Genomic DNA, 52,171 nt, shown 5'->3' on the forward strand with positions numbered 1-52,171 from the left:
GCGGAACGCCGGCCGGGGCTGTCGCACCCGCGGGTACGATACGGCTCAGGCGAGCGTCGCGACCGCCTGGTTGAACGTGGCCGAAGGCCGCATGACGGCCGAGGCCTTCGCCGCGTCCGGACGGTAGTAGCCGCCGATGTCCACCGGCGAGCCCTGCACCGCGATCAGCTCGTCGACGATGGTCCGCTCCTGCTCGGCCAGCGTCTTGGCGAGAGCCGCGAACGACTCGGCGAGCCGCGCGTCGTCGGTCTGCCGCGCCAGCTCCTGGGCCCAGTAGAGCGCCAGGTAGAAGTGGCTCCCGCGGTTGTCGATACCGCCGAGGCGACGGCTCGGCGACTTGTCCTCGTTGAGGAAGGTCGCGGTCGCGCGGTCCAGCGTGTCGGCGAGGATCTGCGCCCGCGCGTTGCCCGTGGTCTGCGCGAGGTGCTCGAAGCTGACCGCGAGGGCGAGGAACTCACCCAGGCTGTCCCACCGCAGGTAGTTCTCCTTGACGAGCTGCTGGACATGCTTGGGCGCGGAGCCGCCGGCCCCGGTCTCGAAGAGTCCGCCGCCGTTCATCAGCGGGACGACCGAGAGCATCTTGGCGCTCGTACCGAGTTCGAGGATCGGGAAGAGGTCGGTCAGATAGTCACGCAGGACATTGCCGGTGACCGAGATCGTGTCCTCACCCCGGCGGATGCGCTCCAGGGAGAACGCGATCGCGTCGACCGGCGCCATGATCTCGATCCGCAGGCCCTCGGTGTCGTGCTCGGCGAGGTAGGTCCGCACCTTCGCGATCAGGCTCGCGTCGTGCGCGCGCCCCTCGTCGAGCCAGAACACCGCCGGGTCACCGGTGGCACGGGCGCGGGTCACGGCGAGCTTGACCCAGTCCCGGACGGGCAGGTCCTTGGTCTGGCACATGCGCCAGATGTCACCGGCGCTCACGACATGCTCCAGCACGGCGTCGCCGTTGTCGTCGACGACCCGGACCGTGCCGGTGGCCGGGATCTCGAAGGTCTTGTCGTGGCTGCCGTACTCCTCGGCCTTCTGCGCCATCAGACCGACGTTCGACACCGAGCCCATCGTCGACGGGTCGTAGGCGCCATGGGCGCGGCAGTCGTCGAGGACGACCTGGTAGATACCCGCGTAGCTGCTGTCCGGGATGACCGCGAGGGTGTCGGCCTCCTTGCCGTCGGGACCCCACATATGACCGGAGGTGCGGATCATGGCCGGCATGGAGGCGTCGACGATGACATCGCTCGGTACGTGCAGATTGGTGATGCCCCGGTCGGAGTCGACCATCGCCAGCGCCGGGCCCTTGGCCAGCTCGGCCTCGAAGGACGCCTTGATCTCCGCGCCCTCGGGCAGCGACTCCAGACCCTTGAGGATGCCGCCGAGACCGTCGTTCGGGCTCAGACCGGCCGCCGCGAGCTTCTCGCCGTGCTCGGCGAACGTCTTCGGGAAGAAGGCCCGGACCACATGGCCGAAGATGATCGGGTCGGAGACCTTCATCATCGTGGCCTTCAGATGCACCGAGAACAGCACACCCTCGGCCTTGGCGCGCGCGACCTGCGCCGCGAGGAACTCACGCAGCACCGCCACCCGCATCACCGACGCGTCCACGACCTCGTCCGCCAGCACGGGCACCGACTCGCGCAGCACGGTGGTGGTCCCGTCGTCGCCCGCCAGCTCGATACGGAGCGAGCCGTTCCGGGCGATGACCGCGGACTTCTCGGTGGAGCGGAAGTCGTCGGCGTCCATCCGCGCGACATTCGTCTTCGAGTCGGCCGTCCACGCGCCCATCCGGTGCGGGTGCGCCTTGGCGTAGTTCTTGACGGACGCGGGCGCGCGGCGGTCGGAGTTGCCCTCGCGCAGCACCGGGTTGACGGCGCTGCCCTTGACCTTGTCGTAGCGCGCGCGGACGTCCTTCTCCTCGTCCGTCTTCGGATCGTCCGGGTAGTCCGGCAGCGCGTAGCCCTGCGTCCGCAGCTCGGCGATCGCCGCCTTGAGCTGGGGGATCGAAGCCGAGATGTTCGGCAGCTTGATGATGTTGGCCCCGGGTGTCCTGGCCAGCTCGCCCAGCTCGGCGAGGGCGTCATCGACGCGCTGTCCCTCCTCGAGACGCTCGGGGAAACCGGCGATGATCCGCCCCGCCAGAGAGATGTCACGGCTCTCCACGGTGACCCCGGCCGTCGAGGCGTACGCCTCGATCACAGGCAAGAACGAATACGTCGCCAGGGCCGGGGCCTCGTCGGTGTGCGTATAGATGATGGTCGAGTCAGTCACCGGTAGCTCCGCTCCACGTCTGCAACATTGCTCGACATCAAGATATCTCCTGACCCACCCCCGCTCGACAGGGCCCTGCCCCCACCGGGGCGGAACACGTCACGTCGAGCGGTGTGACGTCCGGGCGAGCGGGCGTGACGTCCGGCGAGGGCCGCGTACCGGGGGAGTCTCAGCGGCGAGAAGGCCGACCGGCTCCCCCCCACCGGCGCGGTTCACCCGGGTTGGTCCGGAGCGTCGTCGCGCATACGGCCGTCGGTCGTGAGGGGCGGGTCGTCGAGCCGGGGGAGGTAGCAGCGCTGGAACAGTTCCCCGGTGAACTCGCGGCGGCTCCGTACCCCCGCCTTGTCGAAGACCTTCCGCAGATGGTCCTGCACGGTGTACTCCCCGATGCGCAGGGAGTCGGCGACCTCGGCCGTCGACCGGCCGAGCAGCACATGCTGGGCGACCTGGCGCTCACGCGGAGTGAGGCCGTACGCGTCGAGGACGATGGCGGTCAGTTCGCCGGGGCGGCTCGGGGCCAGCGACACATAGGTGAGCGCCTCCGACTCCTCGCCCTCCGCCTTCTCGCGCCAGGCGCTCAGGGTGACCCAGTGGCCGGTACGGGTGATCGCGCGGGACTGCACCTGGACACCGAGGCCGGTGGAGCGGACCTTGTGGGTGAGCGCGGCGAGCGTGAACGGATACCGGTGCCCGGGAGCGGGATGGGATTCCTGGACGAGACCCAGCCAGCGCTCGGCGGTGGACGTGCACAGCCGCACCCGCTGGTCGTCGTCGAGGATGAGCAGGCCCGCGGCGTCCGGTACGTCGTCACGGTCGATGCCGCCGAGGAGGAGCGAGCGGCGCAGGGCCGTCGTGGCCGGGGCGCTCACGGAGGCGGCGAGGGCGACCTCGGCGGGGGTGAAGGGCCGCGAGCCCTCCCCGCGGCAGAGCACGAACAGTCCCCAGGTACGGGAGCCGTCGCGCAGGAGTACGCGTAATTCGTCCGTGAGCCCCGAGGGCCGGAGCACATCGCGGTAGTAGACGCTCTCGGCCACCCGGCCGGCCATGGAGTCGCTGAGCAGACTGACGGGTGTGGCGCGGTGGGCGAGGGCGCGGATGTTGTCGACACCGGCCTGATCGGCGTGCTCGATCTCGAACAGACGCGGCATCACACTCCGCGGGAATCCGTACTCGTGCAGGCCCCCGGTGTCGAGGAGCGTCGCGGGATCGAGCATGACGGCGCACCAGATGTCGGCGGGAACAGCGGTGAGCAAGGCGTCCGCGGCGGCCTGGAGGACATCGAGCGCGCCGAGCGGTCCGGTGCCGCGCAGCCGGCGCGCGAGGGCGCCGGCCAGCGCGTCGCGGGCGGCGGGGGCGACCGCCGCTCCTCGGGCACCGGAGCGGCCGGAGCGGCCGGAGCGGCCGGAGCGGCCGGAACGGCCGGTACGGGCGGGTCCGGCGGGGTGGCGGTCGGGGTCTGGGCGGGAAGCGGAAGTCACGCGAGCAGGCTAGGACGATCCCCCAGACATCTGGGATGGGAATGGCACAAAAGCCCGTCTACTTTGGTACCCCCAACCGGGTGGCGTACCGGGGCAGTTGACGTAGCGCCCTCGCGCGGGCGCGCGCCGGGGGGCGCGCGAACCTGGCCCTCTACGGGGGAGAGGGCGCGGGGACGGGGGCTCGTCGTACCGGCGTTCCACGAGGCGGGGCGCCGGTGCGGCGGCACAACGAGTGTGAAGGAGACGGGGGATGGGCGGTAGCAGGGGGGTTCCGATGAGGATCCGACGACCGCGAAGGACTGTGCTCGCGGCGGTGTGTCTGGGCGGTCTGGCGGCCCTGACCGCCTGCGGGGGAGGCGGCGGGGACGCGTCCGGCGAACCGTCCGGCAGCGGCTACGCGACGACGGCGGAGGCGTCGCCCACGGAAACGACGGCGCCGGCCACGCCGTCCCCGACGGAGACGTCCGCGCCGGAGGAGGAGATCACCGAGGAGCCCTCGGAGGACACCTTTTCCGAGGAGGACGACGGTTCGGACGACACCTCCTCGGGCGGATCCGGTGAGGAGGACACGGCGTCGGGGGTGCCACACGGCGAGTGGTCGGGCACGGCCACCGTCAGCGTCGACTTCGCGGACCCGGGCTGCGCGCCGGAGTCGCGGTCCTACGAGCTGCCGGCGACGCTGCTCATCGGCGATCCGGTCGGCGGGGAGCAGAACGGCTTCAACCTCTCCTGGGCGAGCGACAGCCAGATGGCGGAAGGAGCGTTCGGGGTCAGCTCCGCCCTCGACGGGACCGACACCGTCGACGGCGAACCGGTGGCCATCACCTACTGGTCGCTCTCGGACGACGGCTCGGGCGACATCTCCGGAAGCCTCACCGATCCCGGCGCCGCCGAGGGCGCCGCGCTGAACCTGCTCTTCGTACCGAAGCCGATCCTGCCGTGCAGCCAGTACATGGCCTTCGCGTACGGGATGTCCACGGACACCACGCTGGAGGGAACGGTGACCGAGGACTCGGCCTCGCTGACGCTCAGCGGGACGACGATCGACGGGACCAGGAGCTTCCGTGTCGAATGGGGGTGAGGGGCGGAAGCGCTCCGAGGCGGTCACGGACGCGGACCATCCGGAGCGGGCGGACCAGGCGGAGCGGGCGGACCAGGCGGGACGGGCGGACCCGCTGGACGTCTGGGCCGGACGGATCGCGGCGGCGGTCGCACCGGACGAGATCTCCATCGCCGCACTCACGGCACGCGTCTACGCCGGGGGCGGCCGGGGCCGCCGTGGGCTGCTCCGCTCCGCGCCCCCGGCGCCGGGTGGTGCCGGGGGCGAACTGGTCACACTCCTTCCCACCCTCTGGCACGCGCTCGCGGTGTCGTACGACGTGCTCGTGGCGGCCATGGGCTCCCCGGTCGTCAGCAACGCGGTGTCGGGCACGGCGCTCCTGCTCGCACTGGAGGAGCGGCGGACGTCCGGGGCACGGGACCGCGCGGCCGGTAGGACGGGCTCGGGCGCCGGGGCGCCCTCCGGGCCCGGGGCCGGGGCCAGCTCCGACGCCGACGCGGGCGAGGGGGCGGGCGCGGGGCCGGGCGCCGGGGAGGCGGACTCCCGGTCGACGCCGCCGGTGCCGCCGACGCCGGTTGCGCCGATGCCGGTGTCACCGGGCTCACCGGAGTCGCAGGCGAGAACGGCGATCGGCGGAGTCGGCGCCGCCGATCTCGCCGTTCTCGTCGGCGCCGCGGCCCAGGTGTCCCGCTCCCTCCAGGACCGCGGTACACCGCGTCACCAGGCAGACCGAGCCGCCGCCGAAGCCGTCGCGGCGCTGTACGAGGGCCGCGACGCGAGCGCCCGCGCCTTCCTCGGACTCCTGGCGGGTCACCAGCCCACCGGCGCACCGGCGCCGCGGCCCACCGGCACCGCCGTATCCGCCGTCCGCCGTCTGCGGCGCCGACTGGCCACCCGGCTCTCGGGCCGCGGCCCCGGTCTCCCCACGAGCGGAGGGTGAAGCGGCCCCCCGCCCCCGGCGGGCTCGCGGGCGCGCTGCCTCCACCGCCCTGGCTGTGGCTGGCCATGGCGAGCTATGTCCAGGACGCGCCCGCCGCCTTCGTCTGGTGGCGGGCGCAGCTCCTGGACGTCTGGACGGCGGGGGAGTACGGCGCGGCCACCGTCTCGACGTCCGGGTTCGCCGCGCTGCGGGTCATGCTGGTGAGCCAGTTGGCACCTCTCCTCTTCCTGACGGCCGGGGTGGCCACGGTGCTGCTGCCGCATCTCCGCGGCCGGTACACGGAGTGGCGGTATCACCTGATCGACCTCCGCGACGCCGCGGCGTACGGTCCCTCCCCTGCCCTACGGTCCGTACAGCGGCTGCTCGACGAGCACGCGCCCGGCACGGTCCTCACCCTCTCGACGCGGGCCCGTGGCCCGTCGATCAGGGTGTACGCGCGAGGCTGGCGCGGCCGGCGGGTCGCGGTGTCCCTCGGATTCCTCGCGCTCTGGGAGAGCGATCAGGACCGGGCGCGCGCCCTGCTGCTCCACGAGGCCGGCCATCTCGTCAACGGCGAACACCTCATCACGGGGCTGGGCAGTCCCTTCACCCGTCTGATCGGCGCCTGGCCGGTGCTCTTCCTGGTGTGTGCCGTGGCGCCGCTGGTCTGGCTGACCGTCACCCAGGCACCGGCCGCTCCCTTGCTGGCCGCGCAGGTTCTCACCGTCGTGGTGCGGCTGCCGCAGGTGCTGATCCTTCCCGTGATCGCCCTGTGGTGCGCCGAGTTGGCGGCGGACCGGTACGCGGTGGCCCACGCCGGGCGGCGCACGGTGCTGGAGGCGCTCGACGCCACCCGGACATCGGGGCTCCGCCAGGTGATCGGCAAGCTGTACCACCCGCCGAGCGCCCTGCGCCGATGGTTCATCGAGCGGTCACACCGACCGGTGTCCCTGTCGCTGCTCCTGCTGGCGGGTCCGATCGCCCTGCTTCTGCACGCGGTGGTCGTGACATGCGCCGCGATCCCCGGTCTGATCCTTCTCGGCGACGCCCCGGGCACGGCGGTCGCCAGCAGCCTGGACCTGGCCCACCGGGACCTCCTCATCCGGCCACGGTGGGCGATCGTCCTGGCCGTGGTTCTTCTGTGGCCACTCCTGGCGCGCCCATGGCTCCGGCTCTGGGGCGCTCCCGCTCCCCGTACCCCGTACCCTGTCCCGCACCTCGCCCCGTACCGCCTCCGGACGCACCTCGCCGCCGCCCTGCTCCCGGCTCTCGTACTCGCCGTCGCACTGCTGCCATCCACCGGCGCGGTCGAACGCGATCCCGTGCTGCGGCCCGACACCGCCCCGACCGAGGCCCAGTGATCCGCACCGAGGCGCGAGGGACGCGCGAGTGAGGCGTGCGTGAGGCGTGAGCGAGGCGCGACCCGTCCGCCCGGTGCCGGGCCGGGGCCCGGCCCGAAGCCGTCAGGCCCGCCCCCGGCCGCCGTTCCCGAAGAGCCAGGTGTACGCGGCCTGCGCCGTGAACTCGCGCTGGCCGCCGGGGAAGACGAGCCCGGCCGTGGCGAACTCCGGGTCAGCGGCCGTGGTCCGAACGTAGGGGATCGCGATACAGCGCATTCCGGCCGCGTGTGCCGCGACCACACCGGGGCCGGCGTCCTCCAGGACCACGCATCGGGCGGGCGCCGCGCCCAGACGGCGCGCCGCCTCCAGGAAGACGTCCGGCCGCGGTTTGCCGTGGGCGACCTCCTCGGCCGAGACCGTCGTGGTGAAGTACCCGTCCAGACCGGTGACACCCAGGGCCATGTCGATGGCCGCGCGGGACGAGCCGGACGCCACGGCCATCGGCACACCCTCGGCGTGCAGGCGCTCCACGAACTTCCGCATCTGCGGGAACACCTCCGTCGAGGCGCGGACCCGCTCCAGATAGAGCCGGTTCTTCCCGGCGAGCAGTTCGTCGACCGGCGCGTCGATCCCGTACTCCTCGCGCAGCGTCTCCAGGGTCTCCCGGGTGCCGATCCCGATGAAGCGGGTGTGGTGCTCCCAGGTGAAGCCCGTGACACCGTACTGCGCCAGGAGCTGCCGTCCCGCTTCGTAATAGTTCGGCTCGCTGTCCACGAGCGTTCCGTCGAGATCGAAGATGACCGCCGGTGTAGGTGAAGTGCTCATGCGCTCCAGGATGCCAAGCGACGTCCGGTGTCGCGCGTGCCCTTGGGTCCTGGGCGCCGGGCCCTCCTGTTCCCGGGGGATCCCGGTCCGGCTCCCGGCGCGGCTCCCCGGCCCGGCTCCTGGCACCGACCACCGGGATTGGTCCAGACCGCCTGCTACCGTCGGCCCGACATCAGCGGATCGGGCGTTGAGGTTCAGCCGAAGAGGGGACATATACGTGAGCGGCAGGAACGACGGACGGGCCTTCATCGGGTCGTTCACCTCGGCGGGCGGCCGCGGCATCATCCTCGCGGCCGTGGACGCGGACACCGGGGCCCTGACGGAACGGGGAGCGACCGACGCCGTAGCCGACCCCTCCTTCCTGGCGCTCGCGCCGGACGGGTCCGTGCTCTACGCGGTCTCCGAGACGGAGGAGGGCGCGGCGGCGGCCTTCACGGTGCCCGCGGGGGCCGAGAGCCCGGTGCCGGCGCTGATCGGCGCCCCCGTCCCCGTGGGCGGTGCCAGTCCCACCCATCTCACGCTCGCCGGAGGTCATCTGCTGACCGCCAACTACGGTTCCGGCAGTGTCACCACCCTGCCGGTCGGCGGCCACGGCGGACTGCTGGCCGCCGCCGGGGTGCTCCGGCACGAGGGCCGCGGCCCTCGTGCGGACCGGCAGGAGGGTCCGCACGCGCACCAGGTGGTGACGGATCCGAGCGGACGCTGGATCCTGGTCACCGACCTCGGCACCGACTCCGTACGGATCTCCGCCCTGGACCCCGCCTCCGGGCAGCTGACGGCGCACGGCGAGACCGTGCTGCGCCCCGGCACCGGCCCGCGCCATCTCGCCTTCCATCCGGCCGGCGGCCACGCCTATGTGCTGAACGAGCTGGAACCCACCCTCACCGTCTGCCGCTGGGACGCGGGGACGGGCGTACTGGAACCGGTCGGTGAGGTGCCCGTCCTGCCGGACGGCGTGGAGGTCGCGAGCTATGCCTCGGAGGTGGTCGTGTCCCGGGACGGACGGTTCGTCTGGGCGGCCAACCGGGGCCATGACAGCATCGCCGTCCTCGCGCTCGACGCGACCTGCGAGAAGGCGGAACTGGTCATAACCGTGCCGTGCGGTGGCCACTGGCCGCGCGATCTGGCCCTCGACCCCACGGGCCGCCGTCTCTACGCCGCCAATGAGCACTCCGGCGACGTGACCTGGTTCGACATCGACCCGGCGACGGGCATCCCGGCCCGCGCGGGCTCCATCGAGGCCCCCGCCGCCTCCTGTGTGATCTTCGGCTGACCGGGGCCCGGACGGGCCCGGCCGTCACCCCTGCGGCAGGTGGGGAGCACCGGAACGACCACGGGAACGACCACGGGAACGAAGACCGGAACGAAGACCGGCAACCAGGGCAGCCGCCGCGCTGGTCTCAACGGCCAGTCACGGCGCTCACGGTGATGCTTCGTACGCCTCGCGGATGGAGGCGGGGATGCGTCCCTCCTACCGCTGTCCCGTCCATCGGATCCGTCCATCGGATCCAGCTCATCGGATCCAGTTCTCGGCCGGTGCTCCGTCCATGGCGAGAGGAGACCCGGCTCCCGCGTCACAGCGCGACCATCCCCACCACGGCCGCCGCCGCCACGACCACGACACCCACGATGTTGACGGCCATGTCCCGCTTCCAGGACCGGCGTTCCGCCTCGACGTCCAGAGTGAAGACCGCCGGGTCATCGGGGGCGTAGTGGATCGTGATCTCCCGGCCCTGTGATCCGGCGGGGTCCCGCGGTCCTGACTCGCAGTAGGCAGTGACGGCCGTACCGTCGAGGGTGGTGAAGGCGACGACCGGCACCACGCGCGTGGAGGTGTGTCCGTCGTCGTCGGTGCTGACGCTCTTGAGCACGGCGACGACACGGCCGGGTACGGCGGCCATGGCGGCCAGTGCGTCGAGACGGCGATTCCTGTCGCGTACGTTCCCGGGCAGGTGGTACACACCGGAGAGGGCCCACGGCCCGCAGAAGCCGAGCAGAGCCCACGGCCAGCCCCAGTCGATCGCGGCGACGACCACCAGACCGGCGTAGCCGAGGAAGACCGCGAAGGTCGGCGGGCCGAGTCCGCGCCCGCCTTCGGAGAGGTCGCCGGTGAACCGGAAGGCGTGGGGTCTGCCGCGCGGGTAGTGGACGCCGATCTCCCGGCCCGTCCAGGCCGCGCCGATCCTCTCGCCCCGCTCACCGTCGTTGGTGACGGTGAACTCCTGCCCGGTGGACGGGTCCTGGAAGGAGACGACCACGGCGATCCCGTCGCTCGGGGAGCTTCCGTGCCGGGGCTCCCCCACCCGCTCGATCCGCCCCTTCGCCCGGACCGTCCGCTGCGCCCGGGTCATCCCGGCCAGCGACCTCCCGTAGCCGACCAGCGCGACCGTGCCGAACACGCCGCACCACAGCGCCAGATATCCGTGCCAGCCCATCCGTCTCTCCTCCTGCCACTTCGGGGACGGCCACCGAGCGCCACACCCTTGCCGTCCGGAACAGTGCCGTCCCAGGGCACCTCACCGTGCGGGCGCGCGCCGCACCACCTCGCCCCGTCCGTCCGCCTCCAGTGACGCCACGCCCTCGGACCCGGTCACGACGACCCTGATGACGAGGGAGCCGGTGAGACGGTCGGCGGTGATCTGCCAGGTCCGGGGGGAGCGGACGCCGAGGGTGGTCGTGGCCTCCTCGACCAGGGCGGGGAAACGGGCGTAGGGCAGCGCACGGGGGTCGAGCCCCGGGGTCCGCGTGCCGGTCGGCGAGAACACGACCGACAGCAGGCGCTCCCGCACGACGACAGTGAGCGCCCGGTGTGTGTCCCCGCCCCTGGTGAGCGAGCCGACGGCCCGGTCCAGCTCACCCTTGTCGAGAAACGATCGGCCCGGTCCCAGGGCGACCGTTCCGGACGCCGACGACAACACCGTGGTCGACGACGTGGAGGAGACGGACGGCCGCGCGGCCTTAGGCGGTCGCGCGGTGTCGTCCCGGTCGAAGAGGTCCGCGCGGAACAGCAGGACCACGACGGCCGCGCCGAGCAGCAGACCGAGGAGCGTGATGAAACCGAAGGCACAGCCCTCCGGGGGCGCGGCAGCCCTGGCCGTCGCGGGCGCCGAGTCGAGGCGGGCCGAGGCCGCCCGGTCCTCCCACTCCGGTGTCGACCGCTTGACGATGCGCACCCGCCACGGCCGGTCCGGCGGGTACTGGACCACCACGACCCCGCGCGGCCGGTAGTCGGACAGGTCCACGAGGTTGATGTCCTGCGTGATCTCCACCCGGTACGCCGGCCCGTCGTCCGGTGCGACGGTGAGCTCGAACCGCACCGGTATGTCGCTCGACTCGCCCCCGACGGCCTCAAGGCTCTCGATCATCGCGAGCGCCGTGCGGGGCACGACCGCCGCCTCCCGGGCACGCCTCGGCATACCGGCGAGGAAGAACAGCATTCCGTAGACCGCGGGCAGGACCCAACCCGTGACGAACAGCGGCACGTTCTCGACGATCCCGCCCACGACGAGCGCGGCGAGCGAGGTGCCGACCACACCACCGGTCAGCAACCCCCGTGCGAGTGCGACGGGTGTACGGTCCGTGGGCAGCGGCGCGCCCGTGGTGATCGTCATACGGGCGATTGTGCTGGGCTCAGGTGATGTCCGGTAGACCTCCCGCGGCTGACGCACCGTCAGCCGACCGCCAGGGCCGATCAGGGCTTGGCCCCGCATCCGGCTCGCACTCCTCACCGGCGGGGATCACACCGTACGATCATCTGTGCCGGTCTGAGTACGTGGGCGGTTGGCCGCCGTGCGCGGCGCCGGGAGGGTGGATTCATGCGCCGACTGCTGGTGCTCGTCCCGCTGTTGCTGCTCGTCGTCGGTTGCGGGGTGGTGCGGTCCTCCGAGGACAAGGCGACGGACGCCGCGCGGGAGGTGGCCAGGAAGGCGGGCGAGCGGCTCTACGACCGGCGTCCGCGCACGGCGGAGGAGGTCGGGCGCTCCGCCTCCGGTATCGAGGGGGTGGAGGTGCTGCGGGTGACGGGCACCTCGACACACGACGGGGACGGCGTCGACGTGGTCGTCCGCACGTACGGCTCGGCGTACAACCGATGGAGCGACCTCGATGAGGTCGCCGTACGGCGCTGTTTCACGGTGCGGGTGTCGACCAAGTGGGAACGGCGTGAGGAGCCCCGTGACGTGGACTGTCCGGACGGTCCTCCGCCGGTCTTCGCCCCGCCACCCGAACCGCCCCGGCTGCCGTACGAGGCGCTCCGCGCGAAACTTCCCCGGGTGCCGGAGGGCGGCCGGGCGGACGAGGCCGAGGTGCGCCGCAGGCTCGCCGCGCTGGATCTGGATCCGGCGATCCGTACCGAGGTGAAGGCGGACGGCGGCCGGGTCGGCGTTCTCCTGTCGGTGAAGGGCGACCGCTTCGACGCGCAGGACTGCGTTCTTGCCCGCGTGGGCCCCGGCGCCACCGAGGTGTGGGTGCCGTCCCGGATCCAGCGGATGCCCGGAGAGGGCGGCTGCACCATCGGCAACGCCCTGGACCCGCTACCGCCACCGCACTGAACAGGGCGCCCGGACCGGTCGCGGAAGGGCCCGCCCCGGAGAGATCCGGTGCGGGCCCTTTCCATGCGCACGGGGACACGGTCGTCCCGTACACAGGGGCATCCGTCGGTGCGGTGTCAGTGCGTCGGCGATCCCTGCGGCTGCGCGGGGATACCCAGCGCCGTCGTGTACTTCGACAGCACCAGCTTGCCGATCGCCGGATAGGCGCCCAGCGGCTCCGCGGCCGCGCAGTCGGCCTCCTTGAGCGCCGCGTCGAGCAGCCCCTCGGGCAGCTCGGGGCCGACCAGATACGGCGCGAGCGCGAGCTGCGTCGAACCCGATCCGCGCAGCTGCTCCGCGATCGCGGTGATCGAGCCCTCCTCGTCGAGCGCGGCGGCCATCACCGGTACGGCCAGGCGCGCGGCCAGCAGCATTCCGGTGATCCCGGCGGTCTGGACCGCCTCCTGGCCGCCCACCGTGGCCAGGATGATGCCGTCGGCCGCCGTCGCGACCGTGAACAGCCGGGCGCGGTCCGCGCGGGCCAGCCCGGCCTCCGACAGCCGTACGTGCAGGGCCTCGGCGAGCAGCGGATGCGGACCGAGGACATCCGTCAGCTCCGCGACGGCGCCGCTCTCCGCGACGGCCTCACGTATCCGCGTGACCAGTCCGCTGTCGGGACCGGCGAGCAGCGGTACGACAACGGCGGCGGGGCCTTCGGGCTCGGTGACCTCACGGCCCGCGGCCTTCGCCAGTTCATAGCGTTCGGTACGCAGCGCGGCGGTTCCCGCCAGGACACCCGCCAGTGCCGGGTATTCCTCGTTGTCACCGTCCAGGAAGCCGATGACGGCGTCGAGGCCGGGCAGCTCGGAGCGGGCGATGCTGATGATCTCTTCGGCCAGACCGCGCACGGCGGCCGAGGGGGTGCCGGGAACGGCGAGAACAAGCGCGGGCGCACCTTCGGGAGCCGCCACCGGTTCGGGACGGCGGTGGCGCCCCGACTGACGGGGTCGCGGCATTCGTACAGGCAGGCCGGATGCGGGCCCAGTGGGGGTGCTCATGCCGTCGAATGCTACTGGTTTTGTGGGCGCGGCTGTTCGGGGAGGGGGCGCTCGTGAACCATCTGTCCTTATTTATCCGTTAGGTATTTTTCCGCTCATCTGTCCTGATGTGTCGGGACGTAGAGCAGCCGTGGATCGTGCGGCAGGCGGAGCGAACCCGTGGCGAGTTCGGCCGCGATACGCAGCGCCCCGGTCAGCGGATCGGCCGCGGCGGAGACGGCGGTGGCATGCGGAAGCTGCTCGGCCAGCTCGGCCCGCAGGGGTGCGAGCAGGGGGTCACCGAGCTTGAACAGGCCCCCGGTGAGGGCGACTTCGGGTGTCCCGGAGGCCGGGCAGACCGCCGTGGCGGCCTCCGCGATATGCCGCGCGGCGAGCGCGAGGATCTCCGCGGCGACCGGATCCGAGGCCGCGCAGCGGGCCACCTCCGGTGCGAAGGAAGCGAGCACGGCGGGCCGGTCCGTACGCGGATAGAGCACTCCCGGCAGCTCGCCCGCGGGTCCGAAAACCGCTTCCGTTCTGGACAGCAGTGCGGGTGAACCGCCCCGCCGTCCGTCGTGCGCGCGCATGGCCGCCTCCAGCCCCGCGCGCCCGATCCAGGCACCGCCGCCGCAGTCCCCGAGAAGATGGCCCCAGCCGTCGGCGCGGTGCCAGCCCGTCAGATCCGTGCCGAGCGCGATCATGCCCGTACCGGCGGCCACGACGGCCCCGGGGCGCTGTCCGAGCGCTCCCGCGTAGGCGGTGACCGCGTCCGCGGCGAGCGCCAGCCGCCGTACCCCGAACGAACGCTCCAGCGCGGCGGGCAGTTCGGCGCGGAGCCCGTCACCGAGCGTCGCCATCCCGGCCGCGCCGATCGCGACCGCGGACAGGGTGTCCGTGCCGGCCCGTGCCAGCAGCGCCTCCACCGCGGGCAGCAGCTGGGCGAGCAGATGCCCGGGGTCGATACCGGTGGGCCCGGTGCGGACCGGCTCGGCTGCGGCCGTCGTGCCGACCGTCCTGACCCCGGCCGACTGGCCGCCGGCCGTCGAGCCGAGCGCGATGCGCAGCCCCGAGCCGCCCGAGTCCACACCCAGTACCCAGCTCATCGCCGCTCCCCGTTCATGGCCGCGTCCCCATCATGGCGGCATCCGCCTCATCGCGGCATCCGGCTCATGGCAGTTGCCAGTCCACCGGTTGCGCGCCCTGGCGGACCAGCAGGTCGTTCGCCCGGCTGAACGGACGCGATCCGAAGAAGCCGCGGTCCGCCGACATGGGCGACGGATGGGCCGACTCGATCGCCGGGAAGTCGCCGAGGAGCGGCCGCAGATTGCGGGCGTCACGGCCCCAGAGGATGGACACCAGCGGCTTGCCCCGGGCGACCAGGGCGCGGATCGCCTGCTCCGTCACCTCTTCCCAGCCCTTGCCGCGATGGGCGGCGGGCTTGCGGGGCGCGGTGGTCAGCGCCCTGTTGAGCAACAGGATCCCCTGGCTCGTCCAGGGCGTCAGATCGCCGTTGGAGGGCCGGGGCAGCCCCAGATCCGTATTCAGCTCCCGGTAGATGTTCTCCAGACTGCCGGGCAGGGGACGGACCTCGGGTGCGACGGAGAAGCTCAGCCCCACCGCGTGACCCGGGGTCGGATAGGGGTCCTGGCCGACGATCAGTACCCGTACCTCGTCGAAGGGCTGCTGGAAGGCCCGCAGCACATTCGGTCCGGCCGGTAGATAGGTGCGTCCGGCGGCGATCTCCGCACGGAGGAAATCACCCATTTCGGTGATGCGTCCGGCCACGGGGCCCAGTGCGTCCGCCCATCCGGGCTCGACGATCTCGTTCAACGGTCTTGCTGCCACGGGGGGCCACTCTACTGCCGCGGAGGGCACGCCTCGGCACGCACCCGCCAACACACCTTCGCCGCGCGGCATTTGCCCACCGCGTTTGCCCCCACCGCCCCGCGACCCGGTCAGCCGGCCGTCCGGCTGCCGGACGGTGCCCGCGGCGCGTACGGCGGGTGCCCGAGGCGCGGGGCGCGCCGGTCGTCGCCGACACCTCCAGGACGTCGCCGTCACCGTACGGGCCGGTCCGCGGCCGTCACCGTACGGGTCAGTCCGTGACCGCCGCCGACAGCGGCGCCCGGAGCCGGCGTCCGCGCGGGTCAGAAGGCCCGGTGATACTGCGGCGGGGTGCGTACGGCGGCCCCCAGCTCACCGGCGGCACGGCGGGCCCAGGACGGGTCGCGCAGCAGCTCCCGGCCGAGCAGCACGGCGTCGGCCTCACCGTTGGCGACGATCTTCTCGGCCTGCTCGGGGTCGGTGATCATTCCGACGGCCGCCACCGGCAGCCTGGTCTCCTTCCTGACCCGGGCCGCGAACGGCACCTGGTAGCCGGGGCCGAGCGGAATGCGTACCCCCGCGGCGTTGCCCCCGCTGGACACATCGAGCAGATCCACCCCGTGCGCCACCAGCTCGTCCGCGAGCCGCACCGTGTCGTCCACGGTCCAGCCGCCCTCGTCCAGCCAGTCGGTGGCGGAGATCCGGAAGAACACCGGCAGCTCGTCCGGCCACTCGGCGCGCACGGCGTCGACGACCTCCAGGGCGAACCGCGCGCGGTTCTCGAAGGAGCCGCCATAGGCGTCCGTGCGCAGGTTGCTGTGCGGGGAGAGGAACTCGCCGATCAGATAGCCGTGCGCGCCGTGCACCTCGACCACCTGGAAGCCCGCCTCGCGGGCCCGCCGCGTGGCCGCCGCGAACTGTCCGACGATCTCCTCGATCTGCGGTACGGACAGCTCCGCGGGCACCGGGTGGCCGTCCATGAAAGGCACCGCGCTCGGCGCCAGCGGCTGCCACCCGCCCGCCTCGGGACCCACCGGGCCGCCGCCCTTCCAGGTCCGGTCGGTGGAGGCCTTCCGCCCGGCGTGGGCGAGCTGAACGCCGGGAACCGTGCCCTGTGAGCCGAGGAAGCGCGTGATACGGCGGAACGCCTCGACCTGCGTGTCGTTCCAGATCCCGAGGTCCGCGGGGCTGATCCGGCCCTCCGGGCCGACGGCCGTGGCCTCCGTGAGGATCAGCCCGGTGCCGCCGACCGCGCGCGCCGCGAGATGGGCGAAGTGCCAGTCGGTGGGGACCCCCGCGTCCGGTCCGGTCTCGTCCGCCGAGTACTGGCACATGGGGGCCATCCAGACCCGGTTGGGGATGGTCAGCGACCGCAGGGTGTACGGCTCGAACAGTGAGCTCACGGGGGACTCCATTCACATCGGACGGCGACGCTTACTACGGTACGCATCGTAGTAAGGCGAATGTCAAACTACGAAGCTTCTCGTACTATGAGACTCCCTGAAGGAGTGGAGCCGCTGTGAACGCCGCGACCAGTAGGCGCGAACTCGCGCACCCCGAGCGCACGGAGATCCGTCTGGAGGGCGTGCTGCACGCGCTCTCCGACCCCCTGCGCCTGCGCATCGTGCGCGAGCTGGCCGGGGCGGACCGTGAGCTGGCCTGTTCGCACTTCGATCTGCCCGTCACCAAATCCACCACCACGCACCATTTCCGGGTGCTGCGCGAGAACGGGGTGATCCGGCAGGTCTACCGGGGCACGGCCAAGATGAGCGAGCTGCGCGGGGCGGACCTGGACGCCCTCTTCCCGGGGCTGCTCGGCAGCGTCCTGGAGGCCGCCGACGCGCAGGCGGGGCGGCTCGGCGGCAGCTGATCCCGGCGGGCGCCCGTCCCCGGTGCGACGCCGGTGCGATGGCCGGATGCCGGTGCGATGAGCCGACAGGGTGCCGTACGGGACCGGTCCGTGCGCGCCAGGACAAGAGGGGCGGATTGCCTGATTAAGTTGTGAATGTGTCGGAACATAAATGGATTTCCGCCCAGGAACCCCATGAGCGCGATGTGTACGAGTGGCCCGTGTGGGAGGTGCAGGGGCACGGCACCGTCACCGGCGCCGGTGATCCCAGGGACGGCGCCACACGGCGCGAGATCCTGCCGCCCTGGGTCGATATCCGGCTGACCTTCGCGGACGGCGCCCGGCTCGACGTACTCGCGGTCGTACGGGACGGCCGTATCGCCATCGAGGACGCGCAGGCCGATCCGCCGCTGGCCCTCGAAGGCTTCGCCGCGCTCGCCGGGGCGATCGAGGCGCCGCTCCAGAACGCCTGCCAGGTGGTCTCGGGCCGGCACCGGCCGCCGGTACCCGGGACCGTGGTCGCCGAGCCGCCCGTCACTCCGCCCGTGGCCGGTGAGGCGGTCGTCCAGGACGCCGTGGCCGCTGAGACCCTCGCGGACGCCGGGCATGCCGCCGGCGGGACCGTGGAGGATGAGCAGGCCGCGGGCGGCGCCGCCGCCGGGGCCGCCCCGGTCGCCTGCGGCACCCCCGTCTGCGGCAGTCCCGCGTACGGCATTCCCGTATCCGACACCGCCCAGGACGCTCCCGCACCCGACACGCTCTCCGCCGCACCCGACACGTTCTCTGCCGCGCCTGACACGCTCTCCGCCGGGTCCCGTGAGGAAACGGCGGCCGAGCCCAGGCCAGAGCCCAGGCCCGAGCCTGTGACCGAGCCCGTGACCGAGGCCGGGCGGGAACCCGCCGTGGAGTCCGGGCCGGAGCCCGGACGGGAGCCGTCGGGCCGGCACCGGGCCCGTCCTTCCCCGCCGCGCGGCAGCGCCGCCCGGCGCAGTGTCGCCGAGATCTACCGCGCGGCCCAGCAGGCGGGCCAGGACCCGGTGCTCGCCGTGATGTCGGCGACCGGGTTCAGCCGCCGCAAGTCACTGAAGCTGATCGCGGGCGCCCGCGACGAGGGCCACCTGACACCGCGTCACCACAGACGCTGACCCCGCCGGGGGCGCCGGCTCCCCGGCCCAGGCCCTGAGCCCCCGTACGCCCTGAGCCCCGTACGCCGGACCGCGCGACGCCGCCGAGCGCCGCTTTGGGCCAGGGGCATACGGCGTGGGCATCGTGCCGTACGCCGTCGGCCCGCGCCCCGCCGTACATCCGCGCCGGCCGCTCCCGGTCGTACGCCCCGCTCACATCGAGCGCATACGGCTCATCTCGACGGTCTGCTGAGCGATGACCTCGTTCGCCATCTCCTCGATCAGGACGTTCTTGCCCTCCGTCAGCGCCTCCGTGGCCATGGTGATCGCACCCTGGTGGTGCGTCGTCATCAGCTTCAGGAACAGTTCGTCGAAGGCCTTGCCCTTCGCCGCCCGCAACTGGGCCAGTTGGGCCTCCGTGGCCATCCCGGGCATCGTGTGGTGGTCATGGCCCTGCTGCTGCCTCGGCCCGCCGTTGTTCTTCAGCCAGCCGTCCATCGCCGCGATCTCCGGCTGCTGCGCGGCGGCGATCCGCTCCGCGAGCAGTTTCACCTGCCTCGACTCGGCACGCGTCGTGGCGAGTTCGGTCATCTTCAGCGCCTGACCGTGGTGGACGATCATCATCTGCGCGTAGGTGTAGTCCGCCGCGTTGGGGGTGTTGTCCGGGGCGGCCTTCCTCGCCTCCTCGGCGGAGAGCGTCTTCGCGGGCTCACCCGGCTTGCCCGGCGCCACCACGACCGCGGCGTTGTCCGCCTTGGCCTTGGTCTTGCCCTCGTCCCCCGACTCGCAGGCTCCCAGGGCGAGTACGGCGACAGCGGTCACCGCCGCGAGAGCGACCCTGCGGATACGCGGGCTCCTGTGGTGGATCAACACGGCGACCTCCTGCGGTACTTGATGGTGAAACTTTCCTAGCACGCTTCGACAGACGAGTGATCAAAAACTTTCATTACGTCTGTGTTGCCATCTGTTGAGATGTACATGAGAGGGACGATACTGCCGAGGTCCGTGACCCGTTCAACTGTGAACGGATACAAGGGAGGACCGCAGTGACCTCGTTGCACACCACCCGCGTGCGGCGGAGACGTCTGGGCGTGGCGGCAGCCGCGGCCGGACTCTTTGCCACGCTGTTGACCGCCGGACCGGCGGTCGCCACACCCGACCCCGGTGACAGCCCGGCCTCGGAGAAGGTCTCCTCCAGCCAGGCGGCCGAGGTGAAGGCGGCCATTCAGCAGGGTGAGATACCCGGTGTGGACGAAATCGTCCACAGCGACAACATCAAGCATCTGGCGAACGTTCCCAAGGACCTGATCACGGGGACCAACTCGGATCTGGCGTTCCAGGGCAAGTACGCCTTCTCGGGCAACTACGACGGTTTCCGGATCTTCGACATCAGCAACCCGAAGTCCCCGAAGACCGTCGCCCAGGTGCTCTGCCCGGGTTCGCAGAACGACATCACCGTCTCCGGTGACCTGCTCTTCCTCTCCACCGACTCCTCGCGCAGCGACAACTCCTGCACGAGCGCCGCCCAGTCGGCGACGATCAAGGAGTCGTGGGAGGGCATCAAGGTCTTCGACATCAGCGACATCCGCAACCCCAAGTACGTCGCCGCTGTCGAGACCGCGTGCGGTTCGCACACGCACACCCTGGTGCCGGAGCGCAAGAACGTCTACGTCTACGTCTCGTCGTACTCGCCGAGCACGACGTTCCCGGACTGCCAGCCGCCGCACGACGGCATCTCGGTCATCAAGGTGCCGCGCAAGGCCCCTGAGCGTGCCAAGCTGGTGAGCTTCCCGAACCTCTTCCCGGACGGCGGAAACCCGGGCGGGACCACCAACCCCGGTGTCTCGGCGACCACCGGCTGCCACGACATCACGGTGCTGCCCTCCAAGGACCTGGCCGCCGGCGCGTGCATGGGTGACGGCATCATCTTCGACATCAAGCACCCTGAGCGCCCGAAGGTGATCGACCGGGTCCAGGACAACGTCAACTTCGCCTTCTGGCACTCGGCCACCTTCAACCAGGATGCCGACAAGGTCGTCTTCACCGACGAGCTGGGCGGCGGTGGCGCCGCCACCTGCAACGACACCGTCGGCCCGAACAAGGGCGCCGACGGCATCTACGACATCGTCGGCAAGGGCGACCGGCGCAAGCTGGTCTTCAAGAGCTACTTCAAGATCGAGCGTCCCCAGGCGGACACCGAGGTCTGTGTCGCGCACAACGGCTCGCTGATCCCGGTCAAGGGCCGCGACATCATGGTCCAGGCCTGGTACCAGGGCGGTATCTCGGTCTGGGACTTCACCAACTCCTCCCAGCCCAAGGAGATCGGCTACTTCGAGCGTGGCCCGATCACCACGGACCGGGTCACCACCGCCGGCCCCTGGTCGGCCTACTACTACAACGGCTACATCTACTCGAACGACATCGCCAAGGGCTTTGACGTGCTGCAGCTCAACGACCGCAGGACGGACGCCGCGAAGCGGGTACGGATGGACGAGCTGAACGTCCAGACGCAGCCCGACTACTTCGAGGACTTCCGCGACTGAGCGGTGGTGCCCTGATCCGTTCCGCCGGGCGGTCCACCGCCCGGCGGAACGCCGAGTTCCCACTCCAGCCCGTAGCGCTGGAACAGCTCGTCGCGCAGCCGTGGCAGCGGCATCGGCGCGCCCGGCATGAGGACCGCGAAGACCGCGCCCATCAGCAGGGCGCGCAGCATCGGATACTCGCTGTCCGGGTCGGGCGATCCGTACCGGGTCACCGTCTCGCGCAGCAGGGCCGCGAGCCGCTGCTGTTCCGGACACTGTACGAAGCCCTCTGCCTGGAGGATGCCGGCCATATGCGTCCGCATCAGTACGGGGCTGTCGGCCGCGAGTCCGAGGATGGCGTCGATCGCCCGAGCCAGCAGCTCCCGCCCGTCGTCCGTGACCGGCTCGCGCTCCAGGGCCGAGGACAGCGTCTGATGCATCAGCCGGTGCACGGCGGACTGGAGGAGCTGCCGCTTCCCCGGGAAGTAGTACGACACGAGACCGCGCGCCGAACCGGCCCGGTCGGCGATGTCGGCGAGCGTCGTGGCCTCGTAACCGCGCTCGGCGACCAGCTCCACCGTGGCTTGCAGCAGCCGCTCCCGGGAACGCCGGCGCAGCTCTTCATTGACCGATGGGCTCCGCGGGGACATGCTTGACTCCTGCGTTGACTGGCTCTAAGCCAATATACTCAGTGCGTCCCGTCCCGGGCCCCATCGGGCCTGGTCAACGGGGCTGCCGTCTGCCTTGGGCGACGCGGGGGATCGTCCAAGGCAGACGGCTTCGGCATGCCCGGCGGCGCCGGAGAGCCCGTTCGGGGTGTGTACGAGGCCGTTTCACGGGCCGGAGCCGCCCGATTCCGGGTGGGACGGATGCCGGGTCTCCGTGGCGGGGCGCCCTGCCGGGAACCCGGGTCCGGGTCCGGCAGGGCGCCCGGCGCGCGGGTTACGGAAGCGGCCCGCTGCTGGCGAGGGCGAGGACGGGGCGCAGTCCCGCGGGGCGCTCCTCCACCGGCAGATGATCCACGAAGTGGACCGAGCAGCCCAGCGCCGCCGCTCCGCCGTCGGCTCCTCTGTCGTCCCCGACCATCAGCACATCGTGCGGATCCTGTCCCAGCTCCTCACAGGCCGTCCGGAAGAGCCGGACGTCGGGCTTCTGGACGCCGTGCTCGTACGACAGCACATAGGCGTCGACAAGGGCGTCGAGACCGTGCGCGCGGAAGACGGGCCGCAGATCCCAGCCGATATTGCTCACGACCCCGATCCCGACGCCCCAGTGCCGCAGGGTGCCCAGCACCTCGGCCGCGTCGGGGTACGGACGCCAGGCGTCCGGTGTCATATGGCGCTCGTAGAGCGCGTCGTAGAGGGCGGGGCTGGGCAGCTCCACCTGGCGCGCGAGCCCGGTGTACGCGGCGCGGTGGCGTTCGGCGCTCTCGTCCCGGGTCGCCCACACCCCGGCCAGCTCGTCCGGCACCCGCTCCGGCGAGGACCCGCCGGGCAGCGCGCCCGCCACGGCCAGTTTCATCGCGTACCGCCGCACCTCGTCGGGTGGCACGGCCACATCTGCCTCGTTGAGCACGGCTCGCAGCCAGGATCCTGCTGATTCGATGCGGAAAAGGGTTCCGGAGAAGTCGAAGAGCACGCCCTTGAAGGTCATGCGTCCGATCCTGGCGGCGTCACCGCTCCCGGGACAAGGCCAGGCGCCCGTACGAGGCGATGGAAAAGGCCACGAGACAGCCGCCCAGCAGCCAGCCGGCCAGGACGTCGGCGCTCCAGTGGACTCCGAGCCAGAGGCGGGTGAGGCCCGCGCCGGCCACGGAGACGACCGCAACGGCCAGCGCCGTCCGCCACACCCGCCGGCGGACCCCCTGGCGGTGTGCCACCCACAGCAGGAGACCGCAGCTCACGGCCGCCGTCATCGCGTGGCCGGAGGGGAACGCGGCGAAGTGCGCGGAGTCGACCGGATCGGGCCACTCGGGGCGCTCGCGTCCCACGGTGTACTTCAGCCCTTGCGAGAGGGCCGCGCCCACCATGCTCGTCACCGCGACCCAGCAGGCGAGCAGCCGCTTGCCCCGCAGCCAGAGCGCGATCACCGCCGCCGCGATCAGCAGCCGCATCGTCCAGGGGTCCCAGGCCCAGTCGGTGAGCACCCGGTTGATCCAGGTGACTCCGGGCTCGGCCACCGCCCGGCGGTGCAGCGCCTCGGCGGTCATCCGGTCGAAGGAGAGCAGCGGCCCCCACTCCGCCACGACAAGTATCACGAGCAGACCCAGCAGGACGGCCAGCAGACCGCCCGTACGGGCCGGTGTGACCAGTGAGGGAGGAGCCGGGGCACGCGGGCCTGTCGTCGGCGGTGTCGGACCGGCTTCGGGGATCGACGGTGAGCGCATGGGGAAATCCTCGCCGACGTCGGGTGCGAGCGGCCAGCCCGTGCGGGCGTCCGGGTTATCCCAGCGCGCGCAGCGCCGGTACGAAGGCGACCAGGAGGGGTACCACCGGCACCGCCGCCGCGGCGGCGGTCAGCCGCAGTCTGCGGCCCGCGGTGAGCCGGGGAACGGGGGACAGCAGCCGGTTCACCCGCCGCGGAAGCTGGGCGTCCGGCGCCGTGCCCGGTCCGAACACTCCCCGGTCCTCGTTCAGTTCGACCAGGGCGAGCGCGATGGCCAGCCGGCCGAAGCGGCGTGAGGCCACATCGTCCGCGGCGAGCTCGATCAGCCGGTGCATCTCGTCGCGGAACGCCGCGAACACCGGCACCTGCGGAAAGCCGTTCGCCAGCGCCCCCGAGCAGTGCAGCAACCAGTCGTGCCTGGCCCGCGCGTGGCCCTGCTCGTGCGCCAGCACGGCGTCGAGCTGACTCCCCTTCAACCGGCGCAGCGCCGCCGTGGTGATCACCAGCTGGGGCTCCACGCCCGACAGCCACCAGGCGTCGGGCCGCTCGCCCTCCAGGACGACGAGCGGCTCACCGCCGGGCTCCTCGCCGGGCAGCACGGGGGAGCGTACGAGCAGTTCCGCGCGGCGCTGACGGCGCCTGCGGCGGGCCCGGAGGATCTCCCGCGTCAGCATGGCCGCCGTCCAGACCCCGCCGCCCGCCAGGGCGACCGCGAGAAGGGCCGACCACGGCCGGTGCGAGCCCAGGGCGTAGGCCTCCACCACTCCGCTCGGGGCGGGCGCGAAGACATGCCCCCGTACGGCCAGCCAGGCCGCGGCGGCGCTGAAGGTCATGGAGAGCGCGAAACTCAGCAGGACGGCCGCCACGACGCACTGCCAGACCCACAGCGCCACCACGGGCTCGCGCTCCGGCCAGTCGGCGCGCGCCAGCAGGCGCGGGGCGACGACGGCGGCCAGTGCGCCGAGAAGCAGCAGCGCCAGGGAGACCATCATGGTCACCAGGGTATGAGGACCGCGCTACTCTGCGGTATGTCCTCGTCGGTCAAGTGACCTAGGACACGTTTCGGCCGGTGCGGTCATATGGTGAGCAGCATCGCCAGCATGGCTATGCCCATGGACAGCCGGCAGGCCAGCGCCAGCTCGGTCCTGTCGCCCCAGCGGACCCCGGCTCCGGCTCCGCCAGCGGTCCCGGGCCCGGCCCCGCCCGTGACCGTCACCGTCCCGCCGGCCCCGGCCCCCGGCCCCACCCCGGCGGGCAGCGGCAGCAGACGTCCGCCCGTCCGCAGCACATAGGCGGCGTAGTAGATCAGCAGTACCCCCGTGACCAGCGGCGCCCCGGCCGCCGTATGCGTGCCGTGCGCCCCGCCGGGCGCCGCGGCCATGGCCCCGGCCATATAAACCATCGCCAGTATCCCCAGCAGATGGTGCGTCCCGTGGGAGCGGTACGCCGGGAGACGGGACCGCAGGACGGTGTACAGCGCCGCGCCGCCGAACACCGCCGCGTACACCGTCCACACCCACCGGGGTGGTGGAAGGACGGCCGCGGGCACGGCCATGACGGCCATCCCGAACCCCATCAACGCCTCGCTCCCGGCCCATCTGCGCTGTTCGGCCACGCCGCTGCGCATCCGGAGCAGGCAGTAACCCCCGGTCGCCACGCAGAGCGCGACGAGCAGCCAGCCGGCCGTCGCCGGTCCGTGCACCGCGCACCTCCCCCGTTGAACGGTGTCGTGAAGGTGATGCCCGGTGCCGCCGACGCGCAGACGAGCGCGAACGAGCGCAGAGGGACACAAAGGGAGCGCACCGGTGGTACACGAGCCGCCCTCGGACCGCCGCCCCCGGTGTGCGCGCCGTGCACCGCCGTCCTCGGCCCCGGGTGGTTCTCCCTTCATTCGCATTCCGCTGGAAACGGAAATCGTAAAGAAAATCGGCTGACACGCCGATGGAATTCAGGGAAGAATTCCTGGCGCCTACGGCCTTGTGGCCGACGCGGCCCCCGGCTACTTTGCACATGCGTGCCCTTGGGGGCCGGGCGGACTGCCGCCGCCTGTAAATCCCCCCACCCCCAGGGAATTTACGCATTTCTGGCAGATATCTAGTGGGAGGAAATCCTCCATGCATATGTCACGACGGTCGGCCATCGCGTCCGCGCTGGCCGCGTCCGCCGCGATCGGTGGCGTCGGCGCTGCCCAGCAGGGTGCCGCGGCAGCCGAACCGGGGCGCCGCGCACAGCCGGCACCCGCCGCGAGTCCGCCCGGCGACGTGGTCGGCAAAATCACCGTGGGCTACCAGGGCTGGTTCGCCTGTAGCGGCGACGGCGCCCCCATCAATGGCTGGTGGCACTGGAGTCAGAACATGAGCCAGCCGCCCTCGCCCAGCAATACCACCATCAAGTCCTGGCCGGACATGCGGGAATACTCCCGTGGTTACCGCACGGCCTACGCGAATCTGAACGGCGGTCAGCCCGCGACGCTCTTCTCCTCCTGGGACCAGCAGACCGTCGACACCCACTTCCGGTGGATGCGGGAGAACAACTGCGACACCGCGGCGCTCCAGCGGTTCAACCCCTTCAGCCCCGAGGGCCCCACCCGGGACGCCATGGCACAGAAGGTGCGCCAGTCCGCCGAGGCCAACGGCCGCAAGTTCTACATCATGTACGACGTCACCAGCTGGACGTCCATGCAGTCCCAGATCAAGGAGGACTGGACGTCGAAGATGAGGGCGCACACCTCTTCCAGCGCCTACGCCCGGCAGAACGGCAAGCCCGTGGTGTGCATCTGGGGCTTCGGCTTCAACGACCCCGGCCGGCCGTTCGCTCCCGGGCCGTGCAAGGAGGTCGTCGACTGGTTCAAGGCCCAGGGCTGCTACGTGATCGGCGGGGTGCCCACCCACTGGCGCAACAGCACCGACGACTCACGGCCCGGCTTCCAGGAAGTGTACCGCTCGTTCAACATGATCTCGCCCTGGATGGTCGGGCGGATCTCCAACGTCGGGGACACCGACCGGTTCTTCCGTGACGTCAACACCCCGGACCAGGCCGAGTGCAACGCGCGCGGTATCGACTACCAGCCCTGTGTGCTCCCCGGTGACCTCCAGGAACGCCACCGCGCCCATGGGGACTTCATGTGGCGGCAGTTCTACAACATGGTGAGGCTCGGCGCGCAGGGCGTCTACATCTCGATGTTCGACGAGTTCAACGAGGGCAACCAGATCGCCAAGACCGCGGAGAACGGCTCGCAGGTGCCCTCCGGTTCGGGTATCTGGGCGCTCGACGAGGACGGCACCTCCTGCTCGTCGGACTACTATCTGCGGCTGACCGGTGACGGCGGCCGGATGCTCAAGGGCCAGATCGGACTGACGGCGACGAGGCCCACCCGGCCGAGGGTCTGACGGCAGGGCATCGAAGCGACAAGACACCGAAGCGACAGGACACCGGAGCGACAGGACACCGAAGCGACAGGACACCGAAGTGCGGGCCGCCGGAGGGATCCCCGGCGGCCCGCACCTTCATATCCGCCGTCCCTCTGGCGCCTCATGGGGAGTTCAGCCTGTCGGCAGATGCCGTGCCCGGCCCTCCCGCCCCCGCAGTCTCGGGGTGAACGTCGCGTGGAAGATGGTCGAGGCGGCCCCCACCGCCGCCGCCTCCGCGCTGAGCACGGACGGTTCGACCTCGACCCGCCGCAGCCTTCTGGCCGTCGGGAACTCGTTGACCGTACGGGTGATCTCGTCCAGATAGAACCCGGCGACGTCCTCGGTGAAGAAGGGACCGCCGAGGACGATCAGATCGATGTCCAGCAGATCGACCAGCCCCAGCGCCCCTCGGCCCACCGCCTGCGCCACCTCCCGTACGGCCGCCGAGGCCGCCGGATCACCCGCGGCCGCGGCCTCGCCCACCGCCAGATACGCCGCGGTGCTCCCGGACGCGGTGCTCCCGGACGCGGTGCTTCCGGACGTGCCGCTCCCGGACACGCCGCCCCTCGAAGTGGTGCTCACCGAAGTGGTGCTCCCCGGCACGGCCGTTGTTACGGGCCGCATTCCGCCCCGTACGGCCAGCTCGGGCACCGACACCGGCGGATTGCACTCGGGGAGGATCTCCGGACGGCCGTCCTTGTCCACGCGTCCCAGCGCGATCGCGCAGAGCTGGCCGAACTCCCCGGCGTTGGCGCTGATCCCGCGGTAGATGTCGCCGTTGAGATAGAGCCCGGTGCCCACCCCCGTACCGAGATAGAGATACGCGAAGTCCCTGGCCCGGCGGTCACGGCCGATCCACCGTTCCCCGGCGGCGGCAGCGGTGGAGTCCTTCTCCATCAGGACAGGACACGGGAAATGGTCCTTCAGCAGATACAGCAGGGGAAGATCGCCCCAGGCCGACATCAGCGGCGGCCCCAGCACCGTGCCCGACGCGATGTCGACCGGTCCCGGCACGGCGACCCCGATACCGAGGAAGCCGTCCTCCCGTACCGACCCGCGCGCCTCCGTCAGCGTCTCGCGGCCCAGCGCGGCCACCCGCTCCACGAACTCCGCCGGATCGATGTCCGCGGTGACGGGCCGGGTACGTGTGCAGACGATCGCCCCGTCGAGATCGATCACGACGGCGGTGAGCACCTCCGGGTCGATATGGATGCCGAGCGCGTGCGCCGCCGTACCGCAGAGCCGTACCGGTGTACGGGGCTTGCCCGAGGTGGCACGGCGCTGGGCGTCCTCGATCAGGATGCCCCGGTCCAGCAGCGAGCGCGCGATCCGGGAGACCGACTGCTGGGTCAGCCCGGTGCGGTGCGCGATCTCGCCCCGGGTGATGGTGCCGGAGAGCCGTACCGTCTCGATGACCACGCACTCGTTGAACGAGCCCAGATCGATCTGGTTGACCCCGCTCCAGGACTGGTTCCGGGCCGTGGCGCCGACCGCCTGGTCGGCGCCGAGATGCCCGGCCACGTTCTCGCGCAGCCAGCGCACCGCGGCGCACGGCCGGTCGGAGCGCGCCGTCGCGTAGCGCTCCAGTTCGGCGGCGAGATCGAGATAGACCCGGCGCGAGGACTCGGGATGGCTGGTGCTGTCGAGCGCGATCATGGCCCGCAGAAAGGTGCGCCAGGTGGACCGTGCCGGAATGTGATGGTGCGTCACTCCGCCCTCGTGCGGGGGAGTCATGGGGAGAGGCACGGTGGTGTCGGGGCCGTCCCCGGAGTCCCAGAGCGTGATCGCGTGCAGACCCAGGTCCGGATGGCTGCGGCTCGCCTCGGCCAGATACTCCGGCAGACCGCGATCCGCCGACCGGCCCCGCGCTGTCCCCGTCCCCGCTCCTCCCGTAACCGGCCCCTGCCCTGCCGCCGCACCCTGCCCCGGGCCCGCCGGTGTCCCGGCTCCGCGCTCCTTCGCCGCCGTCAGCGCGGCCTCCAGCGCCCGGTCGAGACCGGTGAGCACCTCCGTACCGATCACCGTCCCCGCGGCGGCCGGCCGGGCGGACCCCGGCCGGGTGCCCGCGAGAAGCACGGCGCGCAGCGGGTCCACATAGAGCCCCATCAGCCAGACGGGCGCGCCGGGCAGCGGTGGTCTCGTCGGTACGGACGGGGCCCGCGCCTCGTCGGGGCCCAGCCGCCAGCGCCGCCGGATCCCGGCGACCGTGGCATGGGAGAGCCCCAACTCCCGTGCCACCGCGCGGGAGGCGCCGCTGCCGCCGGGCGCCAGCAGCGTACGGGTGACGACCTCGGCCTCGTCGACCGTGGCGGGTCTGCCGGTGCGCGGCCGGTGTTCGAGTCCGTCGAGACCCGCGCTCGTCCAGCGCTGGCGCCAACTGCCCACGGTCTGCCGGGACACCCCGAGCCGGCGGGAGATCTCGGCGTCCCGCAGTCCGTCGGCGGCGAGCAGCACCACGCTCGCGCGGGTGGAGAGCGGGCCGCCCTCCTCGGCCCAGCGGCGCAGGACGGCCCGGTGCTCCGGGGGCAGAGAGCCGACCGGGCCGTCGTCATGGAGGGCCTCAGCGGGCATCGCTGCCCCCGGCCCCGTGATCCCCGCTCCCGCTGCCGCTCCCGGCTCCGCGAACCTCGTTCCCGGCTCCGCGAACCGCGCTCCCGGCCCGCGGACCGTGCTCCCCGCGTACCAGCCGCAGGGTGAGGATCTGGAACGGCCGCAGCGCCAGCGCGACCGTGCCGTTCTCGTGCGGACGCTCGGCGAGCGTCTCCTCCAGCAGGTCGGTCTCCCGTACGGCGGCGACCGGGAAGCCCGCTCTGAGCGCCGTACGGGCCCGGCCGCCGCGCGACTCGTAGAGCCGTACGACCACGTCCCCCGAGCGGTCGTCGGCCAGCTTCACCGCCTCCACGACGACATCGGGATGGTCCACGGAAACCAGCGGCGAGAGGGCGGATCCGGCGGGTCCGGCGGGTCCGGCCGCCCCCGGGCGCAGCGGCAGCGCCAGGGCGTACCCCTCGCTGATCGCGTCGCCGATGTCCGCGCCCGGCCGCAGGGAGTGCCGGAAGCGCTGCGGCCCCCGGTCCGCGTGCGGATCGGGGCTGTGCGCGGCGCGCAGCAGGGAGAGCCGTACGGTCGTGGTGGTGCCCGCGTCGGCACGGGTGTGGCGCGAGACGTCGTATCCGTACGAGGAGTCACCGGCCAGCGCCACGCCCCAGCCGTGTTCGCCCACATGGATCCAGCGGTGCGCCCACAGTTCCGAACGGGCCGCGTCGCGCCCGGAGTTCTCATGCGTGGGGCGCTCGGCATGGCCGAACTGGATCTCGCCCGTGCTCTGTTCGGCGTGCACGTCCAGCGGCCAGACGGCCTTGAGGACCGTGTCCCGCTCGCGCCAGTCGATCTCCGTGTCCACGGTCAGGGCGCGGCTGCCCGCCGTCAGGGACAGCACCTGCTCGATCGTGGATCTGCCGGTGCTCCTCACGACCCGTACGGAGGCCAGCAGCGGGCCGCGCGCGGTCACGTCGACCTCGCACGCGCGGTCGAGATCGCGGCCGGATCCCCGGTGGTGGGGGTCCAGGTTCCAGGCGCTGCCGTGCGCCGGGTCGTCGCGGTGCAGCCGCAGCAGGTTGCCCGCCGCTCCCGGCGCGATGGCGTCCCGGCCGGTGGTCAGATCGAGCGCGGAGCGTACGAGCCCCTCGGCGTCGAGCCGGATCCGCAGCAGCCCGTTCTCCAGCAGCACTCCGCCGCCGTCCACCGGCCGTACGGTCACCGGCTGTACGGTCACCGGCGCGACATCGGAGGGTGCCCCGCCTTCCGGACCCCCGTCGGACCGGCCCCCGTCGGACCGACGCCCGTCAGCGGGAGCCCCGTCGGACGGAATCCGGACGACCGGGCCCCGGCCGAGCGCGGGCGCCTGCGCCAGGACCGCGATCCGGCCGTCGGCGAGCCGCTGACCGCCCTCGGCGGGGTGGCCCCCGTCCAGGACGACCACCTCGCGGCGCGGTCGCGGCCCCGCGTTGAAGACGGCGGTGCCCGCGTCGTCGGGTGTCCCCACGGCCCGGCGGATGAGCTGATCGAGAGCGCGGTGGATCTCGCGGTGGCTCCGCTCGGCCTCCTGGTGCACCCAGGCGATCGAGGTGCCCGGCAGGATGTCATGGCTCTGGTGGAGCAGGACCTTCTTCCAGAGCGCTTCCAGCTCGTCGTACGGATACGGGATGCCGTCCCGCACCGCGGCCGTCGCCGACCACAGCTCGGCCTCACGCAGCAGCGATTCGGCGCGGCGGTTGCCGCGCTTGGTGCGCGCCTGGCTGGTGTACGTACCGACCCGGGCGCCGGCGCACAGCTCACCGCGCCAGACCGGGGCGTCGGAGCACTCGTCGAGGGCGTCCCGGAAGAAGTGCGCCGGATGCTGGATCCCGACCCTCGGTGAGCCTTCCAGATCTGCCAGCCGTCGGGCGCGCTCCAGCGTCTCGCGCGTGGGCCCGCCGCCGTCCGGGTGGCCGAAGGGCAGCAGGGAGCGGACGCCCGCGCCCGCGCCGGTGTTCGCGGCGTACGCGGTGAACTCGGAGACGGCGTCCGCCAGTTCCCCGCCGGTGAGGGCGGAGCCCCGGTCGGCGGCGGGCGGGACATGGCTGAAGAGCCGGGTGCCGTCGAGGCCCTCCCACCAGAAGGTGGGGCGGGGCAGATCGCGCGCGCCGTCCGGGGCGGGCCGCCGGCCCAGGAACCAGCGGGCCCCGGCGAGCGTGGCCAACTGCGGGAAGGCGGCACTCATCCCGAACGAGCCGGGCAGCCAGACGCCGTCGGAGTCGGTGCCCAGCTCCTCGCGGTAGAAGCGGCGGCCGTATACGAACTGCCGGACCAGCGACTCTCCGCCGGGCAGGGTGCCGTCGGGCTCCACCCACATCCCGCCGACCGGCGCCCAGTTGCCGTCGGCGACGGCTTTGCGCACCCGTTCGAAGACATGCGGGTGGTGGTCCTTCATCCAGGCGTACCGCTGGGCCGAGGAGGCCGCGAAGGTCAGCTCGGGATACTCGTCGGCGAGCGCGGTCACCGTGCTGAAGGCGCGGGCGGTGTGCCGTACGGCCTCGCGCATCGGCCACAGCCGGGCGGAGTCCGCCGGGGTGTGGCCGACGGCGGCGACGGTGTGCGCCGACTCGTGCGCGCGGCGGGCCAGTACGGGGGAGAGGATCTCCCGCGCGGTCCCGGCGGTCCCGGCGACATCGCGTGGATCGACGGCGTCCACGGCCTGTTCCAGGGCGCGCAGGATCTCGTATCTGCGGGGCAGCTCCACCGGGAGCGCGTGCATCAGCCCGTCGAGGACATCGATGTCATGGATGAGATGCCAGATGTTCTCGTCACGCACGGCGAGATCGGCGCGGAGCAGCCGGTGGAGCGGCTCGTCCCCGGCGGTGACCGGATCGCCGTACAGCGACCCGGCGCCGGACTCGGCGTCGATCGGCGGATTGGCGGCGGCCTCCACGAGCAGCCCGACCTGCTCACCGCCGCTCGCCGCCGCCGAGACGGCCAGGGACCGGTTGAGCGGGTGCAGCCCCTGGAGCGGGGTGCCGTGGGTGTCATGGACGAGTCCCTCGGCATGGCTGTCGAAGCCGAGGTCGAAGACCGCCTCCACCCGCCGGCCGGCCCAGCGCTCGGGGACGGTGGCGCGGACCTTGAACCAGGTGGTGGACCAGGGACCGCCCCACAGGTCACCGACGGCGAAGGGCGTGTAATCGGCCCGGAGGGCCACATCGACAGGAACCGGCTCACCGGGAATGTGCCAGGCACCGACCTCCATCGGAAGTCGCGCGGTGTAGAGCGCGGGACGCAGACGGGCGGCGAGGAAATGGGCTATCCGCTCTTCTCCGGACTTCCTGCGGTCATGCATGGGCGGCCCTTCCTGTCCAGCCAGTAACCGCCATGTAAAACCAAGAGTGTTATCAAGTCAACGCCTTTCCCCATCCCTTCTTGTTCCAGGTGATGAGGGCCCGTGAAGTGTTTGTCAGGTAACTAATCATCCGAATGGTGAAGACCTCGGAAAGAAAGTGAAATGACATTCTCCCCATAGCCCGGGAACTATCGGCTCACCGGCTCCGGCCTGGCACAACTGCTCTCCACCGGCAGGCTTCTGTCCTCCCGCGCCGAGGCGAGCAGCGTCAGCATGATGTCGAGGACATGGCGCGACAGCTCGGCAGACGCCCGGTGCGGACGCCCGGCGGCGAGCGCCTCGGCCAGATCGGCGAGTCCCGTACCGCGCCCGGCCCCGGTGTATCCGGCCGACACCGGAAGCGTCTCCCACTCACCGCCGTCCGCGTGCACGTCCACGGGCCCGTCGAAACCGTTCGGATCGGGCACCGACAGCGAGCCCGCGGTGCCGTGCACCTCGATCCTCGGCAGTCGCGCGGCATGGATGTCGAAACTCATCACCAGCGTGGTGAGCGCTCCGCCCGCGTGACGCAGTACGCCGGTGACATGGGTGGCCACCTCGACGGCGAACCGTTCGCCCGCCCGGGGGCCGCTGCCGATCTCCCGCTCGGCGCGGGGCCGCGACGCGGCGCCGGTGACCTGGACGACCGGTCCCAGCAGATGGACCAGGGCGGAGAGGTAGTACGGACCCATGTCGAGCAGCGGGCCGCCGCCCGGCCGGTAGTAGAACTCCGGGTCCGGGTGCCAGCGTTCATGTCCCGGGGTGGTCATGAAGGCCGTCGCCGCGACCGGGGTGCCGATCAGCCCGTCGTCGACCGCCTTGCGCGCGGTCTGGACGCCCGTGCCGAGAACGGTGTCCGGGGCGCAGCCGACCCGCAGCCCGGCGGCCCCGGCCGCGGCCAGTACGGCGTCCGCCTCCGCGCGGGTGGCGGCCAGCGGCTTCTCCCCGTACACATGCCTGCCCGCGGCGAGCGCCGCGAGGGCCACCTCGGCATGGGCCGCGGGGATCGTGAGGTTCAGTACGGCGTCGACATCGGGGCGTGCCACCAGCTCGGCCACCGAGCCGCTGACCGCGACCCCGGGCACCCGGGCGGCCACCGCGCCGGCGCGGCCGGGGTCGAGATCCGTGACAGCCGTGAGCGTGACGCCGTCCAGCCGTTCCAGTGTGTCCAGATAGGCCCCGCTGATCTTGCCCGCGCCGACCATGCCGATCCTCAGCGGCTCGCCCACAGCAGCCCCCTCTCGGTGAGTGTCCGTACCTCGGGCACGTCGAAGTCGTCCGGCTTGTGGCCGATGGCCGACACGAAGACCCGTCCCGCCCCCCAGTGCCTCGTCCAGACGGCGGGCATGGTGACCGGCCGTGCCCGCTCCTCGTCCGCCGTGAACTCCGTGGTCGCCAGGACATCGATCAACGGGTCGGTGGCCAGCCAGTACTTCTCCGTATGGACCCGGAAGTCGCTGAGTCCGGCGATCACCGGATGGCCGGAGTGCTCCTCGGCGAGGGTGACCGTGTGGTCGGAGAAGCCGGGCGGGTGCATCAGGAACTGACCGCCGGTGAGGAGCTGATAGCCGACATCGCCGCGGAAGGAGTCGACGATCCCGCCGTGCCAGCCGGCCAGTCCGGTGCCCGCGCGGACCGCCGCGGCGAGCCCGGCGCTCTGTTCCCGCGTCAGCTCGCCCGACGTCCAGCACTGGACCACCAGATCGGTGGCGTCGAGGAGTTCGGCGTCCGCGTAGACGCCGAGGGTGTCGGAGATCCGGATGTCGAATCCGCGTGCGCGCAGGAAGGGCAGGAACAGCTCGGTGATCGCCACCGGCTGGTGTCCCTCCCAGCCGCCACGGACGACCAGGGCCCTTCGGTTGCCGGAGGTCTCGGAGGTCACGGTCGTTGCACACTCCCATCGGTGTTGCGCAGCAGGGCCCAGCGGTCGTGCTCCAGCGGCTCGGGCACGGGGTGGCGGCGGGCGGCGCTCTCGTCGAAGTCGACACCGTGGCCGGGTGTCTCATGGGGGACGAGCCCCCCGTCGTGGGCCGTGATGGTGCCGGGGAACACCTCGGCGACCGCCGGCCGGAACTCGGCCGCCTCCTGGACCCCGAAGGCATGGCTGCTGATGTCCAGCGCGAGGGTGGCGGCCTGGGCGACGGGGCTGACATCGGCGGGCCCGTGCGGGGCTAGCCGTACCCCACGCAGCTCGCAGAGCGCCGCCAGTTTGCGGACCGGGGTCAGCCCGCCCAGGGTCGGGATCCGCACCCGGGCGAAGTCGATGACCGGCACGGGCCCTTCGAGCAGCGGCAGGAACTGGCCCACGTCGCTGAAGAGTTCACCGACCGCGAGCGGTACGGAGGAGGCCGCGCGCATCCCCGCGAAGTGCGCCGCGTCCTCCGGGGCGAGCAGATCCTCGACGAAGTAGAGCCCGGCCCCCTCGACCCGGCGCAGGAACTCCCGTGCCTGGCGGGGATCGAGCCGCTCATGCACATCGTGGAGCAGCTCCGTCCCGTCGCCGACCCGTTCCCGTACCCCGGTGAGGATGCCCGGCACGGTCCGTACATACGCGGCGGAGTCCCAGGGCACCGCGCGCCGGCGCAGCGCCGACGCGTCGGCCGGACCGCCGGCCTTCGTGCCGTAGGTGTCCGAACCGGGGACCGCCGCCTGGACCCGGACATGCCGGTAGCCGCGCTCCCGCGCGGCCACCACCTTCTCCGCGAGCTCGGCGGCGTCGGCCCCGTCGACATGGGTGTAGGCGTCGGCGCGGGTACGGACCCGTCCGCCGAACAGCGAGTACAGCGGGACTCCGAGCCGCTTGGCCTTGAGGTCCCAGAGGGCGACATCGATACCGCCCAGGGCGTTGCCGGTGATCGAACCGCCCCGCCAGTAGGCGCTGTTGAGCATCAGCCGGTGGAGGTCCTCGATGTCGTCGGGATCGCGCCCGGTGAGCAGCGGCGCGAGATAGGCGTCGAGCACGGACCGTACGGCGAGGGTGCGCTGCGGATCGCTGGCGCACCCCAGGCCGTACAGCCCCGGTTCGGTGGTCTCGACACGGACGATGAGGTGGGGACAGCCGTGCGGGGCGGTCAGGAAGGTGCGTACGGCCGTGATGCGGACCTTGGCGCCGCGTTCCTCGACCCAGGGGGCGGGAGCGAGAAGATCGGAGCGGGCATCAGGCTGAGCCATGCGAACTCCAGCGTACAGATAGCAGGATGATGTACCGCTACTCGAACGTAGGGAGGTCGACTTTCATTTGTCAACGACTCTACCAAATATCGTGCGGAGGCTTCGGCGGTCCTCAGTGCTGTCCGAGGCGCTTGAGCAGGGTCCCCAGCGAGTGGGCCGCCTCGGTGACCGCGCGGGCGACTTCCTCGGCGCGGGCGTCGTCCATCCGGCTCTTGGGCGCCGAGCAGCTGATCGCGTCGCCGCCGCCGTGGCCGGTGCCGAGCGCCACGGCCACGCACCGTATGTCGGGCGAGTTCTCGCCGTCGTCCATCGCCCAGCCGCGCAGCCGTGCCTCCGAGAGCTGGGACAGCAGCGACTCGGGATCGGTCACGGTGTCCGGAGTGAGCCGTTCCAGCGGCCAGTTGAGCCGCATCCGCACCTCGGCCGCGTCGTACTGGGAGAGCATCGCCTTGCCCAGCGCGGTGGCGTGCGCGGGCAGTCTGCGGCCCACCGCCGAATACATCCGCAGCGCGTGCCGCGACTCGCGTTTGGCCAGGTAGACCACGTCCGTACCGTCGAGTCTGCCCAGATGGACCGACTCGCCGGTCTCCTCGGCGAGCGCGTCGAGCACCGGTCCCGCGAGGCTCGCCACATCGTCGCCCTCCAGATAGGCCGTGCCCGTCAGCAGGGCTTTGAGACCGAGGCTGTAGCGGGTGCCCGACGCGTCGAGATCCACCCAGTGGCGTGCCTCCATCGTGCGGAGGATCGCGTGCAGACTGCTCTTGGGCACGGCCATGGCACCGGCCATCTCCGCGAGCGAGAGCCGGGCGCCCTCCGCCCCGAGTAGTTCGAGCACCTCAAGCACCCGAGCGGCGGACTTGACCTCTTCGGGCTTGCGCCCGCGCGCTGCTGCTGCCACCGATTCCACGGAACCTCCGCTTCTCGCACCGGCGCCCCTCGGCGATCCGGTCAGCACGAAATCTCGACGTGCGTCTTGACGCTATATCACCTCGACCATAAGTTCAGTCACTCCAACGTCATTCGGCCTTCTGAACGGTTGATCCTTAGGTAGGGGCGATGCGCATACCATTTTCGCGGAATGTCCGGCTCACGGTGGTCGCCGCGGCGACCGCGCTCTCACTGACCACCCTCGCCGCCTGCGGCGGATCGTCCGACTCCGGCGGGGACTCCGCCTCGCTGGAGATGTGGACCTTCAAGCAGTCCCATGTGGGCGCGCTGCGCAACGCGGCGGCCGAGTTCGAGAAGCAGACCGGCATCTCGGTCGAGATCGAGGCGTACACCCCCGACGACGCGTACACCACCAAGGTGCAGAGCGCGGCGAAGACCGGCGATCTGCCGGATGTGCTCGAAGTCCACTCCGACGGCGAGGACCGGGTCTTCGGCGCGGCGGGCATCGTCGCCGACCTCAAGGACGACTTCAAGGGCGAGTGGGCCGGCCGTATCCAGCAGGCCGTACAGGAGTCCGGACTCGTCACCGCACAGCGCTTCAAGGACTCGCAGCCCGAGACCGCCAGGGACCACGGCATCGAGGAGGGCGCCCGCTACAGCGTGCCGCTCACCGTGGGCACCTTCGGCATCGTCTACGCCAACAAGAAGATGCTGGCCGAGGCGGGCATCACCGAGCCCCCCGCCGACTGGGCCGGGTTCCTGGCCGCGCTCAAGGCGACCACCGCCAAGAACCCCACCACCGGCGGTCTCGCCCTCGGCCTCAAGGTCCAGGCCACCGGGCTGACCTGGGTCCTCCAGCCGCTCGCCTTCAGCCAGCTCGGACAGCAGGGGTACGAGGCGCTCTTCGGCCAGGACGAGAGCGCGGACTTCGCCTCGCCCAACGGGATCAAGGTGCTGAGCCTGTACGACCAGCTCACGCCCTACTGGATGCCGGGCACCCAGAGCCTCACCATCGACGAGGCCGACCAGGCCTTCGCCCAGGGCAAGGCGGCCTTTGACGTCGGAGGCACCTTCACCCTCGCCTTCCTCCAGCAGAACGGGATGAGCCCCGACGACGTGTTCGCGTTCGGACTGCCCGCCCTGAAGGACGGCGCCGTACCGGACCGTGCGCTCGGCCCGCTCGCGCTCACCGGTCTGAGCGTCAGCGCGACCAGCGACCAGCCCGGGAACGCCAAGAAGTGGATGGAGTTCCTCTCCACCCAGAAGGCCGCCGCCAAGTTCGCCACGGACGCCTCCGACGTACCGGCCACCGAACTCGGCGCGGACTCCGCCACCGTGCTCGGCCCGGCGCTCGCCGCCATGGTCGACAGCTTCAAGGGCACCCCGCAGAACACCTACGACCCGAACCGCGGCAACGAGTTCCGCGCGCCGGGCTACGAGCAGGACGACGCCGGCGCGATCCTCGCCGATCTCACCCCGCTCAAGCAGCGGTCCGTCGAGGAGACGGCCCGCAAACTCCGTGAGCTCAACGCCTCCTACTGGGCGGCGGCACGGTGACAACCGTTCCCGGCGCGGTGACGAAGGCGCCGGCGGCAGGGGGTACGCGCCGCCGGCGCCCGCGTTCGTACGAGGCGCTCACCGGGTATCTGTTCGTCGCCCCGGCCGTGGTCCTGTTCTGTGTCATGGGCCTGTACACCGTCGGATACGGCTTCGCGCTCAGCTTCGCCACCTGGAACGGGTTCACCCCGGACTGGAAGTGGGTCGGCTTCGACAACTACGCCGATCTGCTCTGGCGCAGCCCCGTCTACGCGCCCCGGGTGCGGCACGCGGCGGCCAACACGCTCTGGGTCATGATCGCCTCACCGGCCCTGACCGTCGCGGTCTCCTTTCCGCTGGCCGTACTGCTCAACCGGATCAAGCGGTTCCGGTCGGTGCTGCGTTCGGTGTACTTCCTGCCCTATGTCACCAGCGGAGTCGCGGTCTTCTTCGCCTGGCAGTACATCCTCCAGCCGGACGGCGCCATCAACGTCCTGCTCGGCAGCCTGGGGCTGGGCTCCCTCCAGCAGCCGCAGGGCTGGCTCGGCAACCCGTCCACCGCCCTGCCCACCATGATCGTGGTGACGGTGTGGGGACAGGTCCCGGTCGCGATGCTGCTCTATCTCACCGGACTCCAGGGCATCGACCGCAGTGTGCTGGAGGCCGCGGAGCTGGACGGCGCGGGCTGGTGGCGTACCAACGCCTCGGTGGTGTGGCCCCTGGTGCGGCCCATCACCGCCGTGGTGGTGCTGCTCAATCTGCGGGAGTCGCTCCAGGGCTTCCAGACCTTCCTGGTGATGACGAACGGCGGCCCGGGGGACCACACCAATGTGCTGGGGCTGGAGGCCTACCGCCTCGCGTTCCTGAAGAACCTCCTCCCCACCCTGGGGCTCGCCAGCGCGCTCGGCTGGATCCTCTTCGCCGCCGCGCTGGTACTCGCCCTGATCAATCTGCGCGCGCTGCGGAGCAGAACATGACATCGCGGAGCACGACATGACATCGATACCCCTCAAGGCGCGTACCGGCCCGCCCGGCGAACGCGCCGCCCGCAGCCGCCGGCTGATCGCCCGCACCGTCGTCGGCGTTCTGCTCGCGCTGTACGGACTCGTCAGCGTCTACCCGTTCCTGTGGATGGTGTCGGCGGCCTTCAAGGACCAGATCGAGGTCGTACGCGGCGGACATCTCATCCCGGACAACCCGACGCTCGACACCCTCGTCGACACCTGGAACAAGCTGCACTTCTTCGACTTCTTCCTGAACAGCCTGCTGGTGACGGGCTATACGGTGGTCCTGACACTGGTGATCTACGCGGCGGCCGGCTACGCCTTCGCCGTACTGCGCTTCCCCGGCCGGGGCGCCCTCCAGAAGCTCTTCGTGGCACTGCTGTTCGTCCCCGGGATCACGGTGATGCTGCCGATCGTGCTGCTGGAGAACAAGATGGGCATCCTCGGCACGCACTTCGGACTGGTGCTGCCCTTCGTCAACGGCGGTGCCCCATTGTCGATCCTGCTGATGACCGGAGCCTTCACGGCCGTACCGGGCGAGCTGCGCGACTCGGCGCGTGTCGACGGCGCGAGCGAGCTGCGTATCTTCACCGGTGTCTATCTGCCGCTGGCCAGGCCCGCCCTGATCACGGTGGCGCTGCTGACGGCGATCCCGACCTGGAACGAGTTCCTGCTCACCCGGGTCTCGCTCAACGATCCGTCCACCTACACCCTGCCGCTGGGTCTCCAGACGCTCTCGGCGGAGAACGTGCCGCACTACAACAATCTGATGGCGGGCGCGCTCATCGTGGTCATTCCGGTGATCCTGCTCTTCCTCAGTCTTCAGCGGTACTTCGTCAACGGACTGGTCGGGGCGGTGAAGGGCTGATGCGGGTACTGGTCACCGGGGCGGCCGGCCATATCGGACGGTTCGTGCTCGACGATCTGCTGGCCCGGGGCCACCAGGTCGTCGCCACCGATCTGCTCCCGGTGGACGAGCCACGCGCCGAGTCCGTCCACACCGGGGATCTGCGCGATCCCGATCTGGTGCGCAAGGCGATGGACGGAGCCGAGGCCGTCGTCCATCTCGGCGCGATCCCGCATCCCAACGTGGACGACGCGAGCGATCTCTTCGCCACCAACTGTCTGACCGCGCACCGGGTGCTGGACGAGGCGGGGCGCGGCGGTGTCCGCCGGGTGGTGGCCGCCTCCAGCATGGCGGCCGTCGGACTCGCCTGGTCGCCGGTGCCGCAGTCGCCTCGCTACGTCCCCCTGGACGAGGAGCATCCGACGCTCGTCCAGGACCCCTACGGACTGTCGAAGATCGTTCTGGAGGAGACGGCCCGCTCCGTCCACCGGCGATACGGGACCGACATCGTCTGTCTGCGGCTGCCCTTCACCGGGACCGGGGAACGGCTGATGAGCCAGCTCGACGCCGTACGGACCGATCCCGCGGCGCACCGGATGGATCTGTGGGGCTGGCTGGACACCCGGGACGCGGCCGAGGCGGTCCGGCGCGCGGTGGAGATCCGGCTGTCCGGCTGCCATGTGGTCAATGTGGCCGCGCGCGAGACCAGCTCACCGCTGCCGACCGCGGAGCTGATGACGCGCTACCACCCGGGGGTGCCCGTCTTCGACGAGCTGGCGGGCCATGAGTCGCTGTTCGACACCGAGGCCTGCGCCCGGCTGCTCGGGTTCGTACCGCGGTACGGCCGCCCGCGCTCCGGATGAGCGAGGCCGGGTGAGCGCGGCCGGGGGACCGGGTCCCTTCCCACCGCCCGGGTGCGTCCGTCCGGGGCCGGGTTAGGCTGCGAGCGTTTCTTCAGGATGTCTCGTACCGACACGACACGACACCGCACGACCGGATACGGAGAACGCGCACCATGGACACCGCCTCGCGCCCCACCGGCGAACTCACCTACCGGGACGCCACCGCGGCCGACACCGGGGCGCTCGTCGCCCTGATCGAGTCGGCCTACCGGGGGGACAGCAGCCGCCAGGGATGGACCACCGAGGCGGACATCCTGGAGGGCCGGCGGACCGATCCGCGGGGCGTGCTGGAGGTGATCGAGGCGCCGGGCAGCCGGCTGCTCGCGGTCGAGCGCGACGGTGAGCTGGTCGCCTGCTGCCAGCTCGAACACCGGGGCGAGGCCGCCTACTTCGGGATGTTCGCGGTATCGCCCGGCGCGCAGGGCGGGGGGCTCGGCCGACGGGTCATCACCGAGGCGGAGCGCCTGGCGCACGAGACCTGGGGCGTCCGCGAGATGCATATGACCGTGATCACGGTCCGCGAGGAACTAATCGCCTGGTACGAGCGGCGCGGCTACCGCCGTACGGGAAAGCTCTTCCCGTTCCCGTACGGCGACGAGCGCTTCGGTATCCCGCAGCGCGACGATCTCGCGTTCGAGCTGCTGGTCAAGCCCCTGGCCGGATGACCCGCGCGGCCCGCCCGTGACCCAGACGCACGATCCAGGCGCCGGGGCTCAGGCGCCGGGGCTCAGGCCGTGAACCGGCCGGTCCGCCGGATCTCCGGCAGATCGGTGGTCACCGCGTCCAGTCCGAAGGCCCGCGCCAGCCGTAGCTGATCCTGGGTGTTCACCACCCAGCCGATCACCCGCAGCCCCCGGTCGTGCGCGCGCTCCACGATCTCCAGGGTCAGTCTGCGGATGTTCAGGGCCAGCGAGGCGGCGCCCACCGCCTCGGCCCGGTCCACCACGTCCGCGCCCCAGCGGCTCGCGATCAGCACCGTCCGTACCCCCGGCACCAGGGCCGCGATCTCGGCGACCGCCGCGTCATGGAACGACGACACCTCGACGCGCCCGGTCAGCCCGCGCCGGTGGATCACCTCGGCCAGCGCCCTCGCCGCGGCCACATCCTTGATCTCGGCCTGGATCGGCGACCGTACGGCGTCCAGGACCTCCTCGAAGACCGGGATCCGCTCGCCGTCGCCCGCGTCCAGCTCCCGCAGCTCGGCGAGGGTCCGCTCGGCGATGGCGCCCGTGCCGTCGGTCGTACGGTCCACCTCGGTGTCATGCATCACGACGAGCGCGCCGTCCTTGCTCAGATGCAGATCCAGCTCGATGGCGTCCATACCGGCGCGCTCGGCGTGTACGAAGGAACGCAGGGTGTTCTCGGGTGCGACACCCATCACTCCACGATGACCGATGGTCTGGAAAGTCAAGGTTCGTCTCGCTTCCGTCGACTGCGGCTCCAGGCCGTGTCTTGACAGTGCCGACACGGCCTGGCGCACTCTAACGGCCGGTCGGCGGATGGGAACCCGTTGTGCGGCGGCGAGCCGCCCCCGGGGAGCGGTGGCTCGTCGAGGCGCCGTGCCGCACGATGGAAGTGTGTGTCCTACCTCATTACGGCAGGAAAAACGGCGGTGACCATGGGGGGTCCGCAGGATAATTTCTCACGACCGTCCTTGTACAGCGGAACAAGGGGCCTATACGGTGTCTTTACGCCAAGATCTCGTGTGGAGGAAGTGACATGACGGAAATTCTTGCGCAGGACGCCGCGTCCGGCACAAGCCGTGCTGTCGGTGCTGCCCGGGTGGTCGAGCACCCGGCCTGGACACAGCTCAAGAATGCCGTCGAGGAGATCCGCCCCTGGCAGTCCGAGGACGGCTCGGTCGACTTCGACGCCGAGGGCGCCCCGGCGCGCCAGCTCGTGGAGGCGACGCTCGACCGGGTGACCTCCGCCGTCGAACAGCTCTCCCCGCTGCTGCCGCACGACGCCGCGTACCACCGGGCGCTCGTCGCCGACCTCCGCAAATGGGCCGACAGCGCCTTCGACGTCCCCGACTTCCTGGACTCGCTGCTCGCCTTCCAGCCCGCGGCCGACCGGCGGGACGGCCTCCAGCATCTCGCCGTCTTTCCCATGTACACGCAGAACGGCAATCCCGACCGCAATCTCGAAGCGGTCGTGCTGCGTATGGTCTGGCCCGAGTGGCTGGCCGAGCTGGAGCGCACGCGCTACGACAATCCGCTCTTCTGCGGGATCACCTTCGAGGACTTCACCGCCGGGTACGACACCAACTCCGCGGTGTTCTTCCCGGAGACCATCGCCGTGCGCGAGGCTCCCGAGCGGTTCACCTGGGGCGGGATCTTCTGCGACCGCGAGGCCGCCCGCTTCCGCCGGGTCACCGAGGCCGCCGTGGACACCCTCGGGGTCGGACTCCCCGACGACATCCGCGAGATGGTCGGCGACCAGGACCGCTGCCAGCAGGCCTTCGTGCTCTGGGACATGATCCACGACCGCACCCACAGCCATGGCGACCTCCCCTTCGACCCGTTCATGATCAAGCAGCGCCAGCCGTTCTGGATGTACGGACTGGAGGAGCTGCGCTGCGACCTCACCGCGTTCCGTGAGGCCGTACGGCTGGAGGCCGACGGGGTCGCGCAGGGCCGCGACGTGCAGTACGCCGTGCTCTTCGACCGGATGTTCCGCTTCCCGGTCACCGGCGCGCGGGTGCGGAACTACGACGGCCTCGGCGGCCAGTTGCTCTTCGCCTATCTCCACCGGCACGATGTGCTGCGCTGGACCGACAACACCCTGCGGATCGACTGGGACCGCGCCCCCGCCGTCACCAACCAGCTCTGCGCGGAGATCGAGGACCTCTACCGGGCCGGTATCGACCGTCCCAAGCTGGTCCACTGGTTCGCGGCGTACGACCTCGTCTCGGAGTATCTCTCCCCGCACCCCGGCTCCCGCTGGGCCAAGGGTCCCGACGCCCTCGATCTGTCGCAGCCGCCCCGTAAGCTCGTCGACGACGTGCTGCCGGACGAGTTTCCGCTCAGCATGTTCTACGAGGCGCTTGCCAAGAAGCTCAAGAACGTGATCGCCTCCACCAAGGGGATCACCGCCACGAGCAGCGAGCGGGTGGCCGCGTGACCCATCGGCCGCGGGAGGCGACGGGCATGGACGGGAACGGCGGTACGGGCGGCGGCGCGCTGGAGGGCGCGGTCGTCGCGGTCGCGGGAGCGGCGGGTCCGGCGGGGCGTGCCGCCCTGCTGCGGCTGGCCGAGGCGGGTGCCGTCGTCGTGGCCGCCGACGCGGACCCGGCACGGCTGGCGGAAGCCGTCGACGCCGCCCGCTACGCGCACGGCGGAGCCACGGTCACCGGTGACACGGTCGATCTGCTCGACCTCGACGCCACCCGGGCCTGGGCGGACAAGACCGAGAAGGAGTTCGGCCGGGTCGACGGACTGGTCCATCTCGTGGGCGGCTGGCGCGGCAGCGCCTCCTTCCCCGAGACCGACCTCGCCGACTGGGAGGTGCTGGAGAAGCTGCTGATCCGTACGGTCCAGCACACCTCGCTCGCCTTCCACGACGGTCTGCTGCGCGGCGACCGCGGCCGGTTCCTGCTGATCAGCGCCGCGGGCGCGAGCAGGCCCACCGCGGGCAACGCCGCCTACGCCGCGGCCAAGGCCGCCGCCGAGGCCTGGACGCTGGCGCTCGCCGACGCCTTCCGCAAGGCGGGGGGCGAGGAGGGGCCACGAGCGGCGGCTGCCATCCTGGTGATCAAGGCGCTGGTGCACGACGCGCTGCGCGCCGAGCGCCCGAACGCCAAATTCGCGGGCTTCACGGATGTCACGGTGCTGGCCGAGGCCATTGCCGCGGTCTGGGAGCGGCCCGCCAGGGAAGTGAATGGAAAGCGACTGTGGCTGACTCCCGAGCCGTGAGCCGTACGACGGACGCGCGCCGGCACCACGATCCGGCGGTGCGCGGCTTCGCCAGTGACAACTACGCGGGAGGCCACCCCGAGATCCTCGCCGCGCTCGCCGTCGCCAACGGAGGCCATCAGGTCTCCTACGGCGACGACGACTACACCGATCATCTCCAGCGGATCATGCACAGCCACTTCGGGCAGAGCGCGGAGGCCTTTCCGGTCTTCAACGGCACCGGCGCCAATGTCGTGGCGCTCCAGGCCCTCACCGACCGCTGGGGCGCGGTGATCTGCGCCGAGTCGGCGCACATCAACGTCGACGAGTGCGGTGCGCCCGAACGGGTCGGCGGCCTCAAGCTGCTGACCGTACCCACGCCGGACGGCAAGCTCACCCCCGAGCTGATCGACCGGCAGGCATGGGGCTGGGAGGACGAGCACCGGGCCATGCCCCAGGTCGTGTCGATCACCCAGAACACCGAGCTGGGCACGGTCTACACCCCCGACGAGATCCGGGCCATCTGCGCGCACGCGCACGAGCGGGGTATGAAGGTGCATCTCGACGGCGCGCGCATAGCCAACGCGGCGGCGTCCCTGGACGTACCGATGCGCACCTTCACCAATGCCGTCGGCGTGGACGTCCTCTCCTACGGCGGGACGAAGAACGGCATGCTCTTCGGTGAGGCCGTGGTCGTCCTGAACCCGGACGCCGTAAGGGCGATGAAGCATCTGCGCAAGCTGTCGATGCAGCTCGCGTCCAAGATGCGGTTCGTATCGGTGCAGTTGGAGGCGCTGCTCGCGGGCGATCTGTGGCTCCGCAACGCCCGGCACAGCAATGCGATGGCCCAGCGGCTCGCGGAGGGCGTGCGCGCGGTGGACGGCGTGGAGATCCTCCATCCCGTCCAGGCCAACGCGGTGTTCGCCCGGCTGCCGCACGAGGTGAGCGTGCGGCTCCAGCGCCGCTTCCGGTTCTACTTCTGGGACGAGAGGGCCGGGGACGTCCGCTGGATGTGCGCCTTCGACACGACCGAGGAGGACGTCGACGCGTTCGTGCAGGCGCTGAAGGAGGAGATGGCCGCGTGACGGGCGGCCTCTGAATTGCATGAGTATGTGGTCGACCGGAAAATCATTGGATCCGGTCGACCGCTCGGTCTAAGGTCGCCGCTATGCGCCTCATCCAGCGGAATCCCGAACTCTCCGCCTACCTGGCCGCCGACGAGACCATCGACCATGAGCACGAGCTGATACGGGAGACCGCGGCCCGTCTCCGTTCGGCGCATACGGACGCATACTCATACGCCAAGGCGGCCTATGAATTCGTCCGCGACACCATCCCGCACTCGTACGACGCGGACGATCCGCGCGTCACCTGGCGTGCCTCGGACGTCCTCGGGCGGCGCACCGGTATCTGCTACGCCAAGGCGCACGCCCTGACCGCGCTGCTGCGGGCGGAGTCCATCCCGGCCGCCCTCTGCTACCAGCGGCTCGCCGCCGACGACGGAACGGATCCCGTGCTGCACGGTCTGGTCGCGGTCAGGCTGCCGGGGCGGGACCGCTGGGCCCGGCAGGATCCGCGCGGCAACAAGCCCGGTATCGACGCCCAGTTCTCCCTGGAGCGCGAGCGGCTGGCCTGGACCGTACGACCCGAGTGCAATGAGATGGACTATCCAGTACTCTACGATGCACCGCATCCGGTCGTTCTGAGCGCGTTGCGAGCCGCCCCCGACCGGTCGCACCTCTGGCGGACGCTTCCCACCGCGCTGTGACAGCGACGCCGAGCGGTCCACTCCCAGCCGTCCACTCAGCCGTCCACTCCGAGACGATTACTCCGCCGGCCACCCCGCCGTCCACTCCGGAAATCCTGAGGCACCACGGATCATGACCCTGACGCTCACCGTGTCGGACGAGGTACGCACCCTCGCGCCCGGCTTCACCCATCTCGCCGTCGAGGCCCATGGCCTGGTGAACGGCCCCAGCACCGAAGGCAGTTCGGCACTGCTGGACGACGCGGCCCGGCGGCTCGCCGACCGGCTGGGGGGACGTGCCCCGCACGAGGACCCGCGTCTGGCCGCCTGGCGCGAGACGTACACCGCCTTCGGGGCGAAGCCGTCCCGTACCCGCAACTCCGCGGAGGCCCTGGCCAAGCGTGCCCTGTCCGACTCCGGGCTGCCGCGGATCAATCTGCTCGTCGATCTCTACAACGCCGTGAGCGTCGCCCATCTCATCCCCGTGGGCGGCGAGGACACCGACCGTATCGCCGGGGGTATGCGGCTCGTACGGGCCACGGGCGACGAGCCGTTCGCGACCGTCGCGGGCGGTGAACCGGCGGTGGAGTACCCCGAGCCCGGCGAGGTCGTCTGGTGCGACGACGAAGGCGTCACCTGCCGCCGCTGGAACTGGCGCCAGGGCGTCCGCACCCGGCTCACCGAGGAATCGGTGAACGCGGTCTTCCTGCTGGAGCGCCTCGCGCCCATGACCCTCGGGGAACTCGACACGGCCGGCGCGGAACTCGCCGAGTCACTGGAGAAACTGAGCCCCGGCGCACGCGTCACGGTCCATCCGGCGGTCTGAGGGGCCGGCCCGCCGGCCGACCTGGGCCGGGCGTGACGGACGCGTGGCCCGTCCGTCGTACGGCTTCCGCCGCGCCTGGCGCGGCGGTTCCGTTCCGTGCCGTCGGCAGTGACGTTTCGGCCGGGGCCCGCTCAGCTCGTTTCCAGCTCGCGGGCCTCGGCCGGGGTCGGTGCCGTACCGCCCAGATGCGTCGGCACCCACCAGGTGTCGTTCGCGTCCCTGGGGCGCACCGGATACGCGCGCTGCGCCGCCTCCAGCAGTTCCTGCACCCGCTCGCGCAGCCGCCGGGTGATCGCGCCCGCGTACTGGTCCGCCGCGGCCTCCACCTGCTCGCCGATCCGGATCGTCACCGGGATGTGGCTGCGCCTGAAGTTGCGCGGACGGCCCTTGGTCCACAGCCGCTGGGTGCCCCACAGCGCCATCGGGATCAGCGGTACGCCGGCCTCCTGCGCCAGCCGTGCCGCACCCGACTTGAAGCTCTTCAGCGTGAACGACTGCGAGATGGTCGCCTCGGGGAAGACCCCGACGATCTCGCCCGAGCGCAGTGAGTCCAGCGCGTGGGCGTACGCCTGCTCGCCCTGCTTGCGGTCGACCGGGATGTGCTTCATCCCGCGCATCAGGGGGCCCGAGACCTTGTGCCGGAAGACCGACTCCTTGGCCATGAAGCGCACCAGACGCTTCTGGGGCAGCGCGGCCAGTCCGGTGAAGATGAAGTCCAGATAGCTGATGTGGTTACTGACGAGCACGGCGCCGCCGGTGCGCGGGATGTGCTCCGAACCCTGCGTGTCGATCTTCAGGTCCAGCGCCTTGAACATCGTGCGGGCGGCGCCGATGACCGGTCGATAGACGAGCTCTGCCATCTGGTGGGGACCCTTCTGTTCCGGGGAGGGGTCTCCCGGCGGAAGTTACGCAGCCGTAGGTTTTCGGCATTGCGCCGATGGTGCCCCATACAGGGCCCCGTGGCCAGTCCTGGTCTGCGCGCGGGGCGAGATTCTCGTCACGTCAGCGCAGCCCGGGGCCGACCCGCCGTACCAGCAGATACATCTCGCACCCCAGGCAGTAGCCGAACGCCGCGTTGAGGAAGGCGGCGGCGAGCGCGCAGCCGGTGGCCGCCAGCCCGAGCCAGAGCGGCCCCCAGAGATAACCGGCCAGTCCCACCAGGGAGAAGAGCAGTCCGACCGCCTGGGCGAACCGCGGCGGCTCGGGCGACTCGAACTCCACGGGCGGTCCGATCCGCGGCCGTACGGCCGTACGGAACAGCCAGCCGTACGGTGAACGCCCTACGCCGCCCACCGCGCCCACCGCGAAGCAGAGCGTCTGCCAGGCGAGCAGCGCGCCACTGCCGGTGATCAATACCGCGGCGAGTACGAGGGTGGTGACGGCCGCTCCGAAACGCGGCCCTCTGATGTCGATGTCCATGGCGTCAGCATCTCCCGCCGTGGCCGCCGTGGGACCGCGGAATATTTTGCGGTTGTGTGAACGCTGCACCCAGGGACACCGGTGCGGCCCGGGTGCCATGCCTGCTCGGTGTCATGCCGGTGTGCGTCATGCGTGTGTGCCGGGAGTGTGCTGACGGGCGACGTTCAGGGCGGACAGGACGGACAGGACGGACGGTGTGATGGGACTGGTGGTGTGCGTGGCGGTGCTCGCCGCGGCGGGCGCCTTCGGACTGCTGCGCCGTCGCGTCGACGGGAGACTGAGGATGCGGGTGAAGGACGGCGAGAAGCGGCTCGGCGCGGCCGAGTTGGGCGCCGAACTGGGGGCGCGGGCCACGCTCGTCCAGTTCTCCAGCGCGTTCTGCCAGCCCTGCCGGGCGACCAGACGAACCCTCAGCGAGGTGGCGGGGATGGTCGACGGGGTCTCCCATGTCGAACTCGACGCCGAGGAGCGGCTGGAGCTCGTACGGGAACTGGGCATCCTCAAGACCCCCACGGTGCTGGTCCTCGACGCCGCGGGCCGCATCGTGAAGAGAGCGGCGGGACAGCCCCGCAAGGCCGATGTGATCGCCGCGCTGGGTGAGGCGGTGTGACCTACGCACTTGACTGCGCCCGCCACGCATCGTCACCCTGACGAGGTGCCCCAGGAACTCCTTCTCCACGGGCGGGTCCATGTCGACCTGGCCCGCAACGCGAGTGCGCGCTGTCCGGGCTGCTGAGCAGCCACGGACCCCGTACGTATCTCCCGCAGCCCGCAGAAGGACAATTCGATGACGGTGACCCCCGGTCTCGGCACTCCTCAGCTCGCCTCTCCCGAACTGCTCCGCTCCGTCTTCCGCCGGCACGCGGCGGGCGTCGCGGTGATCACGGCCCGGAGCGACCACCCGGTCGGATTCACCGCGACCTCGCTCAACTCCGCCGCCGCGGAGCCCCCGCTGGTCTCCTTCGGGGTGGGCACCTCGTCGTCGAGCTGGCCGGTCCTCGCCGAGGCCACCCATGTCGGCGTCCATATCCTCGGTGAGCATCAGCGCGAGCTGGCCGCCACCTTCGCGCGCAGCGGCGCGGACCGCTTCGCGCCGCCCACGGCCTGGCGTACCGGACCCGAGGGCGTTCCGGTGCTCGACGGCGTCCTGGCGTGGCTGGTCTGCCGGGTGGTCGCGCGTGTCCCCGCCGGGGACCACCGTCTGGTGATCGCGCAGGTGGTCGTCGGCGATCCCGCGGGGTCGGGCCGGCCGCTTCTCTACCATCAGGGCCGCTTCAACGCGCTGCGCGACTGAGGGCCGGGGCGCCTGCCGGAGCTTTCGCCCGCCACGGCCGCGCACCGCTTCCGCCGTGGTCGTCCTTCTGTCCGGGCGTTGGCAAGCTCACAGTTACAAGCGCTTGCTCAGGGGGAATCCTCTGACTGTACTGGCGAGTAATATTGTCTCCGGTGCGCCGGTCCCCCGACCGGAAACCGCCCCATAAGGCGCCTATGCTGCGTGCAACAAGGCAGCCCAGAAATGACGATGCAGTAGGAGAGCCGGCGTGAGCTTGAGGATCGTTGTCTGTGTGAAGTACGTGCCCGACGCCACCGGTGACCGGCATTTCGCCGACGACCTGACCGTCGACCGTGACGATGTGGACGGCCTGCTGTCGGAGCTGGACGAGTACGCGGTCGAGCAGGCACTGCGGATCGCGGACGACTACGACGGTGACGGCAACGCGGAGATCACCGTCCTGACCGTCGGCCCCGAGGACGCCAGGGACGCGCTGCGCAAGGCGCTCTCGATGGGGGCCGACAAGGCTGTCCATGTCGAGGACGATGATCTGCACGGTACCGATGTCGTCGGTACGTCGCTGGTGCTGGCGAAGGCCGTCGAGAAGACCGGCTACGACCTGGTGATCTGCGGTATGGCCTCCACGGACGGGACGATGGGCGTACTGCCCGCGGTCCTCGCCGAGCGGCTGGGTGTCCCGCAGGTCACGCTGCTCTCCGAGGTCTCCGTCGAGGACGGCACGGTGAAGGGCCGCCGTGACGGCGACACCGCGAGCGAGCTGCTGGAGGCGTCCCTGCCGGCGGTCGTCTCGGTCACCGACCAGTCGGGCGAGGCGCGTTACCCGTCCTTCAAGGGCATCATGGCCGCCAAGAAGAAGCCGGTGGAGTCCTGGGATCTGGAGGACCTGGAGATCGACGCCGACGAGGTCGGTCTCGCGGGTGCCTGGACCGCGGTCGATTCGGCGGCGGCGCGTCCGGCCCGTACGGCGGGCACGATCGTCAAGGACGAGGGCGAGGGCGGCAAGCGGCTCGCCGAGTTCCTCGCGAGCCAGAAGTTCATCTGAGGCTCGTGCGGAGCCCCGCACCCTCACGTTCGTTCCCCGTGCCCGCAGGCACGTTCCCCGTACTCGCAGGAGAGCAATCCCATGGCTGAAGTTCTCGTCTATGTCGACCACGTGGACGGTGCCGTCCGCAAGCCCACCCTCGAACTGCTGACCCTGGCCCGCCGTATCGGCGAGCCGGTCGCCGTTGCGCTGGGCGCGGGCGCCGGGGACACCGCGTCCGTGCTCGCCGAGCACGGTGCGGTCAAGGTCCTCACGCACGACGCCGCCGAGTACGCCGACTACCTGGTCGTGCCGAAGGTGGACGCGCTCCAGGCGGCCTACGACGCGGTGTCCCCGTCCGCGGTCCTCCTCCCGTCCTCCGCCGAGGCCAAGGAGATCGCCGCCCGTCTGGCGGTCCGTATCGGCTCCGGTCTCATCACCGACGCCGTCGACCTGGAGGCGGGTGAGCGGGGTCCGGTGGCCACGCAGTCGGTGTTCGCCGCCGCGTTCAGCACCAAGTCCCGTGTCTCCAAGGGCGTTCCGGTCATCACCGTGAAGCCCAACTCGGCTCCGGTCGAGGCCGCTCCGGCCGCGGGCACCGCCGAGGCGCTCTCCGTGACCTTCGGCGCGGGCTCCACCGGTACGAAGGTCGTCTCCCGCACCCCGCGTGAGTCGACGGGCCGTCCGGAGCTGACCGAGGCCGCGATCGTCGTCTCCGGTGGCCGTGGCGTCAACGGCGCGGAGAACTTCGCGATCATCGAGGCGCTCGCCGACTCCCTCGGCGCCGCCGTGGGCGCCTCGCGCGCCGCCGTCGACGCCGGCTGGTACCCGCACTCCAACCAGGTCGGCCAGACCGGCAAGAGCGTTTCCCCGCAGCTCTACATCGCCTCCGGGATCTCCGGTGCGATCCAGCACCGCGCCGGTATGCAGACGTCCAAGACGATCGTGGCCGTCAACAAGGACGCCGAGGCGCCGATCTTCGACCTGGTCGACTACGGCGTGGTCGGTGACCTCTTCGAGGTCGTCCCGCAGCTCACCGAAGAGGTCAAGAACCGCAAGGGCTGACGCGAGCGCCGACGCGAGGACCGCGTCACGACGCTGTGGTGCGTACGGTCCCGGGGCCGCGCGGTGCTCTTCACCGG

At 71.3% G+C, this 52,171-nt stretch carries 47 protein-coding genes; 23 read left to right on the forward strand and 24 right to left on the reverse strand.

Translation table 11 applies throughout. The features are described 5' to 3' along the window. Positions 1 to 45: 45 nt before the first annotated feature. Positions 46 to 2,265, reverse strand: a complete 2,220-nt coding sequence (locus ACWGDX_RS31495; protein ID WP_453631083.1) for an NADP-dependent isocitrate dehydrogenase — start codon at positions 2,263 to 2,265, stop codon at positions 46 to 48. Positions 2,266 to 2,477: 212 nt separating this feature from the next. Beyond that, the gene (locus tag ACWGDX_RS31500) at positions 2,478 to 3,743 is read right to left on the reverse strand and encodes a response regulator transcription factor (RefSeq protein WP_453631085.1); all 1,266 of its coding nucleotides are present in this window, start codon (positions 3,741 to 3,743) and stop codon (positions 2,478 to 2,480) included. Positions 3,744 to 4,017: 274 nt separating this feature from the next. Here ACWGDX_RS31500 and ACWGDX_RS31505 point away from each other — a divergent pair, with 274 nt between their 5' ends. Genes ACWGDX_RS31505 through ACWGDX_RS31515 form a run of 3 tightly spaced genes read left to right on the forward strand, consistent with a single transcriptional unit; the run spans position 4,018 to position 7,083 of the window. Next, positions 4,018 to 4,824, forward strand: coding sequence for a hypothetical protein (locus tag ACWGDX_RS31505; RefSeq protein ID WP_453631087.1), 807 nt, complete (start codon positions 4,018 to 4,020; stop codon positions 4,822 to 4,824). Continuing rightward, entirely contained in the window at positions 4,808 to 5,743 is a 936-nt protein-coding gene (locus tag ACWGDX_RS31510) for a hypothetical protein (protein WP_453631089.1), read from the forward strand. The genes ACWGDX_RS31505 and ACWGDX_RS31510 overlap by 17 nt, the downstream gene beginning before the upstream one ends. Continuing rightward, the gene (locus ACWGDX_RS31515) at positions 5,740 to 7,083 is read left to right on the forward strand and encodes a M48 family metalloprotease (protein WP_453631091.1); all 1,344 of its coding nucleotides are present in this window, start codon (positions 5,740 to 5,742) and stop codon (positions 7,081 to 7,083) included. The genes ACWGDX_RS31510 and ACWGDX_RS31515 overlap by 4 nt, the downstream gene beginning before the upstream one ends. Before the next feature lie 102 nt (positions 7,084 to 7,185). Here ACWGDX_RS31515 and ACWGDX_RS31520 read toward each other — a convergent pair whose 3' ends face one another. Further along, complete coding sequence (locus tag ACWGDX_RS31520) at positions 7,186 to 7,887, reverse strand: HAD family hydrolase (protein ID WP_453631093.1); 702 nt, start codon at positions 7,885 to 7,887, stop codon at positions 7,186 to 7,188. A gap of 217 nt (positions 7,888 to 8,104) precedes the next feature. Between ACWGDX_RS31520 and ACWGDX_RS31525 the strand changes: the two genes are divergently transcribed. Beyond that, a complete protein-coding gene (locus ACWGDX_RS31525) occupies positions 8,105 to 9,160 on the forward strand; it encodes a lactonase family protein (RefSeq protein WP_453631094.1) in 1,056 nt (351 codons plus the stop codon). Positions 9,161 to 9,461: 301 nt separating this feature from the next. On the opposite strand, the gene ACWGDX_RS31530 is transcribed toward ACWGDX_RS31525, so the two are convergent. Both ACWGDX_RS31530 and ACWGDX_RS31535 read right to left on the reverse strand, forming a co-directional pair. After that, on the reverse strand, positions 9,462 to 10,322 hold the full coding sequence (locus ACWGDX_RS31530) for a DUF3592 domain-containing protein (RefSeq protein ID WP_453631096.1): 861 nt from the start codon (positions 10,320 to 10,322) through the stop codon (positions 9,462 to 9,464). 81 nt (positions 10,323 to 10,403) lie between these two features. After that, complete coding sequence (locus tag ACWGDX_RS31535; RefSeq protein ID WP_453631098.1) at positions 10,404 to 11,498, reverse strand: hypothetical protein; 1,095 nt, start codon at positions 11,496 to 11,498, stop codon at positions 10,404 to 10,406. Between the two features lie 204 nt (positions 11,499 to 11,702). On the opposite strand from ACWGDX_RS31535, the gene ACWGDX_RS31540 reads away from it, so the two are divergent. Beyond that, on the forward strand, positions 11,703 to 12,437 hold the full coding sequence (locus ACWGDX_RS31540) for a translation initiation factor IF-2 (RefSeq protein WP_453631099.1): 735 nt from the start codon (positions 11,703 to 11,705) through the stop codon (positions 12,435 to 12,437). Between the two features lie 116 nt (positions 12,438 to 12,553). On the opposite strand, the gene ACWGDX_RS31545 is transcribed toward ACWGDX_RS31540, so the two are convergent. The 4 genes from ACWGDX_RS31545 to ACWGDX_RS31560 all read right to left on the reverse strand — a co-directional run bounded on the left by ACWGDX_RS31545 (position 12,554) and on the right by ACWGDX_RS31560 (position 16,680). After that, on the reverse strand, positions 12,554 to 13,474 hold the full coding sequence (locus ACWGDX_RS31545; RefSeq protein ID WP_453631101.1) for a sirohydrochlorin chelatase: 921 nt from the start codon (positions 13,472 to 13,474) through the stop codon (positions 12,554 to 12,556). 95 nt (positions 13,475 to 13,569) lie between these two features. Beyond that, positions 13,570 to 14,556, reverse strand: a complete 987-nt coding sequence (locus ACWGDX_RS31550) for an N-acetylglucosamine kinase (protein WP_453631102.1) — start codon at positions 14,554 to 14,556, stop codon at positions 13,570 to 13,572. Between the two features lie 64 nt (positions 14,557 to 14,620). Then, positions 14,621 to 15,298, reverse strand: a complete 678-nt coding sequence (locus ACWGDX_RS31555) for a uracil-DNA glycosylase (RefSeq protein WP_363083535.1) — start codon at positions 15,296 to 15,298, stop codon at positions 14,621 to 14,623. Positions 15,299 to 15,600: 302 nt separating this feature from the next. After that, entirely contained in the window at positions 15,601 to 16,680 is a 1,080-nt protein-coding gene (locus ACWGDX_RS31560; protein ID WP_453631104.1) for an NADH:flavin oxidoreductase/NADH oxidase, read from the reverse strand. Between the two features lie 116 nt (positions 16,681 to 16,796). Between ACWGDX_RS31560 and ACWGDX_RS31565 the strand changes: the two genes are divergently transcribed. Together ACWGDX_RS31565 and ACWGDX_RS31570 are read left to right on the forward strand one after the other, a co-directional pair. After that, positions 16,797 to 17,147 (forward strand): ArsR/SmtB family transcription factor, encoded by a 351-nt coding sequence (locus tag ACWGDX_RS31565; RefSeq protein ID WP_453631105.1) that lies wholly within the window; start codon positions 16,797 to 16,799, stop codon positions 17,145 to 17,147. A gap of 137 nt (positions 17,148 to 17,284) precedes the next feature. Next, positions 17,285 to 18,271: a DUF6214 family protein gene (locus ACWGDX_RS31570; RefSeq protein ID WP_453631107.1), complete on the forward strand. Its 987-nt coding sequence runs from the start codon at positions 17,285 to 17,287 to the stop codon at positions 18,269 to 18,271. A 192-nt stretch (positions 18,272 to 18,463) separates the two neighbouring features. Here ACWGDX_RS31570 and ACWGDX_RS31575 read toward each other — a convergent pair whose 3' ends face one another. After that, complete coding sequence (locus ACWGDX_RS31575; RefSeq protein ID WP_453631109.1) at positions 18,464 to 19,123, reverse strand: DUF305 domain-containing protein; 660 nt, start codon at positions 19,121 to 19,123, stop codon at positions 18,464 to 18,466. 173 nt (positions 19,124 to 19,296) lie between these two features. Between ACWGDX_RS31575 and ACWGDX_RS31580 the strand changes: the two genes are divergently transcribed. Further along, complete coding sequence (locus ACWGDX_RS31580) at positions 19,297 to 20,793, forward strand: LVIVD repeat-containing protein (protein ID WP_453631111.1); 1,497 nt, start codon at positions 19,297 to 19,299, stop codon at positions 20,791 to 20,793. On the opposite strand, the gene ACWGDX_RS31585 is transcribed toward ACWGDX_RS31580, so the two are convergent. From ACWGDX_RS31585 to ACWGDX_RS31605, 5 genes are all read right to left on the reverse strand, one after another. Further along, the gene (locus ACWGDX_RS31585) at positions 20,769 to 21,422 is read right to left on the reverse strand and encodes a TetR/AcrR family transcriptional regulator (RefSeq protein ID WP_453631113.1); all 654 of its coding nucleotides are present in this window, start codon (positions 21,420 to 21,422) and stop codon (positions 20,769 to 20,771) included. The two genes, ACWGDX_RS31580 and ACWGDX_RS31585, sit on opposite strands and share 25 nt — an antisense overlap. A 292-nt stretch (positions 21,423 to 21,714) precedes the next feature. Continuing rightward, positions 21,715 to 22,425, reverse strand: coding sequence for an HAD family hydrolase (locus tag ACWGDX_RS31590; protein WP_453631115.1), 711 nt, complete (start codon positions 22,423 to 22,425; stop codon positions 21,715 to 21,717). Between the two features lie 19 nt (positions 22,426 to 22,444). Beyond that, the gene (locus ACWGDX_RS31595) at positions 22,445 to 23,158 is read right to left on the reverse strand and encodes a phosphatase PAP2 family protein (RefSeq protein ID WP_453631116.1); all 714 of its coding nucleotides are present in this window, start codon (positions 23,156 to 23,158) and stop codon (positions 22,445 to 22,447) included. Positions 23,159 to 23,213: 55 nt separating this feature from the next. Then, complete coding sequence (locus tag ACWGDX_RS31600) at positions 23,214 to 24,149, reverse strand: M56 family metallopeptidase (protein WP_453631117.1); 936 nt, start codon at positions 24,147 to 24,149, stop codon at positions 23,214 to 23,216. Positions 24,150 to 24,232: 83 nt separating this feature from the next. After that, positions 24,233 to 24,859 carry a DUF5134 domain-containing protein gene (locus tag ACWGDX_RS31605; protein ID WP_453631119.1) on the reverse strand — a complete coding sequence of 209 codons (627 nt, stop codon included), beginning with the start codon at positions 24,857 to 24,859 and terminating at the stop codon, positions 24,233 to 24,235. Between the two features lie 412 nt (positions 24,860 to 25,271). Here ACWGDX_RS31605 and ACWGDX_RS31610 point away from each other — a divergent pair, with 412 nt between their 5' ends. Continuing rightward, positions 25,272 to 26,546, forward strand: a complete 1,275-nt coding sequence (locus tag ACWGDX_RS31610) for a glycoside hydrolase family 71/99-like protein (RefSeq protein WP_453631121.1) — start codon at positions 25,272 to 25,274, stop codon at positions 26,544 to 26,546. A 153-nt stretch (positions 26,547 to 26,699) separates the two neighbouring features. Here ACWGDX_RS31610 and ACWGDX_RS31615 read toward each other — a convergent pair whose 3' ends face one another. From ACWGDX_RS31615 to ACWGDX_RS31640, 6 genes are all read right to left on the reverse strand, one after another. Next, positions 26,700 to 29,138, reverse strand: coding sequence for an ROK family protein (locus ACWGDX_RS31615; RefSeq protein ID WP_453631123.1), 2,439 nt, complete (start codon positions 29,136 to 29,138; stop codon positions 26,700 to 26,702). Then, complete coding sequence (locus ACWGDX_RS31620; RefSeq protein ID WP_453631124.1) at positions 29,128 to 32,442, reverse strand: alpha-mannosidase; 3,315 nt, start codon at positions 32,440 to 32,442, stop codon at positions 29,128 to 29,130. The genes ACWGDX_RS31615 and ACWGDX_RS31620 overlap by 11 nt, the downstream gene beginning before the upstream one ends. Before the next feature lie 188 nt (positions 32,443 to 32,630). Further along, positions 32,631 to 33,710 (reverse strand): Gfo/Idh/MocA family protein, encoded by a 1,080-nt coding sequence (locus ACWGDX_RS31625; RefSeq protein ID WP_453631126.1) that lies wholly within the window; start codon positions 33,708 to 33,710, stop codon positions 32,631 to 32,633. Further along, entirely contained in the window at positions 33,695 to 34,363 is a 669-nt protein-coding gene (locus ACWGDX_RS31630) for a ThuA domain-containing protein (RefSeq protein ID WP_453631128.1), read from the reverse strand. Before ACWGDX_RS31630 ends, ACWGDX_RS31625 begins: the two co-directional genes overlap by 16 nt. Continuing rightward, positions 34,360 to 35,652: an enolase C-terminal domain-like protein gene (locus ACWGDX_RS31635; RefSeq protein ID WP_453631130.1), complete on the reverse strand. Its 1,293-nt coding sequence runs from the start codon at positions 35,650 to 35,652 to the stop codon at positions 34,360 to 34,362. Before ACWGDX_RS31635 ends, ACWGDX_RS31630 begins: the two co-directional genes overlap by 4 nt. A 112-nt stretch (positions 35,653 to 35,764) precedes the next feature. Beyond that, entirely contained in the window at positions 35,765 to 36,550 is a 786-nt protein-coding gene (locus tag ACWGDX_RS31640) for an IclR family transcriptional regulator (RefSeq protein ID WP_363083049.1), read from the reverse strand. 158 nt (positions 36,551 to 36,708) lie between these two features. Between ACWGDX_RS31640 and ACWGDX_RS31645 the strand changes: the two genes are divergently transcribed. The 5 genes from ACWGDX_RS31645 to ACWGDX_RS31665 all read left to right on the forward strand — a co-directional run bounded on the left by ACWGDX_RS31645 (position 36,709) and on the right by ACWGDX_RS31665 (position 41,494). Further along, on the forward strand, positions 36,709 to 38,097 hold the full coding sequence (locus ACWGDX_RS31645; protein ID WP_453631132.1) for an ABC transporter substrate-binding protein: 1,389 nt from the start codon (positions 36,709 to 36,711) through the stop codon (positions 38,095 to 38,097). Next, positions 38,094 to 39,053 (forward strand): carbohydrate ABC transporter permease, encoded by a 960-nt coding sequence (locus tag ACWGDX_RS31650; RefSeq protein WP_453631134.1) that lies wholly within the window; start codon positions 38,094 to 38,096, stop codon positions 39,051 to 39,053. Before ACWGDX_RS31645 ends, ACWGDX_RS31650 begins: the two co-directional genes overlap by 4 nt. Before the next feature lie 16 nt (positions 39,054 to 39,069). After that, positions 39,070 to 39,948, forward strand: a complete 879-nt coding sequence (locus ACWGDX_RS31655) for a carbohydrate ABC transporter permease (protein ID WP_453631136.1) — start codon at positions 39,070 to 39,072, stop codon at positions 39,946 to 39,948. Then, a complete protein-coding gene (locus tag ACWGDX_RS31660; RefSeq protein WP_453631138.1) occupies positions 39,948 to 40,790 on the forward strand; it encodes an NAD-dependent epimerase/dehydratase family protein in 843 nt (280 codons plus the stop codon). Before ACWGDX_RS31655 ends, ACWGDX_RS31660 begins: the two co-directional genes overlap by 1 nt. Before the next feature lie 152 nt (positions 40,791 to 40,942). After that, a complete protein-coding gene (locus ACWGDX_RS31665) occupies positions 40,943 to 41,494 on the forward strand; it encodes a GNAT family N-acetyltransferase (protein ID WP_453631140.1) in 552 nt (183 codons plus the stop codon). A gap of 62 nt (positions 41,495 to 41,556) precedes the next feature. Here the strand turns inward: ACWGDX_RS31665 and ACWGDX_RS31670 are convergent, their stop codons facing one another. After that, entirely contained in the window at positions 41,557 to 42,240 is a 684-nt protein-coding gene (locus tag ACWGDX_RS31670; protein WP_453631142.1) for a glycerophosphodiester phosphodiesterase, read from the reverse strand. A gap of 308 nt (positions 42,241 to 42,548) precedes the next feature. Here ACWGDX_RS31670 and ACWGDX_RS31675 point away from each other — a divergent pair, with 308 nt between their 5' ends. The 5 genes from ACWGDX_RS31675 (at position 42,549) to ACWGDX_RS31695 (ending at position 47,295) form a co-directional block, all read left to right on the forward strand. Further along, positions 42,549 to 43,952, forward strand: coding sequence for a DUF6421 family protein (locus ACWGDX_RS31675; protein ID WP_453631144.1), 1,404 nt, complete (start codon positions 42,549 to 42,551; stop codon positions 43,950 to 43,952). A gap of 26 nt (positions 43,953 to 43,978) precedes the next feature. Next, the gene (locus tag ACWGDX_RS31680) at positions 43,979 to 44,743 is read left to right on the forward strand and encodes an SDR family NAD(P)-dependent oxidoreductase (protein ID WP_363083978.1); all 765 of its coding nucleotides are present in this window, start codon (positions 43,979 to 43,981) and stop codon (positions 44,741 to 44,743) included. Continuing rightward, positions 44,722 to 45,807, forward strand: a complete 1,086-nt coding sequence (locus ACWGDX_RS31685; RefSeq protein ID WP_453631145.1) for a threonine aldolase family protein — start codon at positions 44,722 to 44,724, stop codon at positions 45,805 to 45,807. The genes ACWGDX_RS31680 and ACWGDX_RS31685 overlap by 22 nt, the downstream gene beginning before the upstream one ends. Positions 45,808 to 45,890: 83 nt before the next feature. Beyond that, positions 45,891 to 46,490, forward strand: a complete 600-nt coding sequence (locus tag ACWGDX_RS31690; RefSeq protein WP_453631146.1) for a transglutaminase-like domain-containing protein — start codon at positions 45,891 to 45,893, stop codon at positions 46,488 to 46,490. Between the two features lie 112 nt (positions 46,491 to 46,602). Then, positions 46,603 to 47,295: a B3/B4 domain-containing protein gene (locus ACWGDX_RS31695; RefSeq protein WP_453631148.1), complete on the forward strand. Its 693-nt coding sequence runs from the start codon at positions 46,603 to 46,605 to the stop codon at positions 47,293 to 47,295. Between the two features lie 131 nt (positions 47,296 to 47,426). On the opposite strand, the gene ACWGDX_RS31700 is transcribed toward ACWGDX_RS31695, so the two are convergent. Further along, complete coding sequence (locus tag ACWGDX_RS31700) at positions 47,427 to 48,155, reverse strand: lysophospholipid acyltransferase family protein (RefSeq protein ID WP_453631150.1); 729 nt, start codon at positions 48,153 to 48,155, stop codon at positions 47,427 to 47,429. A 142-nt stretch (positions 48,156 to 48,297) separates the two neighbouring features. Beyond that, positions 48,298 to 48,714 carry a DUF4395 domain-containing protein gene (locus tag ACWGDX_RS31705; RefSeq protein ID WP_453631152.1) on the reverse strand — a complete coding sequence of 139 codons (417 nt, stop codon included), beginning with the start codon at positions 48,712 to 48,714 and terminating at the stop codon, positions 48,298 to 48,300. Between the two features lie 196 nt (positions 48,715 to 48,910). On the opposite strand from ACWGDX_RS31705, the gene ACWGDX_RS31710 reads away from it, so the two are divergent. The 4 genes from ACWGDX_RS31710 (at position 48,911) to ACWGDX_RS31725 (ending at position 52,094) form a co-directional block, all read left to right on the forward strand. After that, the gene (locus ACWGDX_RS31710; protein ID WP_453631153.1) at positions 48,911 to 49,324 is read left to right on the forward strand and encodes a TlpA family protein disulfide reductase; all 414 of its coding nucleotides are present in this window, start codon (positions 48,911 to 48,913) and stop codon (positions 49,322 to 49,324) included. Positions 49,325 to 49,501: 177 nt separating this feature from the next. Further along, a complete protein-coding gene (locus ACWGDX_RS31715; RefSeq protein ID WP_453631155.1) occupies positions 49,502 to 50,008 on the forward strand; it encodes a flavin reductase family protein in 507 nt (168 codons plus the stop codon). A 247-nt stretch (positions 50,009 to 50,255) separates the two neighbouring features. Further along, positions 50,256 to 51,050 (forward strand): electron transfer flavoprotein subunit beta/FixA family protein, encoded by a 795-nt coding sequence (locus ACWGDX_RS31720; RefSeq protein ID WP_453631157.1) that lies wholly within the window; start codon positions 50,256 to 50,258, stop codon positions 51,048 to 51,050. Between the two features lie 81 nt (positions 51,051 to 51,131). Then, positions 51,132 to 52,094 carry an electron transfer flavoprotein subunit alpha/FixB family protein gene (locus tag ACWGDX_RS31725; protein WP_453631158.1) on the forward strand — a complete coding sequence of 321 codons (963 nt, stop codon included), beginning with the start codon at positions 51,132 to 51,134 and terminating at the stop codon, positions 52,092 to 52,094. Positions 52,095 to 52,171: the final 77 nt, after the last annotated feature.

It is taken from the genome of Streptomyces sp. NPDC055025, assembly GCF_053608565.1.

Excerpts from the sequence above, each read along its gene's own strand:
- ACWGDX_RS31585 (WP_453631113.1), bottom strand. The coding sequence starts at position 21,422 with ATGTCCCCGCGGAGCCCATCGGTCAATGAAGAGCTGCGCCGGCGTTCC.
- ACWGDX_RS31550 (WP_453631102.1), bottom strand. The coding sequence starts at position 14,556 with ATGAGCTGGGTACTGGGTGTGGACTCGGGCGGCTCGGGGCTGCGCATC.
- ACWGDX_RS31660 (WP_453631138.1), top strand. The coding sequence starts at position 39,948 with ATGCGGGTACTGGTCACCGGGGCGGCCGGCCATATCGGACGGTTCGTG.
- ACWGDX_RS31705 (WP_453631152.1), bottom strand. The coding sequence starts at position 48,714 with ATGGACATCGACATCAGAGGGCCGCGTTTCGGAGCGGCCGTCACCACC.
- ACWGDX_RS31675 (WP_453631144.1), top strand. The coding sequence starts at position 42,549 with ATGACGGAAATTCTTGCGCAGGACGCCGCGTCCGGCACAAGCCGTGCT.
- ACWGDX_RS31655 (WP_453631136.1), top strand. The coding sequence starts at position 39,070 with ATGACATCGATACCCCTCAAGGCGCGTACCGGCCCGCCCGGCGAACGC.
- ACWGDX_RS31700 (WP_453631150.1), bottom strand. The coding sequence starts at position 48,155 with ATGGCAGAGCTCGTCTATCGACCGGTCATCGGCGCCGCCCGCACGATG.
- ACWGDX_RS31505 (WP_453631087.1), top strand. The coding sequence starts at position 4,018 with ATGAGGATCCGACGACCGCGAAGGACTGTGCTCGCGGCGGTGTGTCTG.
- ACWGDX_RS31595 (WP_453631116.1), bottom strand. The coding sequence starts at position 23,158 with ATGCGCTCACCGTCGATCCCCGAAGCCGGTCCGACACCGCCGACGACA.
- ACWGDX_RS31520 (WP_453631093.1), bottom strand. The coding sequence starts at position 7,887 with ATGAGCACTTCACCTACACCGGCGGTCATCTTCGATCTCGACGGAACG.
- ACWGDX_RS31690 (WP_453631146.1), top strand. The coding sequence starts at position 45,891 with ATGCGCCTCATCCAGCGGAATCCCGAACTCTCCGCCTACCTGGCCGCC.
- ACWGDX_RS31615 (WP_453631123.1), bottom strand. The coding sequence starts at position 29,138 with ATGCCCGCTGAGGCCCTCCATGACGACGGCCCGGTCGGCTCTCTGCCC.
- ACWGDX_RS31610 (WP_453631121.1), top strand. The coding sequence starts at position 25,272 with ATGCATATGTCACGACGGTCGGCCATCGCGTCCGCGCTGGCCGCGTCC.
- ACWGDX_RS31695 (WP_453631148.1), top strand. The coding sequence starts at position 46,603 with ATGACCCTGACGCTCACCGTGTCGGACGAGGTACGCACCCTCGCGCCC.
- ACWGDX_RS31535 (WP_453631098.1), bottom strand. The coding sequence starts at position 11,498 with ATGACGATCACCACGGGCGCGCCGCTGCCCACGGACCGTACACCCGTC.
- ACWGDX_RS31540 (WP_453631099.1), top strand. The coding sequence starts at position 11,703 with ATGCGCCGACTGCTGGTGCTCGTCCCGCTGTTGCTGCTCGTCGTCGGT.
- ACWGDX_RS31635 (WP_453631130.1), bottom strand. The coding sequence starts at position 35,652 with ATGGCTCAGCCTGATGCCCGCTCCGATCTTCTCGCTCCCGCCCCCTGG.
- ACWGDX_RS31600 (WP_453631117.1), bottom strand. The coding sequence starts at position 24,149 with ATGATGGTCTCCCTGGCGCTGCTGCTTCTCGGCGCACTGGCCGCCGTC.
- ACWGDX_RS31665 (WP_453631140.1), top strand. The coding sequence starts at position 40,943 with ATGGACACCGCCTCGCGCCCCACCGGCGAACTCACCTACCGGGACGCC.
- ACWGDX_RS31725 (WP_453631158.1), top strand. The coding sequence starts at position 51,132 with ATGGCTGAAGTTCTCGTCTATGTCGACCACGTGGACGGTGCCGTCCGC.
- ACWGDX_RS31715 (WP_453631155.1), top strand. The coding sequence starts at position 49,502 with ATGACGGTGACCCCCGGTCTCGGCACTCCTCAGCTCGCCTCTCCCGAA.
- ACWGDX_RS31530 (WP_453631096.1), bottom strand. The coding sequence starts at position 10,322 with ATGGGCTGGCACGGATATCTGGCGCTGTGGTGCGGCGTGTTCGGCACG.
- ACWGDX_RS31620 (WP_453631124.1), bottom strand. The coding sequence starts at position 32,442 with ATGCATGACCGCAGGAAGTCCGGAGAAGAGCGGATAGCCCATTTCCTC.
- ACWGDX_RS31545 (WP_453631101.1), bottom strand. The coding sequence starts at position 13,474 with ATGAGCACCCCCACTGGGCCCGCATCCGGCCTGCCTGTACGAATGCCG.
- ACWGDX_RS31645 (WP_453631132.1), top strand. The coding sequence starts at position 36,709 with ATGCGCATACCATTTTCGCGGAATGTCCGGCTCACGGTGGTCGCCGCG.
- ACWGDX_RS31680 (WP_363083978.1), top strand. The coding sequence starts at position 43,979 with ATGGACGGGAACGGCGGTACGGGCGGCGGCGCGCTGGAGGGCGCGGTC.
- ACWGDX_RS31590 (WP_453631115.1), bottom strand. The coding sequence starts at position 22,425 with ATGACCTTCAAGGGCGTGCTCTTCGACTTCTCCGGAACCCTTTTCCGC.